At 67.2% G+C, this 55,883-nt stretch carries 53 protein-coding genes and 5 tRNA genes (1 of these 58 running past the window's edge); 17 read left to right on the top strand and 41 right to left on the bottom strand.

Going from position 1 to position 55,883, the window contains the following annotated elements; all coding sequences use genetic code 11:
- Positions 1-82 precede the first annotated feature (82 nt).
- A complete protein-coding gene (murA, locus tag NYP18_RS13270) occupies positions 83-1,339 on the bottom strand; it encodes a UDP-N-acetylglucosamine 1-carboxyvinyltransferase (protein ID WP_259428678.1) in 1,257 nt (418 codons plus the stop codon).
- 37 nt (positions 1,340-1,376) lie between these two features.
- On the bottom strand, positions 1,377-2,219 hold the full coding sequence (gene ramA / locus NYP18_RS13275; RefSeq protein ID WP_259428679.1) for an acetate metabolism transcriptional regulator RamA: 843 nt from the start codon (positions 2,217-2,219) through the stop codon (positions 1,377-1,379).
- Positions 2,220-2,526: 307 nt separating this feature from the next.
- Between ramA and cysK the strand changes: the two genes are divergently transcribed.
- A complete protein-coding gene (gene cysK, locus NYP18_RS13280) occupies positions 2,527-3,459 on the top strand; it encodes a cysteine synthase A (protein WP_259428680.1) in 933 nt (310 codons plus the stop codon).
- 20 nt (positions 3,460-3,479) lie between these two features.
- Positions 3,480-4,079: a serine O-acetyltransferase EpsC gene (gene epsC, locus NYP18_RS13285; protein WP_259428681.1), complete on the top strand. Its 600-nt coding sequence runs from the start codon at positions 3,480-3,482 to the stop codon at positions 4,077-4,079.
- Between the two features lie 68 nt (positions 4,080-4,147).
- On the opposite strand, the gene NYP18_RS13290 is transcribed toward epsC, so the two are convergent.
- Positions 4,148-4,450, bottom strand: a complete 303-nt coding sequence (locus NYP18_RS13290) for a GNAT family N-acetyltransferase (RefSeq protein WP_259428682.1) — start codon at positions 4,448-4,450, stop codon at positions 4,148-4,150.
- A gap of 203 nt (positions 4,451-4,653) precedes the next feature.
- Here NYP18_RS13290 and NYP18_RS13295 point away from each other — a divergent pair, with 203 nt between their 5' ends.
- Positions 4,654-5,232, top strand: coding sequence for a MarR family winged helix-turn-helix transcriptional regulator (locus NYP18_RS13295; protein ID WP_259428683.1), 579 nt, complete (start codon positions 4,654-4,656; stop codon positions 5,230-5,232).
- Positions 5,233-5,273: 41 nt separating this feature from the next.
- On the opposite strand, the gene NYP18_RS13300 is transcribed toward NYP18_RS13295, so the two are convergent.
- Positions 5,274-5,918, bottom strand: coding sequence for a lipocalin family protein (locus tag NYP18_RS13300; RefSeq protein ID WP_259428684.1), 645 nt, complete (start codon positions 5,916-5,918; stop codon positions 5,274-5,276).
- 224 nt (positions 5,919-6,142) lie between these two features.
- On the opposite strand from NYP18_RS13300, the gene NYP18_RS13305 reads away from it, so the two are divergent.
- Entirely contained in the window at positions 6,143-6,745 is a 603-nt protein-coding gene (locus tag NYP18_RS13305; protein ID WP_259428685.1) for a fasciclin domain-containing protein, read from the top strand.
- Between the two features lie 117 nt (positions 6,746-6,862).
- Here NYP18_RS13305 and NYP18_RS13310 read toward each other — a convergent pair.
- The 4 genes from NYP18_RS13310 to NYP18_RS13325 form a co-directional block, all read right to left on the bottom strand.
- A tRNA-Phe gene (locus NYP18_RS13310) sits at positions 6,863-6,935 on the bottom strand.
- A gap of 27 nt (positions 6,936-6,962) precedes the next feature.
- Positions 6,963-7,036 (bottom strand) — tRNA-Asp (locus NYP18_RS13315).
- A gap of 170 nt (positions 7,037-7,206) precedes the next feature.
- Positions 7,207-7,280, bottom strand: a tRNA-Asp gene (locus tag NYP18_RS13320).
- Positions 7,281-7,307: 27 nt separating this feature from the next.
- A tRNA-Glu gene (locus tag NYP18_RS13325) sits at positions 7,308-7,380 on the bottom strand.
- A gap of 156 nt (positions 7,381-7,536) precedes the next feature.
- Between NYP18_RS13325 and NYP18_RS13330 the strand changes: the two genes are divergently transcribed.
- From NYP18_RS13330 to NYP18_RS13340, 3 genes are all read left to right on the top strand, one after another.
- Positions 7,537-7,866 carry a metal-sensitive transcriptional regulator gene (locus tag NYP18_RS13330; RefSeq protein WP_259428686.1) on the top strand — a complete coding sequence of 110 codons (330 nt, stop codon included), beginning with the start codon at positions 7,537-7,539 and terminating at the stop codon, positions 7,864-7,866.
- 74 nt (positions 7,867-7,940) lie between these two features.
- Positions 7,941-8,828, top strand: a complete 888-nt coding sequence (locus NYP18_RS13335) for an ABC transporter ATP-binding protein (protein WP_259428687.1) — start codon at positions 7,941-7,943, stop codon at positions 8,826-8,828.
- The gene (locus NYP18_RS13340) at positions 8,825-10,432 is read left to right on the top strand and encodes an ABC transporter permease (RefSeq protein WP_259428688.1); all 1,608 of its coding nucleotides are present in this window, start codon (positions 8,825-8,827) and stop codon (positions 10,430-10,432) included. The genes NYP18_RS13335 and NYP18_RS13340 overlap by 4 nt, the downstream gene beginning before the upstream one ends.
- Positions 10,433-10,447: 15 nt before the next feature.
- Here NYP18_RS13340 and NYP18_RS13345 read toward each other — a convergent pair whose 3' ends face one another.
- The 3 genes from NYP18_RS13345 to scpC form a co-directional block, all read right to left on the bottom strand.
- Positions 10,448-11,758, bottom strand: a complete 1,311-nt coding sequence (locus tag NYP18_RS13345) for a DUF2254 domain-containing protein (RefSeq protein ID WP_259428689.1) — start codon at positions 11,756-11,758, stop codon at positions 10,448-10,450.
- A gap of 106 nt (positions 11,759-11,864) precedes the next feature.
- Positions 11,865-11,937, bottom strand: a tRNA-Lys gene (locus NYP18_RS13350).
- Positions 11,938-12,022: 85 nt separating this feature from the next.
- Positions 12,023-13,525: a succinyl-CoA:acetate CoA-transferase ScpC gene (scpC, locus tag NYP18_RS13355; protein ID WP_259428690.1), complete on the bottom strand. Its 1,503-nt coding sequence runs from the start codon at positions 13,523-13,525 to the stop codon at positions 12,023-12,025.
- A 284-nt stretch (positions 13,526-13,809) separates the two neighbouring features.
- Here scpC and dusB point away from each other — a divergent pair, with 284 nt between their 5' ends.
- Both dusB and phoU read left to right on the top strand, forming a co-directional pair.
- Positions 13,810-14,955 (top strand): tRNA dihydrouridine synthase DusB, encoded by a 1,146-nt coding sequence (dusB, locus tag NYP18_RS13360; protein WP_259428691.1) that lies wholly within the window; start codon positions 13,810-13,812, stop codon positions 14,953-14,955.
- 52 nt (positions 14,956-15,007) lie between these two features.
- The gene (phoU, locus tag NYP18_RS13365) at positions 15,008-15,745 is read left to right on the top strand and encodes a phosphate signaling complex protein PhoU (protein WP_259428692.1); all 738 of its coding nucleotides are present in this window, start codon (positions 15,008-15,010) and stop codon (positions 15,743-15,745) included.
- A 61-nt stretch (positions 15,746-15,806) separates the two neighbouring features.
- On the opposite strand, the gene NYP18_RS13370 is transcribed toward phoU, so the two are convergent.
- The 7 genes from NYP18_RS13370 to mshD form a co-directional block, all read right to left on the bottom strand.
- Entirely contained in the window at positions 15,807-17,336 is a 1,530-nt protein-coding gene (locus tag NYP18_RS13370; protein WP_259428693.1) for an HNH endonuclease, read from the bottom strand.
- 165 nt (positions 17,337-17,501) lie between these two features.
- Positions 17,502-18,635: a cytochrome P450 gene (locus NYP18_RS13375; protein WP_259428694.1), complete on the bottom strand. Its 1,134-nt coding sequence runs from the start codon at positions 18,633-18,635 to the stop codon at positions 17,502-17,504.
- A 70-nt stretch (positions 18,636-18,705) separates the two neighbouring features.
- Positions 18,706-19,479, bottom strand: coding sequence for a phosphate ABC transporter ATP-binding protein PstB (gene pstB / locus NYP18_RS13380; protein ID WP_126121645.1), 774 nt, complete (start codon positions 19,477-19,479; stop codon positions 18,706-18,708).
- 47 nt (positions 19,480-19,526) lie between these two features.
- Complete coding sequence (gene pstA, locus NYP18_RS13385; RefSeq protein WP_126121646.1) at positions 19,527-20,453, bottom strand: phosphate ABC transporter permease PstA; 927 nt, start codon at positions 20,451-20,453, stop codon at positions 19,527-19,529.
- A gap of 17 nt (positions 20,454-20,470) precedes the next feature.
- Positions 20,471-21,538 (bottom strand): phosphate ABC transporter permease subunit PstC, encoded by a 1,068-nt coding sequence (gene pstC / locus NYP18_RS13390; RefSeq protein ID WP_259428695.1) that lies wholly within the window; start codon positions 21,536-21,538, stop codon positions 20,471-20,473.
- A 166-nt stretch (positions 21,539-21,704) separates the two neighbouring features.
- The gene (gene pstS / locus NYP18_RS13395; protein ID WP_259428696.1) at positions 21,705-22,811 is read right to left on the bottom strand and encodes a phosphate ABC transporter substrate-binding protein PstS; all 1,107 of its coding nucleotides are present in this window, start codon (positions 22,809-22,811) and stop codon (positions 21,705-21,707) included.
- A gap of 316 nt (positions 22,812-23,127) precedes the next feature.
- Complete coding sequence (mshD, locus tag NYP18_RS13400) at positions 23,128-24,018, bottom strand: mycothiol synthase (RefSeq protein WP_259428698.1); 891 nt, start codon at positions 24,016-24,018, stop codon at positions 23,128-23,130.
- A 33-nt stretch (positions 24,019-24,051) separates the two neighbouring features.
- Here mshD and NYP18_RS13405 point away from each other — a divergent pair, with 33 nt between their 5' ends.
- Positions 24,052-24,816 carry an LmeA family phospholipid-binding protein gene (locus NYP18_RS13405; RefSeq protein WP_259428699.1) on the top strand — a complete coding sequence of 255 codons (765 nt, stop codon included), beginning with the start codon at positions 24,052-24,054 and terminating at the stop codon, positions 24,814-24,816.
- On the opposite strand, the gene NYP18_RS13410 is transcribed toward NYP18_RS13405, so the two are convergent.
- Positions 24,767-25,861: a diacylglycerol/lipid kinase family protein gene (locus tag NYP18_RS13410; protein ID WP_439648102.1), complete on the bottom strand. Its 1,095-nt coding sequence runs from the start codon at positions 25,859-25,861 to the stop codon at positions 24,767-24,769. The two genes, NYP18_RS13405 and NYP18_RS13410, sit on opposite strands and share 50 nt — an antisense overlap.
- Before the next feature lie 40 nt (positions 25,862-25,901).
- Between NYP18_RS13410 and NYP18_RS13415 the strand changes: the two genes are divergently transcribed.
- Positions 25,902-26,588 carry a heme-binding beta-barrel domain-containing protein gene (locus NYP18_RS13415; protein ID WP_259428701.1) on the top strand — a complete coding sequence of 229 codons (687 nt, stop codon included), beginning with the start codon at positions 25,902-25,904 and terminating at the stop codon, positions 26,586-26,588.
- Between the two features lies 1 nt (position 26,589).
- Here the strand turns inward: NYP18_RS13415 and NYP18_RS13420 are convergent, their stop codons facing one another.
- Entirely contained in the window at positions 26,590-27,513 is a 924-nt protein-coding gene (locus NYP18_RS13420) for an aminodeoxychorismate lyase (RefSeq protein ID WP_259428702.1), read from the bottom strand.
- A gap of 42 nt (positions 27,514-27,555) precedes the next feature.
- Here NYP18_RS13420 and ygfZ point away from each other — a divergent pair, with 42 nt between their 5' ends.
- Positions 27,556-28,650, top strand: coding sequence for a CAF17-like 4Fe-4S cluster assembly/insertion protein YgfZ (gene ygfZ, locus NYP18_RS13425; protein ID WP_259428703.1), 1,095 nt, complete (start codon positions 27,556-27,558; stop codon positions 28,648-28,650).
- A gap of 233 nt (positions 28,651-28,883) precedes the next feature.
- Positions 28,884-29,123 carry a DUF3073 domain-containing protein gene (locus NYP18_RS13430; RefSeq protein ID WP_259428704.1) on the top strand — a complete coding sequence of 80 codons (240 nt, stop codon included), beginning with the start codon at positions 28,884-28,886 and terminating at the stop codon, positions 29,121-29,123.
- 89 nt (positions 29,124-29,212) lie between these two features.
- On the opposite strand, the gene purM is transcribed toward NYP18_RS13430, so the two are convergent.
- From purM to NYP18_RS13445, 3 genes are read right to left on the bottom strand one after another with little or no spacing between them, the layout of a single operon-like run.
- Complete coding sequence (gene purM / locus NYP18_RS13435) at positions 29,213-30,280, bottom strand: phosphoribosylformylglycinamidine cyclo-ligase (protein WP_259428705.1); 1,068 nt, start codon at positions 30,278-30,280, stop codon at positions 29,213-29,215.
- Positions 30,281-30,320: 40 nt separating this feature from the next.
- Entirely contained in the window at positions 30,321-31,829 is a 1,509-nt protein-coding gene (purF, locus tag NYP18_RS13440) for an amidophosphoribosyltransferase (protein ID WP_259428732.1), read from the bottom strand.
- Positions 31,830-31,864: 35 nt separating this feature from the next.
- The gene (locus tag NYP18_RS13445; protein WP_259428706.1) at positions 31,865-32,224 is read right to left on the bottom strand and encodes a sterol carrier family protein; all 360 of its coding nucleotides are present in this window, start codon (positions 32,222-32,224) and stop codon (positions 31,865-31,867) included.
- Between the two features lie 70 nt (positions 32,225-32,294).
- On the opposite strand from NYP18_RS13445, the gene NYP18_RS13450 reads away from it, so the two are divergent.
- The gene (locus tag NYP18_RS13450; RefSeq protein ID WP_259428707.1) at positions 32,295-33,287 is read left to right on the top strand and encodes an acyl-CoA thioesterase; all 993 of its coding nucleotides are present in this window, start codon (positions 32,295-32,297) and stop codon (positions 33,285-33,287) included.
- A 4-nt stretch (positions 33,288-33,291) separates the two neighbouring features.
- Here NYP18_RS13450 and NYP18_RS13455 read toward each other — a convergent pair whose 3' ends face one another.
- On the bottom strand, positions 33,292-33,969 hold the full coding sequence (locus tag NYP18_RS13455) for a LysE family translocator (protein WP_259428709.1): 678 nt from the start codon (positions 33,967-33,969) through the stop codon (positions 33,292-33,294).
- Between the two features lie 96 nt (positions 33,970-34,065).
- Between NYP18_RS13455 and NYP18_RS13460 the strand changes: the two genes are divergently transcribed.
- Positions 34,066-34,518: an Lrp/AsnC family transcriptional regulator gene (locus tag NYP18_RS13460; protein ID WP_259428710.1), complete on the top strand. Its 453-nt coding sequence runs from the start codon at positions 34,066-34,068 to the stop codon at positions 34,516-34,518.
- Here NYP18_RS13460 and trhA read toward each other — a convergent pair.
- Positions 34,515-35,195 (bottom strand): PAQR family membrane homeostasis protein TrhA, encoded by a 681-nt coding sequence (trhA, locus tag NYP18_RS13465; protein WP_259428711.1) that lies wholly within the window; start codon positions 35,193-35,195, stop codon positions 34,515-34,517. The genes NYP18_RS13460 and trhA overlap by 4 nt on opposite strands.
- A gap of 208 nt (positions 35,196-35,403) precedes the next feature.
- On the opposite strand from trhA, the gene NYP18_RS13470 reads away from it, so the two are divergent.
- Positions 35,404-35,571 carry a hypothetical protein gene (locus NYP18_RS13470; RefSeq protein ID WP_259428712.1) on the top strand — a complete coding sequence of 56 codons (168 nt, stop codon included), beginning with the start codon at positions 35,404-35,406 and terminating at the stop codon, positions 35,569-35,571.
- A 258-nt stretch (positions 35,572-35,829) separates the two neighbouring features.
- On the opposite strand, the gene NYP18_RS13475 is transcribed toward NYP18_RS13470, so the two are convergent.
- From NYP18_RS13475 to purD, 16 genes are all read right to left on the bottom strand, one after another.
- Positions 35,830-36,153 carry a hypothetical protein gene (locus NYP18_RS13475; RefSeq protein ID WP_259428713.1) on the bottom strand — a complete coding sequence of 108 codons (324 nt, stop codon included), beginning with the start codon at positions 36,151-36,153 and terminating at the stop codon, positions 35,830-35,832.
- Positions 36,154-36,305: 152 nt separating this feature from the next.
- Positions 36,306-38,582 carry a phosphoribosylformylglycinamidine synthase subunit PurL gene (gene purL / locus NYP18_RS13480; RefSeq protein WP_259428714.1) on the bottom strand — a complete coding sequence of 759 codons (2,277 nt, stop codon included), beginning with the start codon at positions 38,580-38,582 and terminating at the stop codon, positions 36,306-36,308.
- A 15-nt stretch (positions 38,583-38,597) separates the two neighbouring features.
- Positions 38,598-39,269, bottom strand: a complete 672-nt coding sequence (gene purQ / locus NYP18_RS13485) for a phosphoribosylformylglycinamidine synthase subunit PurQ (RefSeq protein ID WP_259428715.1) — start codon at positions 39,267-39,269, stop codon at positions 38,598-38,600.
- Positions 39,266-39,511: a phosphoribosylformylglycinamidine synthase subunit PurS gene (purS, locus tag NYP18_RS13490; RefSeq protein ID WP_126121663.1), complete on the bottom strand. Its 246-nt coding sequence runs from the start codon at positions 39,509-39,511 to the stop codon at positions 39,266-39,268. The genes purQ and purS overlap by 4 nt, the downstream gene beginning before the upstream one ends.
- Positions 39,512-39,610: 99 nt before the next feature.
- Positions 39,611-40,105: a glutathione peroxidase gene (locus NYP18_RS13495; RefSeq protein WP_259428716.1), complete on the bottom strand. Its 495-nt coding sequence runs from the start codon at positions 40,103-40,105 to the stop codon at positions 39,611-39,613.
- A 16-nt stretch (positions 40,106-40,121) separates the two neighbouring features.
- Complete coding sequence (locus NYP18_RS13500; protein ID WP_259428717.1) at positions 40,122-40,799, bottom strand: DUF2334 domain-containing protein; 678 nt, start codon at positions 40,797-40,799, stop codon at positions 40,122-40,124.
- A gap of 8 nt (positions 40,800-40,807) precedes the next feature.
- Positions 40,808-42,967 carry a S9 family peptidase gene (locus NYP18_RS13505; protein WP_259428718.1) on the bottom strand — a complete coding sequence of 720 codons (2,160 nt, stop codon included), beginning with the start codon at positions 42,965-42,967 and terminating at the stop codon, positions 40,808-40,810.
- Positions 42,968-42,988: 21 nt separating this feature from the next.
- A complete protein-coding gene (locus NYP18_RS13510) occupies positions 42,989-43,882 on the bottom strand; it encodes a phosphoribosylaminoimidazolesuccinocarboxamide synthase (protein ID WP_259428719.1) in 894 nt (297 codons plus the stop codon).
- Between the two features lie 45 nt (positions 43,883-43,927).
- Positions 43,928-45,367: an adenylosuccinate lyase gene (gene purB / locus NYP18_RS13515; RefSeq protein WP_259428733.1), complete on the bottom strand. Its 1,440-nt coding sequence runs from the start codon at positions 45,365-45,367 to the stop codon at positions 43,928-43,930.
- Positions 45,368-45,382: 15 nt separating this feature from the next.
- Positions 45,383-46,591 (bottom strand): MFS transporter, encoded by a 1,209-nt coding sequence (locus NYP18_RS13520; RefSeq protein ID WP_259428720.1) that lies wholly within the window; start codon positions 46,589-46,591, stop codon positions 45,383-45,385.
- Entirely contained in the window at positions 46,588-47,298 is a 711-nt protein-coding gene (locus NYP18_RS13525; protein ID WP_259428721.1) for a thioesterase II family protein, read from the bottom strand. The genes NYP18_RS13520 and NYP18_RS13525 overlap by 4 nt, the downstream gene beginning before the upstream one ends.
- Positions 47,295-51,077, bottom strand: coding sequence for a non-ribosomal peptide synthetase (locus NYP18_RS13530; protein ID WP_259428722.1), 3,783 nt, complete (start codon positions 51,075-51,077; stop codon positions 47,295-47,297). Before NYP18_RS13530 ends, NYP18_RS13525 begins: the two co-directional genes overlap by 4 nt.
- 2 nt (positions 51,078-51,079) lie before the next feature.
- On the bottom strand, positions 51,080-51,307 hold the full coding sequence (locus NYP18_RS13535) for a phosphopantetheine-binding protein (protein WP_259428723.1): 228 nt from the start codon (positions 51,305-51,307) through the stop codon (positions 51,080-51,082).
- Positions 51,308-51,330: 23 nt separating this feature from the next.
- Positions 51,331-52,950 carry a (2,3-dihydroxybenzoyl)adenylate synthase gene (locus tag NYP18_RS13540; RefSeq protein ID WP_259428724.1) on the bottom strand — a complete coding sequence of 540 codons (1,620 nt, stop codon included), beginning with the start codon at positions 52,948-52,950 and terminating at the stop codon, positions 51,331-51,333.
- A 245-nt stretch (positions 52,951-53,195) separates the two neighbouring features.
- The gene (locus NYP18_RS13545) at positions 53,196-54,314 is read right to left on the bottom strand and encodes a pyridoxal phosphate-dependent aminotransferase (RefSeq protein ID WP_259428734.1); all 1,119 of its coding nucleotides are present in this window, start codon (positions 54,312-54,314) and stop codon (positions 53,196-53,198) included.
- A gap of 41 nt (positions 54,315-54,355) precedes the next feature.
- Positions 54,356-55,633, bottom strand: coding sequence for a phosphoribosylamine--glycine ligase (gene purD, locus NYP18_RS13550; RefSeq protein WP_259428725.1), 1,278 nt, complete (start codon positions 55,631-55,633; stop codon positions 54,356-54,358).
- A gap of 31 nt (positions 55,634-55,664) precedes the next feature.
- On the opposite strand from purD, the gene NYP18_RS13555 reads away from it, so the two are divergent.
- Positions 55,665-55,883, top strand: partial view of an HIT family protein gene (locus tag NYP18_RS13555; RefSeq protein ID WP_259428726.1) — the 5' portion only. The gene runs 207 nt beyond the window's last position; only the first 219 of its 426 coding nucleotides appear in the window; it begins with the start codon at positions 55,665-55,667; its stop codon lies off the right edge, out of view.

Consider the following 55,883-nt stretch of genomic DNA (forward strand, 5'->3'; position numbering starts at 1 on the left):
CATAAAGTTACACACCCCCCACCACACACACAAATCCCCAGGTCAATGCAGTGATCAACCTGGGGAAGGAACATGGTGGCAGCTATTGACTGACCCGCTCGATGGTCGCCCCCAGGGACTGGAGGTTCTCGACGAAGCTCGGGTAGCCACGGTCGATGTGGTGGACATCGTGGACGGTGGTCACACCGTCCGCCAGGAGAGCCGCGAGCACCAGGCCGGCGCCGGCACGGATGTCGGAGCTCCACACCTCTGTCGAGGAGAGCTGCTCAATTCCGTGGAGCACAACATGGTGACCATCCACGGTGGCGTGGGCCCCGAGTCGCTGCATCTCATCGACGAAGCGGAAACGGGACTCGAAGACGTTCTCGGTGATGACGCTCATGCCGTCGGCGATGGCGGAGATGCCGATGGCCATCGGCTGGAGGTCGGTGGGGAAACCGGGGAACGGCAGGGTCTGGTAGTCCACAGCCATGGGCCGACGGTCCATCCGTACGCGGAATCCGTTCTCGTAGGTCTCCACCTCTGCCCCGGCAACCTTGAGCTTCTCCAGCGCCAGATGCAGGTGGCGGGGAGAGATCCCGCCGACGGTGACGTCTCCGCGGGTCATGGCTGCGGCGTAGGCCCACGTGCCGGCGACGATGCGGTCGCCCATGACCTCGTGCTCGGTGGGCTCGAGCCTCTCCACGCCCTCGATGGTGATGGTGGAGGTGCCGGCGCCGTCGATACGCGCGCCCATGGAGTTGAGCATCTCGCAGAGATCGGCGATCTCCGGTTCACGCGCGGCGTTGTCCAGGACCGTGGTGCCCTCGGCGAGCACGGCGGCGGTGAGGATATTCTCCGTTGCTCCCACTGAGGGGAAATCGAGGGCGATCTTCGCGCCCCGTAGGGATTCGGCCTCCGCGACGACGGCACCGTGGGAGATGCGGGTGGTGGCACCGAGCTTCTCCAGACCGGACTGGTGCATGTCCAGGGGGCGGTTGCCGATGGCGTCACCACCCGGCAGCGCCACCACTGCCCGGCCACAGCGGGCGGTCAGGGGGCCGAGGACACAGACAGAGGCACGGAACTGACGTACGGCGTCGAAATCCGCGTCAGATTTCAGTTCCGCGGGAGTGGTGATGCGCACGACGTCACCGTCCAGCTCGACCGCGCAGCCGAGGCCCTCGAGGACGCGCTGCATGAGTGGGACGTCGAGAATTTCGGGGCAGTTCCTCAGCGTGGTGGTGCCTTCGGCGAGCAGAGCCGCCGCCATGAGCTTGAGGACGCTGTTCTTTGCGCCACTGACTTTGACGGCACCCTGCAGGCGAGCGCCACCGCTGACAAGAAATCGATCCTTCACGATTCCCGAGAATAGCCGAGTCCGCCCGCCCCTGACGTCAGGGCAGCGCGCCGATGCGACGTGCGGCGTTGACCGCCTCGTAGCGGGTATGGGCACCCAGCTTGCGCATCACGGAACGCAGGTAGGACTTCACCGTCTCCGCCCCGATGCCCATCTCCTCGGCGGCCTCGACGTTGGTGTGCCCGAGCGCGACACACGACAGGACATCCAGCTCCCGGGCGGAGAGCTTGGTGGACTGCTTGACGCGGACGGGTGAGACCATCTGATCACACAGCTGCTCGAGCTCCTTGCGGAGCATCTCGTCCTCGACACGGTTGGCCAACATGCGCAGCTTCGAATGGGTGGAGCGGACCTGCTCCCACTCCGCGCCGTTCATCACGCGGCCCGATTTCGCGGCACCGGCCTTGCCGCCCTCCGCCCGCCGGAGGGCGGAGTTGACCGCCAGGTCCTGCTCCAGGGTGCGCGCCGTCATGGTGACCTCCTCGATCACCTTGTCCCCCAGGCGGACGGGAGAGTGCACGCCCACGTAGAGGACACCGCGGATCTCCCGGTTGACGATCACCGGCACCGCCACGATGGAGTGGAGCCCCTCATCCTGGATGGCACGGTCATTCTCGTGGGAGATGATGTTGGCCCGCGTGTAATCGGAGACGCCGACGGGACGGCGTGTGGTGACCACGCGGCCGCCGACGCCGGAGCCGGGCTCCATGATGAGGTTCTGCAGCGCGGGAGTGCGCAGCCCCACCCACTGGGTGACCTGCAGCCGGTTGTCCGGCAGCAGGGTTGCATACATGGTGACCGGTATGCCGGTCGCGGTCTTCAGAGACGTGAGCGCCGCCCGGACGGCCTCGTCGTCATCCTTGATTCTCTGCGAATCCATCCTGAATCGTCCTCCTCCGGGTACACCCGTCAGGTGCACCCAAGGCACACATCAACGGGGGTAACTATCTTCTTCAGATGGGCATTATAACGCTACTTCGGGGGTAAGGGGAATTCGATTGCACAGATCACAGTCCCACCCGCAGCAAAGTGGTGGTACACCTGCAGGGGGTGATATGTCCACATCGGGCAACACCCCCGCTCGGCGACCAAAACCGTCCGGTCTAAACTATCCATACCGGACTGTCTAGTGCTGTGGTGTACCATGGCACGCAGCAACGCACACGATTCCAAGGAGAAACAGCCTCATGGCCGTATACGACAACATTCTCGACACCATCGGGAACACCCCCCTGGTCCGCCTGAACGGCATCACCGAGGGCCTCGGTGCCGAGGTGCTGGTGAAGGTCGAGTCCTTCAACCCGGCGAACTCCGTCAAGGACCGCATCGGCAAGGCAATCATCGAGGCCGCTGAAGCCGACGGCTCCCTCAAGCCCGGTGGAACCATCGTCGAGGCCACCTCCGGCAACACCGGTATCGCCCTGGCCCTGATCGGTGCCGCCCGCGGCTACAAGGTCATCCTCACCATGCCGGAGACCATGTCCAACGAGCGCCGCGTCATGCTCCGCGCCTACGGTGCCGAGATTGTCCTGACCCCGGGCGCCGCCGGCATGCAGGGTGCTGTCGACAAGGCCAACGAGATCGTCGCCGAGCAGGAGAACGCCATCCTGGCCTCCCAGTTCGCCAATCCGGCCAACCTCAAGATCCACCGCGAGACCACCGCCGAGGAGATCTGGAAGGACACCGACGGCAAGGTCGACATCTTCGTCGCCGGCGTCGGCACCGGCGGCACCGTCTCCGGTGTGGGCCAGGTGCTCAAGGAGCGCAAGCCGGAGGCCCAGGTCTACGCCGTTGAGCCGGCCGCCTCCCCGCTGCTGTCCGCAGGCAAGGCCGGCCCGCACAAGATTCAGGGCATCGGCGCCAACTTCATCCCGGAGGTCCTGGACCGCAAGGTTCTCGACGACGTCATCACCGTCTCCAATGAGGACGCCATCGCCGTCTCCCGCGAGCTGGCAGTCAAGGACGGCATCCTGGGCGGCATCTCCACCGGCGGCAACGTCTGGGCCGCCCTGGAGCTGGCCAAGAAGCCGGAGAACGCCGGCAAGACCATCGTCACCGTCGTCTGCGACTACGGTGAGCGTTACGTCTCCACCATCCTCTACGAGGACATCCGCGACTAGGACTGGGTACACTCTGGGCCATGCTGTTGCTGAGAATCGCGAAGACCATCCGCGAAGACCTCCAGAATGCGCGCGAACACGATCCTGCCGCTCGCGGTGATGTCGAGAACGCCATCGTCTACTCGGGGCTCCACGCAATCTGGGCGCACCGGGTGTCGCACTGGCTGTGGAAGCGCGGACTACGTGGCCCCGCCCGCATCCTCGCTCAGCTCAACCGCTTCTTCACCGGTATCGAGATCCACCCCGGTGCCACGATCGGCCGCCGTTTCTTCATAGACCACGGCATGGGCATTGTCATCGGCGAGACCACGGAGATCGGTGACGGCGTGATGCTCTACCACGGCGTGACCTTGGGCGGTCAGGTACTCACCCAGACCAAGCGTCACCCGACGCTGGAGGACAATGTCACCATCGGTGCCGGCGCCAAGGTGCTGGGTCCGATCACCATCGGCGCCGGCTCAGCCATCGGCGCCAACGCGGTCGTGACCAAGGACGTGCCGGCCGATCACATCGCCACCGGCATCCCGGCGAAGAACCGACCCCGCAGGCAGAGCGAGCGGATCAAGCTCGTCGATCCTGACTACTACGCGGCCGAAGATCCGGTCGACTACAGCATCTGACGGCCGAAAATGCCCCGGGAGATTTTTCTTCCGGGGCATTCTTCATGACCTGATCCTGCTTGGCGACGTCACGGGTTCCGGTCCTCACACAGGTCCCGGTAGTCCTCGTTCTTCTTGATGAAATGCGCCACAGCGGAGCACGAGGGGGTGATGGTCGCCCCTTCCTCGCGCGCATGGTCAAGCGCCGCCCGGATCAGCGGGACGGACAGGCCCCTCCCGCGGAAAGCCTGGTCGACGACGGTGTGGTTGAAGTCCAGGACATTGCCTTCCCGGGGGACGTAGGAGGCATAACCGGCCTCCCGACCGTCGACGATGATCTCGAAACGGTTCCTGCCCTCGATGTGCCTGATCTCGTAGTTCTGCTCAGTCATGTGGTGGAGTCTCCTGCCTGGGTCGCGTGTGCATATGGTGGGTCCGCTACACAGCCCAGTATGCCCACGCCTCTCGTGTTCTGCCAGGGAATATTTCCGCTGGCGAGGCAGGGACGTGAGGGAATAATTATACTATCTTTACACCCATAGTTAACTGTGGGATAATTTATCTATAAATTCGAGGCGAGAGGCTAGATCCACACATGACGGATCCGCGAAATGCATCTGGCATCGAGGGCATCTCAGGCAGCCTCTATGATGTCAACTCCAGCGATCCCCGCAGCGAGCTGGTTGACCGCTCTGCCCTGGATCCGGAGGACGTCCATCAGATCACCCGGTTGATGAACGCCCTCTCAGGGCTGCGCGAGAAAGAGAAGGCGCTCGCCGATGCCTCCGAGAAGTACATGAGGCTGAGCACGCAGGACATGCGCGCCCTCCATTTCCTCATCGTCGCCAATCACCGGGCCGAGGTGGTCACTCCAGGCATGCTCGGCACCCACCTGGAGATGTCCCCCGCATCCATCACCAAGCTGCTCAACCGCCTGGAGAAAGGCAGTCACATCATCCGCCAGGTCCACCCGGTGGACCGTCGGGCCTTCTCCATCGAGGTGACCCAGGAGACCCGCGCCTCCGCCATGGAGACCGTGGGCAGGAAACATGCCAAGCGCTTCCAGGCCGCCGCCCGGCTCAGCCGCGAGGAACGTCAGGTGGTGATCAACTTCCTGGAGGACATGGCGCAGGAGTTGGCCCTGGACGATGTCGACTGGACAGAGGGGAACTGAGAAACGGCCACCTGCCGGAGCAGGTGGCCGTTTCCATGGTCCTAGAGGGTGCAGAGCGGTGCGACGTCCTTGCGCCCCTCAGCCATGGGCACGGTGAGGAAGGAGCAGGACCACCAGCCGCGGGACTCAACGATGGAACGCACCTCCGACCACCGCTCGGCACTCAGGTTGGGTGTGCGGGAGAGCACGAAGCCTGAATTGCGGTTGGGGTCACCGACAATGGCCAACGAATACCCCTCATCCAGGTAGGTGACCCGGTAGTTGGTGGGGCCGTCCGGATCCTGGAAGGGCACGTCAGGGAAGTTCACCCGCAGGGAGGCGTCGGAGCGCACCGAAGCGGTCCCCTCGATGACAGAGGGACCGAAGAAGGTCCCGCAGGAGTTGCGGACCGAGATGGTGGAGTCGTCGAGCGCCGCATATTCAGCGGTGGTGTCGCTGGCACACTGCAGGGAGTAGGGCTGCGGCAGGGCAGCGACCTGGTACCACTTGCCGGCGTATTCATTGAGGTCGACCTTGAACCCCACTTCAGGCAGCTCATTGCCGGGGACGGATGAACCGGTGGGGAGGAGCTGGGAGGAACCGCCCCCGACGCGCCCGCCGTCGAAGATGTCCTGAGCCTGGGACGCCGGAGCAGCCAGGGTGGTGAGAAGTGCTGCGGCCCCGAGGCCAGCGAGGAATTTCCTCATTATTTATCCCTTCAGGTAGTTATATTATCTAGAAGTGTAATACATGTGACTCGCAGTTTCCTGCATTCCGGAAAATCACCCCCACCCCCCGAGTGTCGCCAGCCACTTCCCTGAACAGCCCCACCCCTATGGCCACGCCGGAGCAGAATAATTTTCCCGATTCTCTTGCTTAGAATCAGATATTAACTTAGAGTAAACATTATCCACTACTGAAAGGTTTCATCATGAAACGAGTAATTGCCGCCACCGGTGCCCTCAGCATGGCGCTCCTCCTCGGCGCCTGCGCCTCCGAGGACAACGAGACGACGGCAGGTACAACCGCCGAGACCACCACCGAGGTCACCACCTCCGAAACCACGACTGAAGAGACCACGACAACCACTGCGGCAGCAGAGGGCGACGACATCGTCGACACCGCCGTGGCGGCCGGTCAGTTCACCACCCTCACCACTGCCCTCCAGGAGGCGGGCCTGGTCGAGACCCTCAAGGGCGACGGGCCGTTCACCGTGTTTGCCCCCACCGACGAGGCCTTCGCCGCCCTGCCGGAGGGCACCCTCGACACCCTCCTGGCCGATCCTTCCGGCGATCTGACCGAGATCCTGACCTACCACGTCATCCCGTCTGAGGTCTTCGCCGCCGACGTCGTGGAACTCGACGGCCAGACCGTCGAAACCGTCCAGGGCGCCAGCCTGACCGTGAACGTGGACGGCGAAAACGTCTCCCTGACCGACGTGGCCGGCAACACCATCAATGTCATCGACACCGATATCGATGCCTCCAACGGTGTCATCCACGTCATTGACGGTGTCCTCATGCCGACCCCGTAGGCCGACGCAGAGCCACACCCCAGCCCCCACCACACCACCCCGGTGGGGGCTTTCCGCCTCCCGGAACCGCACGCAGAAAAGCCCCCACCGATTTTCACCGGGTGGGGGCTTGAACTGTGGCCAGAGCCAGGATCGAACTGGCGACCTTCCACTTTTCAGGCGGACGCTCTACCGACTGAGCTATCTGGCCGAAGACTGCCGCTAGAGACAATCTCTGCGACCCTGACGGGACTTGAACCCGCGACCTCCGCCGTGACAGGGCGGCGCGCTAACCAACTGCGCCACAGGGCCTTACTACTAATGTGCTCAGGACTGGTCCTTCGCAACGAGATGTAACATTACACAGAACCAGACATCAATGACAAATCGCCAGGTCAGGGCGACTTTCCCGCACACTTACCGGACATGCACAAGACCCCCGGCCGCTTCCGTTAGGAAACAACCGGGGGTCTTCGCTACTGCGACCCTGACGGGACTTGAACCCGCGACCTCCGCCGTGACAGGGCGGCGCGCTAACCAACTGCGCCACAGGGCCTTATTCTTTTCTAGAGGCAAGCCTCTGTACCCCCAACGGGATTCGAACCCGTGTCGCCGCCGTGAAAGGGCGGTGTCCTAGGCCACTAGACGATGGGGGCCAGTCAATTTTCCAGAAGCGCTCTGGGACGTGCGACTGACAAGAAGACTACTGCATTCGGTGTGAAGAACAAAAACCGCTGGCCCCGGCGTGTTTTCACGTACCAATCTGATCTACCCTGGAAACATCAGGACGAATCAAGAACAGGCGGAAAACCATGAGCCAGAACAATGACCAGACCAGCTGCTCCTGCCATGAGCCGAACGTCCACGGCTACAACGAGAACAAGGCGAAATACCTCGCCCGCCTCAAGCGGATTGAGGGCCAGACCCGTGGCATCCACCGGATGATCGATGAGGACCAGTACTGCATCGACATCCTCACCCAGGTCTCCGCGGTGACCTCTGCCCTGGAGAATGTCGCCCTGGCACTGCTGCAGGACCACATCTCCCACTGCGTTGCCGGGGCCGCGAAGGCGGACGGGGAGGCCGCGGATGAGAAGATCCGGGAGGCCATGAAGGCCATCCAGAAGATGGTGAAGTCCTGACGCGGTTCTAGCCGAAGGTCCTGTCCGCGGACTATTCTGGGAGGAAGGAACACAGTTCCCCGGAAAGGGCCGCCATGGACCTGGTAGTGGAGACAGTCGGACTGACCAAGAGCTTCGGTCCGGTCCGTGCGTTGAATGAACTCGATCTCACGGTGCAGACAGGTGAGGTGCATGGTTTCCTCGGGCCGAATGGCGCCGGGAAGTCAACGGCACTGCGCATCCTCCTGGGTATCCTGCGGCATGACACTGGTTCTGTGCAGGTGCTCGGAGGCGATCCCTGGCGCAATGCCGTGGATCTCCACCGTCGAATGGCGTATGTACCCGGTGACGTCCAGCTGTGGCCGAATCTGACAGGTGGGGAGGCCATTGATCTGTTCGCCCGGTTGCGGGGCGGGTTCGACAGGGCCCGGCGCGACGAGCTGATCGAGCGCTTCGACCTGGATCCGGGCCAGAAGGGCCGGACTTATTCGAAGGGGAACCGGCAGAAGGTCGCGTTGATCTCGGCCCTGGCCTCCGATGCGGAGCTGCTGCTTCTCGACGAGCCCACCTCCGGTCTCGATCCACTCATGGAATCGCAGTTCCAGGAGGTCATCCGGGAGATGAAACAACGCGGTCACACGGTGCTGCTGTCCAGCCATATCCTCGCTCAGGTGGAGGCTCTGGCAGACCGCATCTCCATCATCCGGAAGGGACGGATCGTCGAATCCGGTTCCCTGCTGGACATGCGTCATCTCAGCCGCACGGTGGTCACCACCCTGACGGACCGGCCGATGGATGAGCTGGTCAGCCATGAGGGGATTTTCAATGCGCACCGGGAGGGCGAACAGGTGCGGTTCGACGTCGACACCGAGCACCTCCCCGAGGTCATGCGTCTGCTCGCGGCACTGGAGGTCCGTGCCATCACCGCCTCCCCACCCTCCCTGGAGCGGATCCTGCTGCGTCACTACGGGGACGAACCATGACCGGTACCGGCACGCTACTGCGCCTCATGCTCCGCCGCGACAGATGGCGCCTCCCCGCCTGGGTGCTGGGACTGTCCCTGCTCATGGCCTATTTCTCCACGGCGCTGGGAACCGTCCTCGATGGGGAGAGTCTGGTCGGCCTGGCCCAGCTGGCGTTGAGCCCTGTCACGGCGCTGGTGGGCGGGCCCAGCTACGGCCTCGACGAGGTCACCGTGCCGCGTTTCCTGGCCGGACTCTACGGGGTGTACCTGATGCTGGGTGCGGCGCTGATGTCGATGCTGACCGTCTCCCGGCACACCCGCGCGGAGGAGCAGAGTGGACGGGCGGAGCTCGTGCTCGCCGGTGTCGTGGGCCGTCATGCGCAACCCGCCGCCGCGCTGATCCTCACGGTGGTTATGAACCTCCTCCTGGCGGCGCTCATGACCGGGGTGGTGCTCACCGCGCCGATCGAGCCCGCCCCGGAGGTGGCATCGACGATCCTGTTCACCAGCAGCATCGCGGCTGCGGGCATCGCCTTCGCGGGGGTCGCCACCGTCACGGCGCAGTTGTCGCCCTATTCCCGGACCTGCACCTCGCTGGCCGGGCTGATTCTGGCGGTGTCGTTCGTTGTCCGCGGTCTCGGCGACATGTCCCGGGTGCAGGGCGGAGACCTGGCGTGGTTGTCGTGGCTCTCCCCCATCGGCTGGGCGCAGCAGACCGCCCCCTACACCCTCGACCGCTGGTGGCCGCTGCTCCTGCCGCTGGTCTTCTCCGTGCTCGCGGTGGCGCTGGGATCCCGGTTACGCGCCCGGCGTGACATGGCCGCAGGTATCATCGCTGATCGACCTGGCCGCACGCAGGCGGCCACCTGGCTGGGTTCTCCCCTCGCGTTGGCGTGGCGGCTCCAACGGGGCACGATCCTCGGCTGGTCGGTGGCGATGCTCACCGCCGGCCTGGTCTTCGGGGCCTTCACCCGCACCATCGCCGACACAGCCGGGGACATGCCCGTGGAGATCCTGGCGGTTCTCGGCGGGGCGATGGGCATCACGGAAGGTTATCTGGGCTTCATGGGGGTCTATTTCGCGGTGATCATCTCCGTGTACGGCATCCTCGCAGTCACCGCGCTGCGCGCGGAGGAGGCCGGGTACCGCACCGAGCCTGTCCTCTCAACGGCTGTGGGACGCCGTGCCTGGTTGCTGTCCTGGGTGGGGGTCGCCGCGGCCGGCGCCTTCTGGCTGTGTCTGCTCGCCGGTTTGGCGGAGGGTGTGGGGGCCGGACTGGTTACCGGCGAGTGGTCGCTGCTGGGGCCCACTGTCCTGGGTCACAGCGTCCAGTTCGCGCCTGTGTGGCTGTTCATCGGCCTGGTCGCCGTGCTCTACGGTCTGGCGCCCCGCATGACTGGCCTGGCGTGGCTGGTGTTCATCAGCGGCAGTGTGCTCATCATGTTCGGCCGGATGATTGAGCTCGACCAGGTGTGGCTCAACCTCTCCCCCTTCGAGCACGTCGGCCAGCATCCGGCGACCGAGGTCGGTTGGACAGGTGTGGTGGTACTGGCCGGCATGGGCGTGCTGCTGGCTCTGCTCGGTGCCCTTGCTTTCCGACACCGCGACCTCACCGCCTCCTGACCCCCGCCCACCGGTTCACTCAGCGTCTCTCCGGCCGTCGACCTGCCCCAACAGCTCACGCCCCCGCTCCAACGCAGGCAGATAAGTCTCATTGGCCACGGTTTCCAGGTCCTGCACCATGTCCCGCAACAGCTCCGGGATCATCGCCGAGTCCGCCCCGTAGAGACCGATTTCCCGGATCACCCCATAGAGCATGTCCGCGATCCTGGGCGGCTGATGGACCACCCTGACCTGTCCGTCATCATCGGCGATATACGGGCTGGGTTCAGTTGCAGTGACCAGGTAGCGGAAAACCCGGTGGATCTCATGGACGCACTGGACTGCCGTAACCGGATCGTTGATGCCGGGAGAAAGGGCGCGATCAGCGATGTCGACGAGCTGCCGGAAGCCGAACGCGAGATCCTGCTCCAGTTCCCGCTCCGTCCGCACCTCAACGGCGGCACGCAGAATCCGTCGGTCCCGGTCGCTGAGCTCCCCGTCCCACCAGACCCGCAGCAGCGGCTGGCCCTCCACCAGGAAATCCCCCACCGGGCGGTCAACAGTGATCACCGCTTCCTGTTCCGTCGCCCAGGCCACCAGTTTCCGGTAGTTGATCCACACCAACGATCCGTGTCTGTCTGCAAGGACCTCCGCCCGGGGGTCGCCGGGGCGCGGTGACCAGCCGGGCCCCTGGACAGCGCCGGCATCCTCGTTCTGCACCGGGTAGAGCCGCTCAGCCAGATCTCTCGTCTCCTCCCCGATCTCCGAGATCGCGTTGGCCACCCGCATCGAAAAGGTGATCAGACGGATGAAGGCGAGGAAAAACCCCAGGCAGCCGAGCACCAGCAGAAAGGCGACCGTCACTGATGCGCGGGGGACAAATCCGGTGATGTCCTCATCCTCGCTCCACACGTACCGGATGACCGTCAGGGAGAACACGAAGGTACCCAGGAAGATGCCCAGGGTGGCCTGCACGATGCGGTTGCGCAGGAAACCGTTGAGCATCCGGGGACTGAACTGGCTGCTCACCAGCTGCAGCACGACCAGGGTGATGGAGAAGATGAGACCGGCGACTGAGATCGTGGATGAGGCGATGGTGCCCAGCACCTCACGGGCTGCATCGGGCCCACCCTCGAAGACGAACCTCAGCGCGGGGTCAGATAATCCCCGCTCCCAGGTGGGTAGGAGAAAACCGAGAACGAGGGCCACTGCCACGCTCACCGCCGGAATCGTCCAGAAAGGCCGCCAGATCCGATCCCACCACGTCAATCGGGGAACACCCGGGATCGAACCTCGGATGCGGAAGCTCCCGGAGGTTCCTGCACCGCCATGGCTGTTCTGGGTCACAACCTAATTGTGGCACTGATCAGTGCGGTCTGTCCGGAAAAAGGGCCCCCACCGCGTGTGCGGTGGAGGCCCTTGCCTGGGAAGAACACCCCGGCCGATGAATCAGTGGGCCCCGCGGGGCTCGAACCCGCGACCTGCGGATTAAAAGTCCGTAGCTCTACCAACTGAGCTAGAGGCCCGTGGGAACGATATTAGTGTGCCGCCCCCCAGGAACGGAAACCGCCCCTCCGGAGGAGGGGCGGGACGTCGATAAGCAGGCGTCGGCTACTTCTTCATGGAGCCGGTCTCGAGGAGACGCTCGTGGAAGGAGAAGGCGGTCGCCAGGTCGTGCGGGGTGTGCTGGAACTTGGACTTGCTGGCACGCTCGACGTACTCCTCGAGCAGCGGGCGGTAGTCCGGGTGTGCCACAGCGATCATCTTCTGCACGCGGTCACGCGGAGCCAGGCCACGCAGGTCGGCGACACCGTACTCGGTGATGACGACCATGGCGTCGTGCTCGGTGTGGTCGGTGTGGGAGGCGAAGGGGACGACCGAGGAGATCGCACCGTTCTTGGCGTCCGACGGGGAGATGAAGGTGGAGACGCGCGCGTTGCGGGTGAAGTCACCGGAGCCGCCGATGCCGTTCATGATGCGCTGGCCTGCGACATGGGTGGAGTTGATGTTGCCGTAGATGTCGGCCTCGATCATGCCGTTGGAGGAGATCAGGCCCACGCGGCGGATGACCTCCGGGTGGTTGGAGACCTGCAGCGGGCGGGTGATGATGTGCTTGCGGTAGCGCTTGGCTTCCGCGTTCATCTTCTCCGCGTACTCCGGGGACAGGGAGAAGGAGGTCGCGGATGCCACAGACATCTTGCCGGCGTCGATAAGGTCGACCATGCCGTCCTGGATGACCTCGGTGTAGGCCTCGATGTTCTCGAACTTGGAGTCCAGCAGGCCGGCCATCACGGCGTTGGGGACGTTGCCCACGCCGGACTGCATGACGTAGCTGTCGTAGGTCAGACGACCCCCCTGCACCTCACCCTCGAGGAAGTCGAGGAAGTAACCGGCGATCTGCTTGGACTGCTCGTCCACCGGCTTGAAGGGGGCGTTGCGGTCCGGCGCGTTGGTCTCCACGACGGCGACGACCTTGGTCACGTCGATGTCGATGTAGGTGGTGCCGATGCGGTCGCCCGTGTGGACGATCGGGATCGGGGTGCGGTTCGGCAGGTGGCCGATGCGGTGGATGTCGGCCATGCCCTCCAGGTCGAGGGACTGCCACTCGTTGACCTCGATGATGATCTTCTTGGCGTTGTCCAGGTAGTCGACGTTGTTGCCCACGCCGGAGGACGGGATCAGGTGGCCCTCCTCGGTGATGCGGGTGACCTCGACGATGGCGACGTCCAGCTGGCCAAAGAAGCCGTGCTCGACGTACTGGCCGGAGTGGGACAGGTGGATGTCCTGGTACTTCATCTCACCGGAGTTGATGGAGTTACGCATGATGGGGTCCGACTGGTACGGCATGCGGTAGTTGATCGCGCCGGCCTCAGCCATCACGCCATCGCAGTCCGGGGCGGTGGAGGCACCGGTGAATACGTCGATCTTGTAGCTGTCGCCCTTCGCCTGCGCATCCTTGGCGCGGTTGGCGATCGCGGTCGGCAGCGCCTTCGGGTAGGCGGCGCCGGTGAAGCCGGACATACCGACCTTGGCTCCGTTGTCGATCAGCTGGGCTGCCTCATCGGCGGACATGATCTTGCCGCGCAGCAGAGCGTTGGCGATCCGATCGGACATGTAGTTCCTCCTGATTGTCCGGGCCACACGCATGGGTGTGCCCCGTTATGTCTGTGAGCGATGTTCGGCTGGCACCGACCCCGACCGACAGTGTCGGGTCGGTAACATTTTTGCCGTTTAGTTATGGTGACCACACTAGCGGATCCGATGTGGACCCGTGGAAATGCAGGTACCCGTATCAATGGTACGACACCGCCTCAATGTTAAGGCATGAGCTGCAGGAATCCAGGGGATCCGCGGTCCCCGGTTTGGGCGGGAACACCCACAGGGGGGAGAATGAGGGGGTGACTGTGAAGATCGGATCCCTGACGCTGAATTCCCCTGTGGTACTCGCCCCCATGGCGGGTGTCACCAACGTGGCCTTCCGTACCCTCTGCCGCGAGCAGGAGATCGAGAAGACCGGCACCGTCTCCGGCCTCTACGTCTGCGAGATGATCACCGCCCGCGCTCTGGTCGAACGCAACGAGAAGACCCTGCACATGACCACCTTCGCGCCCGAGGAATCCCCGCGCAGCATGCAGCTGTACACCACCGACCCGGAGTACACCTACAAGGCGGCGAAGATGATCGTCGACGAGAACATGGCCGACCACATCGACATGAACTTCGGCTGCCCCGTCCCCAAGGTCACCCGCAAGGGTGGCGGCTCAGCCATCCCCTATAAGCGCCGCCTCTTCGGCAATATCGTCGCGGCGGCCGTCAAGGCCACCGAGGGCACCGACATCCCCGTGACCGTGAAGTTCCGCGTCGGCATCGACGACGAACACCACACCCACCTGGATGCCGGCCGCATCGCCGTCGAGGAAGGTGCCGCCGCCGTGGCGCTGCATGCCCGTACCGCCGCCCAGCGCTACTCCGGTGCCGCCGACTGGTCCGAGATCACGCGCCTGGTCGAGCATCTCGACGGCACCGGTATTCCCGTCCTCGGCAACGGTGACATCTTCGCCGCCGGGGATGCCCGCCGCATGATGGACGAGACGGGTTGCGACGGCGTGGTCGTCGGCCGTGGCTGCCTGGGCCGGCCGTGGCTGTTCGCCGAGCTCTCCGCCGAACTGCGCGGCGAAGCCCTGCCCCCGGCCCCCACCCTCGGCGAAGTCATCCGCATCATCATCCGCCACGCCGAACTGCTCGCCGAGCATGATGGCGAGGCCCACGCCTGCCGCGACCTGCGCAAGCACATGGGCTGGTACCTGCGCGGTTTCCCGGTGGGCGGTGAACTCCGTGCCAACCTGGCACGTATCTCCACTCTCGCGGAACTGCGCGAGCAGCTCTCCCCCTGGGCGGATTCCCCGCTGATCGCCGAGGATTCCGACGGTGCCCGCGGCCGGCAGGGCTCTCCCTCCAGGGTTGCGCTCCCCGACGGCTGGCTCGATGACCCGGAGGACGCCACCGTGCCCCAGGGCGCGGAAATCATGCACTCCGGCGGCTAGGCGCGGGGGCCCGAACAGGCACGATGCCGCGCATGCTCATATGATGGTGGGCATGCGTATCGCCTACCGGGAACATCTGGACAACTTCGCCCATGACCTCATCGTCATGTGCGACACGGTGCGCTCTCTCATGGCCGACGCCTCCGACGCCCTGCTGCGGGCCTCCCTGGAGTCCGCCGAGGATGCTCTGTCCAAGGCTGACAACCTCAACGAGATCCGCCTGCGTTGCGAGGATCGCGCCGTCGCACTCCTCGCCCTCGAGGGACCCGTCGCCCGCGATCTCCGGCAGGTCGTCTCCTCCATCTACATCGTCGAGGACTTCGCCCGGATGGGTGCACTGGCGATGCACGTGGCCAAATCCGCGCGCCGCCGTCACCCCGACAACACCCTCCCCCAGCCACTGATCGGCTATTTCCAGGAGCTGGCACGCCTGGTCGATGAGATGAGCGACAAAACCCGCGACATCCTCGTCGACCCGAACGCCGATGTCGCCCTGGTCCTCGCGCAGGACGATGACGCCGTCGACGATCTCCACGGTTACATCCTCACCATGCTCACGCAGCGCGAGTGGCAGCACTCCACACGTGAGGCCGTGGACGTTGCCCTCCTGGCCCGTTTCTACGAGCGTTACGCCGACCACTGCGTCAACGTGGCCGCCCGCATCGTGTACCTGACCACCGGCCTCAGCCCGGACGAGTACATCGAGAAGAAGGAGCGCGACCAGGCCGAGGCCGATATCGCAGCCCGCTTCGCCGAACTTGAACGTCAGTTCTCCCGGGGCCAGGACTGACACCCGCTTATCGACGCCCCCTCCCACCCCGGGTCATCCTCCAGGTGCCCGGGGTCAGTTGTCACTGGGGTGGTGGGTCTTCGGGTGGGGCTCGGTCGGGGCCGTGGTCGGCCTCGTCCCTGTTGATGGTCTCCTCCAACCGGGCGTGGGCCTCCGCCCGGGCCGGGGCTCCTTCCTGGTACGTCTCGAATTCCTGTGCCGCCGCGCGGGCCGCGGCCCGCTCAGCCCGACGCTGGCGGCGTTGCGCGTAGGTCTGCACCCAGCGTTTCTCCGCAGGCGCCAACGGCCCCTGCGCATGATCCACCGCCCAGGTGCCGTCGGCAAACAGCCAGAACACATCCCCGGTCACCGGATCCAGCAGATAGTGGGCCTGAACATCGGTCTTCCGGTTGTGGTGGTGCCGGCACAGCATGACCATATTCGCCGGTGTCGTGGGGCCACCCTCATGGTGGTTGATGCGGTGGTCATTATCCCCACCGAGTGCGGGTTTCCCGCAGCCCGGCCAGCGGCACGTCCAGTCCCGGCCCACCAGATACGCCCGGATCGCTTCGGTGGGGGTGTAGGAGTCGGTGTGGGCTGTGGCCGCCGCATCCATGTCGGTGGTCTTCGTTGAGATGGCCAGCAGACGTTGTGCTGCCTGTTCGGTGAGCACACCCGCCAGGGGGTGGAACACCGGCGCACCGGTGATGTCCTTCGCTGTGTACAGGTGCGTGGTCACCGAGGTGGTGGCCTGACCCAGCAGCAGCATGACCATCGCCCTGGCCTGGCTGACACCGGCTGCTTTGGCGACCTGCCACACCGCATCCCGGATCAGAGTGCCGGTGGCCTGATCAACGGAGAGCTCAAAGCGGGTGGTGCCGTTGTCCTCCGTGTCGATCCACACCCCTGGTGCCGGGGTGTCACCCAGTGGTGGCAGGGAGCGCATGAGTTCTACCGGGTCGAGACAGGGCTGCGGGCGTGCCGCAGTATCCTCCCCGTCCCCGTTGTTCCCGTCGTCCCCGTCGTCGTCGTTGTTGTTCCCCTGGTTCCCCTCGGAATCGCCCTCCCCGGCATCCCCCTCAGAATCCTCCTCCGGCTCTGGTGGTGGGTCGGGTTCCGGGACCGGGGGCCAGGCGGGGTGGTCGTCTGCTTCCTGCAGGGTGGTGATGGTGGTGGCCACGACCTGCCGGATGCGGTCGGGTTTGAGCAGCAGCTGGTGCGCCCTTCTCGGTGTGGCCAGGCGTTCGACCAGGGCCTCGTCGAGGATCTCCCAGAAGTAGGGGTCGTCCTGGAGACGCACCGGTGCTCTGGTGGCGGCCCGGTCGATGACCGAGAGGTAGAACATGTCGAGCACCCAGGTCTCCTCCACCAGGGCCCGTAGGCGGGGTAGTCGGTCGAGGGTGGTCAGGGCGTCAAGGTTGGTGGTGAGATTGCCTGGCAGGATGCCGGTGGAACGGGTGAGTCCGGCGAGCAAGGTGGTCCAGTCGATGGTGTCGAGTTGTTCGGGTGTGGGTTGGATGGCCCGCCAGAACCGGTAGTTCCCGGCGGTGTTGATGGTGCGTGCCACCGCGTGCGGGTCGGCCTTGTTGAGCACACTCCATGACGGTTGCATCCTGTTCACCCCCTGTCGCTTGTCCGTTCGATTACGACGCTAGAACATGACCAGGACATGGGGTCAAACTTCGGGGGCAAACTCCAATAAACGCACAGCTCAGAGGGTATTTATTTAATGAAAATGGGCACCATTTTCAACTATCTGGAACGGCGCCCACCGCCACTAGACCGCCCTTAAAGCCACCGTAAACCGCCGCCAACCACCCACCGGATGCACAGCGCGGACGGCTTCGCCGTCAGCGGGTGAGATATGCGCCAGGGCCAACAGCTCCTCGATCATGGCGCGCAGCTCCAGCATCGACAGGGGCTTGCCGGGGCAGTAGTGCGGACCGGTCCCCCACACCAGGTTTGCCGCGGCGTTCTCCGCCGGTTGGAAGGCATCGGGGTCGACGAATTTCTCCGGGTCGCGGTTGGCGGCGGTCCAGTGGATGCGCACGCGCTGTCCCCGGGGAAGCTCCACTCCACCCAGGGTCACGGGGCAGGTGGTGATGCGTCGGTTGGAGACGAAGGGGTTGTCGCGGCGCAGCAGTTCGTCGGCGATGGCGGTGAATTCCTCACGCGCGACACCCTGACGCAGGCGTTCCTGTAATTCAGGCTCGTGTGCCAGGGCGTGCAGGATCACGCCGATGCTCAGGGCCATTGAGCCGAGGTCTCCGCCGGTCCAGTTGCGCAGGATGGAGACGATCTCCGGGAACTCCAGCTTCCGCCCCAGGCTGGTGTCGTGCACCAGCTGACAGGTGACGTCGTCGAAGGCTGCCGGGTTCTCGAGACGGGGCCGGACAACCTCAGCGATGATCCCGTCGAATTCGGTGGCCACGGCAGCGGTACGGTTGCGGTCACCGGAGCGGGTCGCGGCGAAATTCTCCACCACCCAGGCGAGCAGCCGTTCCTCCAGTTCTTCCGGCCAGCCCAGCCAGGCAGTCATCGAGCCGACCGCGAACCTGGCGCCGATGTCGAGGACCGCGTCCACGGAATCCGCGGCGAGGGCCTCGGTGGCGACGTGGTGGGCGGTGCGTCGAAAAGCATCCTCGTGCTTCTCGACGACCGCCGGCTCCAGGTAGGCATCAATCAGCGCGCGGAAACGCGCGTGCTCCTCCCCGTCAAGCCCGTTGGGCAGCTGCAGGTGCGCGGAGACAGCGGAGCTGAAACGCTGCGGATCAGCGGCGACCTCGACGGCCTCCGCATGCCCGAGGACCAGGACCTCCCCGTCGGAGGTGTGCGCCACGGGGCAGCGGGGCGGGGCGAGCAGTTCATCCCCGAACTTGCGGGGGTCCCTACCGGTCGGATCAGTGTTCATGCCTCCCCACCCTAGAGCGACGGGCCCCGACGCGCAGTGCGTCGGGGCCCGTCGAAGTGACGTCCGGAGATTATCCGAAACGACCGGCGATGTAGTCCTCGGTCTCCTTCTGGTCCGGGTTCTCGAAGATCTTCTTCGTGTCACCGAACTCGACGAGGCGGCCCGGCTTGCCGGTGGCCTCCAGGGAGTAGAAGGCGGTCTTGTCGGACACACGGGCAGCCTGCTGCATGTTGTGGGTCACGATGACGATGGTGAACTCTTCCTTCAGTTCGTGGATGAGGTCCTCCACCGCCAGGGTCGAGATCGGGTCGAGGGCGGAGCAGGGCTCGTCCATGAGGAGAACCTCGGGCTCGACCGCGATGGCGCGGGCGATGCACAGGCGCTGCTGCTGGCCACCGGAGAGGCCGCCGCCCGGCTTGTCGAGGCGGTCCTTGACCTCCTCCCAGAGGTTGGCGCCGCGCAGGGACTTCTCCGCGACCTCCTTGAGTTTCTTCTTGTTCTTCTCACCGGAGAGTTTCAGGCCGGCGACGACGTTGTCCTCAATGGACATGGTCGGGAACGGGTTGGCCTTCTGGAAGACCATGCCGATGGTGTTGCGCACGGCGACAGGGTCGACCTTGGAGCCGTAGATGTCCTCGCCGTCGAGAAGCACCTCGCCGGTGACGTAGGCGCCGGGGATGACCTCGTGCATACGGTTGAGGGTGCGCAGGACGGTGGACTTGCCGCAGCCGGAGGGGCCGATGAAGGCGGTGACGGCCTGTGCCGGCACCTGCAGGTTGACGTTCTGGACGGCATGGAAATCGCCGTAGAAAATGTCTACGCCGTTGAGTTCGAGCTTGGACATCAGTAACTCCTGTGGTCTGTGTTTCTTCTGTACTGCAGGGGGCGAAGCTACTGCTTGACCGAGAACTTCGCGGAGATGAGTCGGGCGCCGATGTTGAGCAGCGCGATGATGAGCACCAGGGTGAAGGCTGCACCCCACAGCTTGTCCAGGACCGCCGGGGAGGTACCGGCCTTGTACATGTCGAGCATCATCAGGGGCAGAGAGGACTGCGGGCCGGTCATGGAGTCCCAGTTCATCGCCTGGGTGGAGCCGACGAGGATCAGCACCGGCGCGGATTCACCCATCACGCGGGCGATGGCCAGCATGATGCCGGTGACGATGCCGGACAGCGCCGTCGGGAGGACGATTTTCACGATGGTCTTCCACTTGGGCACGCCCAGGGCGTAGGAGGCCTCACGCAGGTCCATGGGGACAACGCGCAGCATCTCCTCCGTATTCCGGACAACGACCGGGACCATCAGCAGCACCAGCGACAGGGCCACGGCCATGCCGGAACGCTGGAAGCCGAACAGGGTGATCCAGGTGGTGAAGATGAACAGCGCCGCGACGATGGAGGGCACACCGGTGAGGATGTCCACCATGAAGGTGGTGATCCGGCCGAGACGGTTGCCGTTGGCGTATTCGACGAGGTAGATCGCGGTGAACACACCGATCGGGATGGACAGGACCGAGGCGATCAGGGTCTGCATGAGCGTACCCACGATGGCGTGCAGCGCACCGCCGCCGGCCTGGTGGTACAGCACACCCTGCTGGGAGGAGGTCCACCAGTCGGGGGTCAGGACCGGGGCCAGGCCACGGGAGATGACCACCCACAGCACCCAGATCAGCGGGATCATCGCGATGGCCATGGTGGCATAGACCAGGAAGGTGGCCACGGAGTTGGTCGTCTTGCGGCGGGATGAGATGTCGGTGAACACGCTCGGGGAGTTCAGCGGGGCGCTGGCCGGAGCGATCGGGTTGACTTTGTTTGTCATGGTGTTTTCTCCGCCTTCTACTTCTTGGCCACGATTGCTCGGGCGATGGAGTTGACGACGAAGGTGAGGAGGAACAGCACCAGACCCGCGGCGATGTAGGCGCCGGCACGGATGTCATCGTTGAACTCGGGGGCAGCGTTGGCGATGGCGGTGGCGAAGGTCGTACCGCCGTCGAACAGGGAGAAACGGAAGGCCGAGGACGGGGAGACGACCATGTAGAGAGCCATGGTCTCACCCAGAGCGCGGCCCAGGCCGAGCATGGAGCCCGAGATGTAACCGGAGAGGCCGAAGGGCAGCACGGTCATCCGGACGACCTCCCAGCGGGTGGCACCGAGGGCCAGGGCGGCCTCGATCTGGCCGCGCGGGGTCTGGACGAAGACCTCGCGGGCGGTGGCCGCGATGACCGGGAGGATCATCACTGCCAGGACGATGCCACCGGTGAGGATGTTGCGGCCGGTGGCGAAGGACGGGGAGTTGGAGTAGGTGGCGAACAGGAAGAAGCCGCCGCCCCAGCCGTGAATCCACTCGTAGAAGGTGGTCAGTGCCGGGCCGAGGACCTGCCATCCCCATAGTCCGTAGACGATGGACGGCACTGCGGCGAGCATGTCGACCAGGTAGCCGAGCGGCTTGACCGTCCGCTTCGGTGCGTAGTTGGAGAGGAAAACCGCGATGCCCAGGGCGATCGGCATGGCAATGAGCAGCGCCACCACGGAGATGAGCACGGTGACCGCGAAGAGGTTCGGGATGCCGAACTGCATCGCCTCGGTGTTGGAGGTGCTCCAGGGGCCGGTGTAGGTGAAGAAGCCGAGGAAGCCCTCGGTGTTGCGGCTCAGCGACGGGATGGCGCGCCAGATGAGGAACGCACCGATCGCGGCGATGAGGACGGTGATCAGGGTCGCGGAGGCGGTGGACAGGAACTCGAAGACACGGTCACCCGGGCGTTTGACACCGCCCCCGCCCTTCTGGGTCGGGTGATCCGGGGTGCTCGGCTGCTGTGTGTTTCCAATGGAGGCCACGGAGTCGGGGATGACGGGCTGGCCGGCCCGGGTCACCTGACCCTCTGTGGTCGGTCGGTTGCTTGCCATTAGGCACGTTCCTTTGAAACTAAAGGGAAAGGACAATTGCCACGGCACTGAAGTGCTGGACGTGACAGCGCCCCCGGAAACGAAAACGCTTGCGGGGGCTGCTTCATGTTTGACCGCAGCCACATCGGAGCGGTCGGGCACCCCGGAGGGTGTCCCTGTTATTCAGTTACTGGATGGCGTCGACGGCTGCGGCCAGGCGCTCGGCGTGGGCACCGGTGACCGGGATGTAGCCGAGCTCCTCGAGACCCTCATCCTGGTACTCCAGGGCAACGGTCAGGAAATCCTTGACCATCGCGGAGGTGGTCTCATCGTAACCTGCGGAGCAGACAATCTCGTAGGTGGTGAGGATCAGCGGGTAGGCACCCTCGTCGTTGGAGGCGAACAGGGCGTCGGTGTCGACGACCATGTCGTGGCCCTCGGAGGCGAACTCCAGGTTGTCCAGGGCGACACCCACGGACTCGGTGTTCAGCTCGACCGGGCCGGCACCGAAGTCGAGGTTCGCGACGCCCAGGCCCTGCTGGAGGGCGAAGCCGGACTCGACGTAGGTGATGCCGCCGTCGATGGCGGTGACCTGGGTGGCGACACCGTTGGAGCCGTTGGCGCCCTCACCGACTGCGGAGGGGAACTGCTGGCCCTCGGTCTCCCAGATGTCGCCGGCGGCAGCGCCGAGGAACTTCTGGAAGTTGTCGGAGGTGCCGGACTCGTCAGAGCGGTAGACGACGGAGATGTCGGTGTCCGGGAGGTCGACGCCCTCGTTCTCGGCGGCGATGGCCTCGTCGTTCCAACTGGTGATCTCGCCCTTGAAGATCTGCGCAACGGTCGGGATGGAGAGGTTCAGGTCCTCGACACCCTCGAGGTTGTAGGCGATGGCCACCGGGCCGATGACGAAAGGCAGGTGCCATGCGTCGTTGCCCTCGCAGCGCTCAGCTGCCGGGGCGACCTGGTCGTCGGACAGCGGGGAGTCGGATCCGGCGAAGGAGACCTGGCCACCGACGAAGTTGGTGCGGCCGGAGCCGGAGCCGGAGGCGGTGTAGGCGAGGGTCGCACCCGAGACGGCGCCCTGGTACTTCTGGCCGAAGTAGTCCATGGCGTTCTGCTGGGAGGAGGCACCCTCACCCACGAGCTGGCCGGTGGTACCGGAGAGGCCCTCGATGGCGACGTCAGCGGTGGTGTCGGTCGAGCCGTTGTCAGAATCGCCGCAGGCGACGAGGGTGGCAGAGCCGACGGCGACGACGCCCAGGATGGCTGCAGTGCGCTTGAAGTTGCGGATCACAGGAGAACCTTTCCGATACAGATCAGTCAGTAAAACAGGTCCGGGCAACTGTTGGGACCGGTCAAGGTGTTCCCTGTCCGCAGATTCTCAGCATGTTCACACCGAAAGTGGACAGGGCTGTTGCCCACGTCCACTAAAGTTAGGCACCGGAGTTAACCGACTGGGGGCAGTTTGGTGAACGCGCCGTTAACTTCTGACAAGCATCGAGAGAACTCTTTCCGCCTGGCCCGGCATTTGGTAAGGCGGGTCACCCCACCCCAGGTGACACATCACATTTCATGGCCGACTGTTAGGTTGCCCCGTCTCTTCTCCGGCATCAGGCGGGTGACCACACGACATGTTCCTCGGCGATGTGGAAGCCCAGCTTCTCATAGACCCGTACCGCGGGCCCGTTGTCGGCCTCCACGTAGAGGATGACCCGCTCCGCCCCCTTCCCTGCCATGTGCGCCAGTCCCAGCCGCAGCAGTGGGTCCCCCAGCCCGCGACCGCGGAAGTCCGAGGCCAGGCCCACGACGTAGACCTCGCCGAAGGCCGGTGATTCCTCCGTGTGCCACTTCGTCCAGTGGAAACCCGCCAGGACAGGCTCCTCCACGGACCACAGGAAGAGCACGTCCTCCTCCGCGAACCAGTCGGCCTCCTGCGCCCGGGACAGGCGGTCCCGGTCCCAGCCGCCCTGCTCCGGATGCCAGGAGAAGGCCTCGTTGTTCGCCGCCAGCCACTGTCCCTCGACCAGGTCGCGGCCGTAGCGTGCGACGGATTCGGCGAGGTTGAGCGCCTCGACGTCCTCCCGCGGCTCGAAGGATGCGGCCTCGCGCAGGGCCTCGCCCGCCACCGCCATGACCAGCAGGCGGCGGGTCATCTTCCGCCCCTCCTTCTCCGCCAGGGCACGGGCGGCAGGCAGGTTGCCGTGGGCCCACACGTCCCGGCCGCCGAGTTCGGACAGCAGGGCCCCGGCCACCCCGCGGCGCCGGGCGGCCGGGGCCACCACGAGTTCGCAGGAGGCGTCGTCGCAGGCGGCGAGGCCGAGGAGCTGGTCGCCGTCACGGGCGAGGAGGTGGCGGTGCCAGAGCCGGGCATCGGAGAGGCCGAGGACGAACTGCTCGGAGAAGGCCTCGACGCCGTCGGTGCGGGCGGCGTCGGCAAGCAGGTCCCGGGCGGCGTCGGCAAGCTCTGGGTGGGTGGGCAGGTCAAGGGGCTCGATCTTCATGTTCCCCAGACTATCGCTGGTAGACATATAGAGGTGTACGTTCCGCGCCTGCCCCTCATCGTCATCTCCGTTCTCGCGGTCCTGCTCGGCGGTGGCTGGCTGGCCGACAGCGTCGCCGCATCCCGGGTGGAACGCCACCTCTCCGCGGCCGTGGAGGAGCAGGCCGGCCTGGAGGTCAGCCCGCGGGTCAACGTCGGTGGGGTGCCCTACCTGGCGGCCCTGTTCACCGGTGAGATCCCGACGGTCGGTGTCCACGCCCTCGACGTCGACGTCGCCGGACTCGGCATGGTCAACGCCCAGACGGAGCTCACCCGCGTCACAGTCGACCGCGGGCAGGTCCTCAGCGGCGACATCGCCGGCGCCCCCGCCACCGCATTCACCCGCACCATCCGGCTGGACGGGGTGGCCCTGGGGAGGTTGCTGGGGATGACGGACCTGGACATCGCCAACCCCTACGACATCTCCCCCGCCGGCGGCTCCGCTGCCGAGGCCCAGCTGACCGGCACCCCCTTCAACCAGCGGGAACCGGTGACCGTCATCGTCGATCTGCGGCTGGTGGGCGACCAGTTCCACATGAACCCCAGGGAGCTTGTCGACGCCCCGGTGGACCTCTCCCCCGCCGCGGCCGAGGCCGCCCGCGAGGCCTTCAGCCTCACACTCGACACCCGGACCCTGCCACTGGCGGGCCGCGCCAGCCGGGTGAACATGTCCGGCGGCTCCATCTTCTTCGAGGCGGAACGCCACAACGTCACGGTGCGGCTGGCAGACCTCTCCCCAGTCGATGTCTCCAGTTCCTGAACAGGGCCCGCAGAATCCGCACCACATCCTGGCGTACCTGCCGCCAGGCCCGCGGTGACACCGGGTAGGCCTGCTTCGGGGCGAACACCTCGATCGCGTTGATCCGGCTGCCCAGCACCGCCCGCTCGAACTCGCCGACGTACTCCCCGTCGGCCTGGAAACCCTGGGGTCGTCGGCAGGTCAGCTCCACATCGGCGGCGTCGTCGAACTGCAGCGTGCGACCCCGGAGCCAGTCCTCGAAGAAGGTGCTGTGTCCGAAACCGATCAGGTGCAGCATGCTCGCCACGCCGCGGGCGCCCCGCAGACTGCTCAGGCCGAACAGACCGAGACCCTGATCGAAGCTGTTGCGCGGGTTGGTCACCACCGGCAGCGGGCCGAGGAAGGTCCACGGGTTGGTGTTGGAGGCCACGAACAGCGGGACGTCCGCCAGCCGGAGTTCGCGGCCGTCGGTGCCGACGGCGTGGACGTCGATGTGCGGCGGATCATGCCGCGCCCGCGCCCACACCAGCAGCGAGACCCGCAGGTAGCGCAGCGGGGTGGCGGCGAAGCCGTGCTCCCGGGCGTCATGGACCCGGGCGATGACGTCTGCGTCCATCCCGAAACCGGCGTTGACGGCGAACCACCGGTCATTCCAGGTGCCCAGGCAGATCGTACGGCGCAGGTCGCTGCGCAGCAGGTCGGCGAGCATCCGCACCGCGGCGACCGGGTCCGGCGGGAAACCCAGCGCACGGGCGAAGACGTTCGCAGAACCTGTCGGCACCACCGCCAGGGCGGGCAGCTCCCGGGGATCACGCATCTGCCCACCCACCGGGCCCAGCAGCCCGTTGACCGCTTCATGGACCGTGCCGTCCCCGCCCACGACGACCACCACGTCCCAGTCCCGGCGCCCCAGCCCGCGGCAGATCTCCTCGGCATGCCCCGGGTGGTGGGTGAACATACCGGTGAGCCGGACCCCATCGACAGCGCGCAACACCGGGATGACCCGGCGGAACAGGCTGTCGCTCTGGCCGGTCGAATTCGGGTTCGCTATCAGCAGGACGCGCACGATGTCCAAGCCTAGCCGCGCGGCCACTAAGCTGGTGCCCATGACTCAGGAGCCACAGAACACCCCGTCCGACACCCCCGGCGACGCCGCAGCCGCCCAGCAGCAGCCCGGCCTGAGCGGCAACGACGCCGTCAACCTCGCGGCGGAACAGTCCAAGAACACCGCCCACCGCAACATCCCCCCGCTGGACCTCGGCGAGCTGCCGGTCCCCGACGACACCGCCAACCTGCGCCACGGCCCGAACATCCACGACGGCCTGCTGGCCCTGCTGCCCCTGGTCGGCGTCTGGCGCGGCGAGGGCAAGGCCGACACCGAGGAGGATGGCCGGTACTCCTTCGGGCAGCAGATCATCTTCGCCCACGACGGCGAGAACTACCTCACCTACGAATCCCGGATCTGGAAGCTCGACGAGGAGGGCCAGCCCGTCGGCCCGGACCAGCGCGAGTCCGGTTTCTGGCGGATCTCCCTCTCCGACGAGATCGAGTTCGTGTGCACCCACTCCACCGGTGTCGCCGAGATCTTCTACGGCGAGCCCGTCAACGAGCGTGCCTGGCAGGTCGAGTCCGCCTCCTGCATGGTCACCTCCACCGGGCCGTCCCGCCTGGGTTCCGGCAAGCGCCTCTACGGCCTGATGCCCAACAACGATCTGGGCTGGGTCGACGAGCGCCTCGTCGACGGGGAGCTGAAGCCCCGCATGTCGGCGCAGCTCAAGCGCGTCGCCGGCTAGCTCACTCCGCCCCGAGTGCGGCGTTGATCAGCTCGCGCACCTCAGCCTCGTTGGCCGGGGCGGGCAACCGGTGGCCGTCGATCGCGGTGACGCGGGTGGCCACCCGGACGGAGGAGACGAGCCAGACGGACTCGGCGTCGAGAAGCCGCTCCACCGTCATGTCCTTCGCCCGGCAGCGCCAGCCGTGGGCCTCGGCGTACTCGAAGAGCGCGGCCTGGGTGGTGCCGGGGAGAACCTCGCCGCCCGGCACCGGAGTCCGCAGCTTCCCTTCCTTCCGGACCGCGATCACCGTCGACGTCGCCCCCTCCAGCACCCGGCCCGTGCCGGGGTCGATGTAGATGACGTCGTCGAAACCCCTTGCACGCGCGTGACGCAGCGCCGCCATGTTCGCGGCGTAGTTGAGCGTCTTGGCGCCCACCGTCAGCCAGGGCGCAGGTTCCGGGGAACCCCCCTCGGTCGCCTCATCCACACCCGGCAGGGACGTGTCGATGGTGAAGCCGCGCGGGGAGGTCATCACGCTGACCCCCTCCTCCCGTTGCCGGAGCACCCGCTCGTTGATCGGCGAGAGCGTGATCCACGCGCTCGGGATGCCGGTGGATTCCCGGCCCCGGGTGTAGGTCCACACACATTTCGCATCGTCCCACGTCCGTGCGGTCCACTCGTCGACCGCCTGGCGGGTGGCGTCGATCCAGTCATCGGCGGAGGGTTCCCGCAGGTCCAGCAGACGCGCGGAAGCCTGGAAGCGTTCCATGTGCCGGCGGAGGTTGGCGGGATGTCCGTCACGGATGAGCAGCGTCTCGAAGACACCGTCACCGCGGGTGACCGCAGCATCATCCCAGAAGATCAACGGGAGGGCGGGATTGTGGCGGCGGATGGAGCCGCCGTAGGGCTCGACGACGTAGATGACAGGGGAGGTGGAGTCCATATCCTTGCATTATGCCCCGTCGGGCAGGTTACCATCGGGGATGTGACCTCCCCTACCTCTTCTGATGTGCCCACCTACCGTTCCCCCCTGCTCGACCGGCCCGGTGCCGCAGAAGCGCAGGGGCCCGATGCCGCCGTGGACGCCGCCGGCGTGGCCTGGCATTACGGTGATCCTCTCCGCGAACAGCGCGCCGCCCACGGCGGGACCGTCGTCGTCGACCGCTCCCATCGCAGGGTGATCCGGGTGGCCGGTCCGGACGCCCCGGAATTCCTCAACAACCTCCTCACCCAGAAACTCGATGACGTCCCGGCCGGTTTCGCCGCCGCCGCCCTCGACCTGGACATCCAGGGACGGATCCTCCACCACACCGACGTCGTGCGCACCGGGGATGCCTTCTACCTCGACCTGCCGGCCGCGGATGCCGTTACCTTCCTGGATTTCCTGCAGAAGATGGTCTTCTGGTCCCAGGTCGAGATCACCGAACCCGACCTCGCCGTGCTCACCCTGCTGGGCAGCCTGGACCTGCCGGAGATCGGCACCGCCGCCCAGCGGGACGTCCCCTGGTCCGGTGTCCCGCGCCGGGATCTGCTGGTGGAACGCCCCGCCCTGGATGAGACCGTCTCCGCCCTGGAGGCCGCCGGAGTCCAACTGGCCGGACTGATGGCCTTCACCGCAGAGCGGGTCCGGGCGCTGGAACCGGAGAAGAACGTCGACCTCGACGACAAGTCCATCCCCCACGAGGTCCCCGCCTGGATCGGTCAGGAGGGGCGGCCGGGTGCCGTGCACCTGGAGAAGGGCTGCTACCGGGGTCAGGAGACGGTCGCCCGGGTGGAGAACCTGGGCCGCTCGCCCCGCGTGCTGGTCATGCTCCAGCTCGACGGCTCGGCCCCCGAGCCGCCCGCGCCGGGTTCGGAGATCACCGGCCCGCAGGGCGGGCGTGCGTTGGGCAGGTTGGGGACCGTCGTCCACGACTGTGATTTCGGCCCCGTGGCCCTCGCGCTGGTGCGCCGCAACGCGCTTGAGCGCGAAGACCTCTGCGTCGGACCGGTGGCCGTCAACGTCGACCCCGCCTCGCTGCCGGAGGAGTCCGGGGAGCAGGCGGGCCGGGCTGCCATCGACAAGCTCCGGGGTCGCTGAGCGCACTCTGTCGCTGCACTCGAATCCGGGGACTCCCCCGACCACCCCCGGATTCGTCACAGTGATCTTGTGTTTTCCCCTATTTATCCCCTTTTCTCCCAGCTCACCGGCACGGTGCGGCATTTTTCCGCCTAACGCGCTATTGTATTTCTACAGGAATACACACAGACGTAAAGCCGATGGGGCATCCGAATTCCCTGGATAGCCTTCACATACCTCAAGGGGGTCAGGCCATGGGACGCGGTCGCGCAAAGGCAAAGCAGACCAAGGTTGCACGCCAGCTGAAGTACAACACACCCGAGATGGATCTGGATTCACTCCAGCGCGAGCTCGCCTCGCAGAGTCCTCGACATTCCTACGAGGACACTGCGGCAGACGACGACTATGACGACCAGTACGCCGATTACGCGAACTGGGCGGATGAGGATGAGGACGAGGACGACCCCCAGGGCTTGTCCTACACCAGCCGCTGACAGCAGCCAGGCGTTCACCTGCACCTCAGGAAAACAACGGCGCGGTACCACCCCACACCAGGGGCCGGTACCGCGCCGTTGTGCTGCCCCTAGTAGCGGTGCTCGCCGCTCAGGATGGCACGCTGCTCATCGGTCTCAGTGGCGGTGCGGACGACGCCCAACTCGAAGGCGTCGATGTGGCGGGCGGTGAGCATCGCCAGGGCGCGGTCACGGTCCTCCGGGGCGACGATGGTGACCATGCCGACACCCATGTTGAAGGTTTTCTCCATCTCCTCGCGGGAGACCTTGCCCAGATCGGCGATGGTGCGGAAGATCTGCTGCGGTGTCCAGGTGGAACGCTGCATCTCCGCGACCAGTCCCTCGGGGATGATGCGCTCCATGTTGCCGGCCAGGCCGCCGCCGGTGACGTGGCAGAAGGTGCGGACATTGCACTCGGCGGCGAGCGCCAGGCAGTCCTTGGCGTAGATACGGGTCGGCTCAAGCAGCTCCTCACCGAGGGTGCGGCCGAGCTCCTCGATGTGGCCGTCGAGCGGCAGGCCGGCCTTCTCCAGGAGGACGTGGCGGGCGAGGGAGTAGCCGTTGGAGTGCAGGCCGGAGGAGGCCATGCCGATGATGATGTCCCCGGAGCGGACCAGGTGGGGGCCGAGGAGTTCATCGGCCTCGACGACGCCGACCGCGGTGGCGGAGACGTCGTAGGCACCCGGGGCCATCAGGCCGGGGTGCTCGGCGGTCTCGCCACCGAGCAGGGCACAGCCGGCCTGGACGCAGCCTTCGGCGATGCCGGAGACGATCTGGGCGACGTGTTCGGGCACGACCTTGCCGATGGCGATGTAGTCCTGCAGGAACAGCGGCTCGGCACCGCAGACGACGAGGTCGTCGACGCACATGGCGACGAGGTCGATGCCGATGGTGTCGTGCTTGTCCATCGCCTGGGCGACGGCGAGCTTGGTGCCCACGCCGTCGGAACCGGCGGCCAGGAGGGGCTCCTTGTACTTCCCGAGGGCGAAGAGGCCCGCGAAGCCACCGAGGCCGCCACGGACCTCGGGCCGGGTGGCCTTCTTGGCCAGCGGGGCGAACAGCTCTACGGCGCGGTCGCCGGCCTCGATGTCGACGCCTGCATCGGCGTAGGAGGCACCCTGGTGGTCGGTCTCGGTCATGGGTTCTTCAGTCTCTTTCTGTCTGGAGGGTCAGGCCGGGCTAGCTGGCCTGCATCTTGGCGACGAGGTCCGCGTTGGCGTTGCCGGTGGGCAGGCCGAGCGGGTACTGCCCGCTGAAGCAGGCGGTGCACAGCTGCTCGCGCGGCTGCTTGGTCGACTCCACCATCTCATCGATGGAGACGAATCCCAGCGAGTCCGCGCCGATGGCGGTGCAGATCGACTCGGTGAGCGCCGCACCGTTCTGGGTGTCACCCGCCCCCGTGTTGGCGATGAGTTCACCGGGGCTGGCGAAGTCGATTCCGTAGAAACACGGCCACTTCACCGGCGGCGAGGCGATCCGGACGTGGACCTCCGCCGCACCCGCCTCACGGAGCATGCGGATCAGCGCCCGCTGGGTGTTGCCGCGGACGATGGAGTCATCGACGACGATGAGCTTCTTGCCGGCGATGACCTCCTTGAGCGGGTTGAGCTTGAGGCGGATGCCCAGCTGCCGCAGGGTCTGGGAGGGCTGGATGAAGGTGCGGCCCACATAGGCGTTCTTGACCAGGCCCTGTCCGAAGGGGATACCGGATTCGCGGGCGTAGCCCACGGCCGCCGGGGTGCCGGAATCCGGCACCGGGATGACCAGGTCACCTTCGGCGGGGAACTCACGTGCCAGGCGGCGTCCGAGGTCGATGCGGACGGCGTTGACGGAGCGGTTCCTGATGACGGTGTCGGGGCGGGCGAGGTAGACGTACTCGAAGACGCAGCCCTTGTGGTTGGTCTCGGCGAAGCGGGCGGAACGCACGCCACCCTCGTCGATGGCCACGAGCTCACCGGGCTCGATCTCCCGGACGAAGGCGGCACCGACGATATCGAGGGCGCACGTCTCGGAGGCGACGACCCAGCCGCGCTCCAGCCGGCCCAGGACCAGCGGACGCACGCCGTAGGGGTCACGGGCGGCGTAGAGGGTGTGCCCGTCAGTGAAGGTCAGGCAGAAGGCGCCGTGGACCCGCGGGAGCAGCTGCTTGGCGGAGTCGAAGACGGTGCGGCCCTCGGTCACCGAATCAGCGAGCAGGGCGGTGATGACGGCGGTGTCGGAGGAGGCGGCCTGCGCGTCGCGGAACTCCGTGAGTCCACGGTCGACGGCCTCCTGCTGGAGTTCAACGAAGTTGACCAGGTTGCCGTTGTGCCCGAGGGCGACGTCAGTGCCGTCGGGGGAGGTCCGGAACATCGGCTGGACGTTCTCCCACTTCTTGCCACCGGCGGTGGAGTAGCGGGTGTGTCCGAGCGCGATGTCACCGTGGAGGGCGCCGAGTGAGGACTCGTCGAAGACCTGGGAGACCAGTCCCATGTCCTTGAAGACCACGATGCGTTCGCCGTCGCCCACAGCGATGCCCGCGGCCTCCTGGCCGCGGTGCTGCAGGGCGAACAGCCCGAAATATGTCAGTTTGGCGACTTCTTCGCCTGGGGCCCAGACACCGAAAACGCCGCACTCCTCGCGGGGCTCGGTCTCACCGCGGTCATCAAGACCAGCGGGCAGGGCGGAATCGGTCCGGGAACGGTCCATAATTGCCACGTTCCCCACTCTAGTCCCTGAGGTGCTCACAAACTAATGACCGGCAACCAGCGCCCCATCTCCGCCACCCGCGGGCCGGAGGCGTGGACGCGGCCGTCGGCCAGCGCGGTGTCGAGAAGCACCTGCCCCGTGGCCAGCTGCAGCCACGTCAGCGGGTCGGTCTCGAAGACGTTGGGCGGGGTGCCGCGCGTGTGCGCGGGGCCGGCGATGCACTGCACGGCGACGAAAGGCGGGACACGGACCTCCACGGTCTTGCCCGGCGCATCCCGGGCCAGTTGCCGGACGGTGCCGCGGACGGCGTCAGCGAGCAGAGGGCGGGCGGGCTTATCCACGCCCACCGGATCCCGCACCCAGTCCATGACCGCGGCCACTGAAGATATATCCATGGCACCGCATTCTACTCAGGGTATTGTTGGCCCGAAGTCCAGATAGTTCGCACAGAGAAAGCACGTCCGTATGACGAACAACCAGAAGTCCCCCAAGGTCACGCTGCGTTTCCTCGCCGCACCCACCGATGTCCTCATGGCCGGAAACCAGGGTGTCAGCGGCGGACGCGTTCTCGAGTGGATCGATAAGGCGGCCTACGCCTGTGCCGTCCAGTGGTCGGGGACCTACTGTGTCACCGCCTACGTCGGTCACATCCACTTCAACCGGCCCATCCCCTCCGGCCACATGGTGGAGGTGCGCTCACGCATCGCCATGACGGGGCGCTCCTCCATGCACATCGTCAACGAGGTCTTCTCCGCCGACCCGCGCGAGGGCGTGTTCACCCGCGCCTGTGACTGCCTGGTCATCTTCGTGGCCAAGGACACCGCCACCGGCAAGACCCAGGCCGTGCCGGAGTTCGTCCCGGCCGACGAGGCTGAGCGCCGCGCCCTCGACGCCGCCCTGACGCGCATCGACCTGCGCAAGGCCATCGAGGCGGAGATGGAGAAGCAGACCTACGACGGCCCCTCGGAGGCCCCGCGCCTGATCCACCGTTTCCTGGCCAAGCCGACCGACATCAACTGGGGCGGCAAGGTCCACGGCGGCACCGCCATGGAGTGGATCGACGAGGCCGGTGCGGCCTGCACCATGGAGTGGTCCGGAGAGCACACCGTCGCGGTCTACGCCGGCGGTATCCGCTTCTACAACCCGATCGCCATCGGTGACCTCATCGAGGTGGACGCCCGCATGATGCGCACCGACACGCGTTCCATGCAGATGTCGATCCACGTGCGTTCCGGCAACCCGAAGGGTGGGCGTGAGCACCTCAAGACCGCCATTCACGCCACCGTGACCTACGTGGCCACGGATGTGGACGGCATCGCGCTGCCCGCCCGCCAGTTCACCCCCCGCACCACCGAGGACGTCCGGCTCTCCGAGCACGCACAGACACTGCGTGAGCTCCGTGCGGAGTATGCGCCGCTGCCGCTGGTGCCGCAGAGCACCCCGGCGCACATCGAGTGACCGCCTAGAGGAAGTGCTGGGCCAGCATCCCGGCCGCCACGGCCATCATCGCCGCACCGGCCACACCCGTGAGGATCCGGGAGGCCCGCTCCGAGCCGGCCAGGACCCGGCCCGCGAACACCCCGAGCAGGGCGTAGACCGTGGTCGCTGAGGCGATGAACACCAGCCCCAGGAGGAACATCTGGAGGCTGACCGGGATCGTCTGGCCGGTGGCCACGAACTGCGGCAGCAGCGCGATGAACAGCATCAGCCCCTTCGGGTTGAGCCCGCTGACCGCCGCGCCCGTGGCCACTGCCCGGGTGTGCTTCTCGACGCCCGCCTCAGCCCGGGTCAGCACCGCCACTCCCCCGCCGCGCGGTTCCTCGGGCTCAGCCGTGTCGACCTCGACGGTGACGGGACCGCCCAGCGCCGCGCGCAGCATGGTCCATCCGATCCGCAGGAGGACGAGCACCCCGGCGACCGTCACGATGGTCAGCAACGCGGGGTGGCGCGCCACCAGTGCGCCCAGACCACCGGCCACCACAACCGTCAGCCCCAGATAACCCAGGGCGATGCCCGCCAGGGGCGGCAGGAGGGGACGGCGACGGAGTGCGTGGCCGAGCACGAACGCCCAGTCGGGTCCCGGCGTGACGATCAGCAGCAGGCTGACGGCCCAGAAGCTCATGAGGTTCGCGATGTCCATGCCCCTGATGCTGCCCACCGGCCAGGGGCAGGGAAACTACTGCGGTTTTCATTCATCCTGGCGTGGTCTGCGGCACCCTGTGACAGAATCCGTCATATGGACGCTGTTGACCGCAAAATTCTGTCACTGATCCAGGGCAACGCGCGGATCACCGCCGCGGAGCTGGCGCACCACACCGGGGCCTCCGCCAGCACGTGCCTGCGGCGGCTGCGCACCCTGGAGCAGCAGGGGGTGATCACGGGTTTCCGCACCCGCCTGGACCCGACAGCGGTGGGCTACGGAGTGCAGGTCATCGCCTTCATCACCCTCGACCGCGAGGACCGCGCGACCGTGGCCGCCCTGGAGGACGGTCTCGCCGCCCTGCCTCAGGTCCTCTCGGCGGAGCGTCTGTTCGGCGACCCGGACTTTCTGGTGCGGCTGGTCGCCCATGACCTCGCGGACTACCAGCGGTTGCGCGATGAGCACCTGAGCGAACTGCCCGGCATCGCCCGGATCACCTCGACCCTGGTGATGCGGACCATTGTCGCCGACGGTCCGATCCCGCTCTAGACCACCACCAGCCACACCGCGACCTGATGCACCGCCGCGGCGATGATCGTGGCGGTGTGGAAGTGCTCGTGGTAGCCGAAGATCCGGGCGTTGCGTCCGGGCCAGCGGAAGCCGTAGATCAGGGCACCCAGCGAATAGATGATGCCGCCTGCGAACAGCAGCCAGACCACCGCGGGGCCGACCCCGGACCACAGTTGCGGGACCAGGGGCACGATGAGCCAACCGAGCGTCAGGTACACCACCACCGCCAGCCAGCGCGGGTGATTGATCCACACGAGATTGAGCGCAATACCCAGGGCCGCTCCGGTCCATGCCGCCACCAGCATCCAGGTGGAGTGGCGCGGCTCCAGGGCAATGAGGCAGAAGGGGGTGTAGGTGGCGGCGATGAAGAAGGCGATGGTGGCGTGGTCGGCGCGCCGCCACCAGTCGACAGTGCGCCGGTCACGCCAGTTGCCCAGGTGGTAGGCCGCGGAAACCCCGAACAGGACGACGACGGAGACCGCGTAGAGGGTGACCCCCAGGGCCTGCCACCAGACGATGCTCATCCAGGCGTAGGTGGCGAGCACCGAGCCCGCACTGACCGAGGCCAGGGCTGCGATGAAATGGAACCAACCGCGGGTGGTCGGTCGTGGGCCCCGGTCAAGGAGCGTCCTGGTGACCGTGATCGTCTCTGCCACTACTGAACCACCTTTCTCAGGCGTAGGTTACGGATGCGTAGGTAGGGGCCAGCCTACGCCTGCCCGGCGGGATCCGGCAAGGGGCCCGGGCGGTGCGTGATCAGTGGTGCGTCCAGGAAGGGAGACATCCACCTCCTCTGCTGGTGAGATTTTCTTCAGTTATCGTTGAGTTTTGCTCCACCGCCCCCGAGACGAGACGGCCGCTTCGATGAGCGCATATTCCCTGGACTTCCCGGCACCCTCCACGCTTGAGGCACAGGAGCTGCGCTTGACCACCTCCACCGGGGCAGGGCCCGGCGGTCCACCCGTCTCCCCGCAGTTCTTCGCCGGGTTCCTCAACCACCCCGCCCAGGCGGACCGGGCCCTGTTGACGTGATGAAGGTCCTGCGTCTGCTGGGGAAGCGGGCCACGGACGCACCGGAACCTGATGACCTGCTGCTGGCGGCAGCGGTGGCCTTCGGTCACCCCAGACCTGAGGTCGCCGGCCGGGTTGACGCGGTGGCGGGACCGACACAGGAGGAGTTGGCCACCGGGGCCGGCAGATGGTGGGCGGGGCACCTCATCTGGTGGATTCCCAGGGAATCCCACGCTCGCGACCGACACCGCGGCATCCGGGATGAACCTGGGCCGGGGCTCAGTCGGAGGCAGCACCGGTGGGATGCGGACATGCGGCACGCTCTGCCCGAGGACGGCGCTCATTGACGGCCGTGATCGTCGTGAGCAGGCACCCCACCAGCAAAAAGCCGGCAACCTGGTACTGGGTGGCCCAGTTGCCTCCACCGTCCCGAACGATGAGGAGAAAGCTGTATGCGACCACCGCCAGGCAGAAGATGATCAACCGGGCATGGGCGGAGAGGCGGAGACGGTCAGAGGAGAACCACGCCAGGATCCGGTTCAGCAGGACGAGGATCAGGGAGACGACCAGCCCCGCCACCGCTCCCGGCACCATGTACAGCATGAAGTGGTCTCCTCAATCGATGATGTCCCGGAAACATACCGGCACCTGTCGCGGGCGATCCACGGAACCGGTGGTGCAGAATTCGGATCTGGACCGGACAATGACACGGACCCGGGAGGAATGATCCTCCCGGGTCCGGTCAGTTGCAACTGCTAGTCGACGACCGCGTTCGAGCCCACGGCGTGGCCGAACAGCTCCGGCAGGGTGCCCTGCCAGGCTGCCTTCAGCTCGTCGAGGTCGACGGTGACCTCACCGAAGTTCAGCTCGCGGGCCGAGGTGGTCTCGCCGATCTTCACGGCCGGCACACCCTTCTCGGCGGCGCGTGCCAGCACCGCGTCCACGCGGTCGGCGGTGGTGGCCACCACGGCGCGGGACGCGGACTCGGAGAACAGGGCCACGAACTCATCCTCGTGGACGCCGGAGAGGTCGAGGTTGATACCGCCCTGGGAGCGGAAGGCCATCTCGGCGACCGCCTGGGCCAGCCCACCCTCGGAGAGGTCGTGGGCGGCGGTCACGTCGGTGTTGCCGACGAAGAAGTCCGCGAGGCGCTCCTCGTTGGCCAGGTCGATCTTCGGGGGCAGGCCCTTGAGTCCGCCGCCGGAGATCTGCTGCCAGATGGAGCCGCCGAACTCGTCGGCGGTCTCACCCAGCAGGATGAGCACCTCGGTGCCCTCGACGGTGCCGAGGTCGTGGCCGATGGTGTCGTGGACGTCCTCGATGACACCCAGGACACCGACGACCGGGGTCGGCAGGATCGGGGTCTCACCGGTCTGGTTGTAGAAGGAGACGTTGCCGCCGGAGACCGGGATCTCCAGCTCCTTGGCGCCATCGGCCAGGCCGTGGACGGACTCACGGAACTGCCACATCACATCCGGGTTCTCCGGGGAGCCGAAGTTGAGGCAGTTGGTCACGGCCACCGGCTTCGCGCCGGTGACGGCGACGTTGCGGTAGGCCTCGGCCAGTGCCAGGCGGGCACCGGTGCGCGGGTCCAGCTGGGTGTAGCGGCCGGAGGCGTCCGCGGAGACCGCGACACCCCGGTTGGTCTCCTCGTTGATGCGCAGGACACCGGCGTCGGAGTACTTGGCCTTGACGGTGTTGCCGCGCACGTACCGGTCGAACTGCTCGGTGATGAAGTCACGGGAGCACAGCGCCGGGGAGGAGACCATGTCGAACAGGGCCTGCTTCAGGTCGGCGGGACGCTCAACGGGCTCCTGCTGCTGCAGCTCGTCCTGCCACTCCGGGCGGGCGAAGGGGCGTTCGTAGACCGGGCCCTCATCGATGGTGGAGGCCGGGGCGTCGACCACGAGCTCGCCGTTGTGGTAGACGAGGTAGCGGTCCTTCTCGTCGATGACCTCACCGATCTCGGCGACGGGCACCTCCCACCTGGCGCAGATCTCCTTGAACTTCTCCACGTTCTCCGGGCTCACGACCGCACACATGCGCTCCTGGGACTCGGAGGCGAGGATCTCCGCGGCGGTCATGTTCTCGGCGCGCAGCGGCACGGCGTCGAGGTTGACGCGCATGCCACCGTCACCGGCGGCGGCCAGCTCTGAGGTGGCGCAGGCCAGGCCGCCGCCACCGAGGTCCTGGATACCGACGACGACGCCGGCCTGGTACAGCTCGAGGCAGCACTCGATGAGGACCTTCTCGGCGAAGGGATCGCCCACCTGGACGGCCGGCAGCTTGCGCTCGGCGCCCTCCTCGAAGTTCGCGGAACCGAGGACGGAGACCCCGCCGATGCCGTCGAGGCCGGTGCGGGAACCGAAGAGCATGACCTTGTTGCCGGTGCCGGAGGCGAAGGCCAGCTTGAGGTCCTCCACCTTCAGGGTGCCCACACACAGGGCGTTGACCAGGGGGTTACCCAGGTAGGCCTCGTCGAAGACGGTCTCGCCGCCGATGTTGGGCAGGCCGAGGGAGTTTCCGTAGCCGCCGATGCCGGAGACCACGCCCGGCAGGACACGGCTGGTGTCGGCTGCGTCGGCGGGGCCGAAGCGCAGCTGGTCCATCACGGCGATCGGGCGGGCACCCATGGCCATGATGTCGCGGACGATGCCGCCGATGCCGGTGGCCGCACCCTGGTAGGGCTCCACGAAGGAGGGGCTGTTGTGGGATTCGACGCGGAAGGTGACGGCGTCGCCGCCCCCGATGTCGACCACGCCGGCGTTCTCGCCGATGCCGGCGAGGATCTTCTCCGCCATCTCAGGCGTGGTGGTCTGGCCGAAGTAGCGCAGGTGCACCTTGGAGGACTTGTAGGAGCAGTGCTCCGACCACATCACGGAGTAGGCGGTCAGCTCGGCATCCGTGGGACGGCGGCCGAGGATCTCCCGGATCTTGGTGTATTCATCATCCAGGAGACCCAGCTCAGCGTAGGGCTGCTCGAGCTCCGGGGTGGCCTTGGCGGCGTCGACGGTGTCGTTGTGGACAGTCATTGTGTGTTGCGCCTCCTAGGCTGCGATCGTGCCGATGGCGGACAGGAACATCCCCAGGCCGTCGGTGGACGGGCCGGTGAGGATCTCCACGGCGTGCTCCGGGTGCGGCATGAGGCCGACGACACGGCCGGTCTCATTGGTGATGCCGGCGATGGCGTTGAGGGAACCGTTGTAGTTGTCGGTGTAGCGGAAGACCACGCGGCCCTCGCCCTCGAGCTGTTCGATGGTCTCCGGGGCGGCCTGGAAACGGCCTTCGCCGTGTTTGGCCGGCACGAGGATCTGCTGTCCGGCCTCGTAGTTCTTCGTCCACGCGGTGTCGTTGTTGACCACCTCGAGGTAGGTGTCGGTGCAGTGGAAGTGCAGCCCCTGGTTACGGGTCAGCGCACCGGGCAGCAGACGGGCCTCCGTCAGCACCTGGAAGCCGTTGCAGATGCCCAGGACGGGCATGCCCTTGCCTGCGGCGTCGACGACCGCGCGCATCACCGGGGCGATGGCGGAGATGGCGCCGGAACGCAGGTAGTCCCCGTAGGAGAAACCACCGGGAACGACGACCGCGTCGACGCCCCTGAGGTCTTCATCGGCGTGCCAGAGGTTGACCACCTCGGCACCGGCGATGCGCACCGCGCGGGCGGCGTCAACATCGTCGAGGGTGCCGGGGAAGGTGATGACACCGATCTTCGCGGTCACTTGGCGACCTCCACGCCCACAACCTCGAAGTCCTCGATCACGGTGTTGGCGAGCAGCGTCTCCGCGACCTTCTCGAGGTCGGCGGTGGAGACGGAGTCGTCCACCTCCAGCTCGAAACGCTTGCCCTGACGTACGTCGCTGACCCCGGTGACGCCGATGCGTCCCAGCGCACGGTGGACGGCCTGTCCCTGGGGATCCAGGATCTCCGCCTTCGGCATGACATTCACAACAACACGGGCCACAGTTTTCCCTTATCTTCGCCGTAATTGGTCGGTCTTCATTCTAGCCTGCTACACCAAACCGGAATACTTCGCACGATCTGGCCGGTGGATGAGGTGCTGTCAGCGGGGCAGGTTGGCCTCGATGAGGGAGACCACCTCCGGATCCTGCGGTTCGGTCCGTGGCCGGATACGGGCGATGACCTCACCGTCGGGCGCGATGAGGAATTTCTCGAAGTTCCACTGCACATCCCCCGCCTCCCCGGCCGCATCCGCCACCTGCGTGAGCTGGCGGTAGAGCGGGTGCGCTCCCCCGCCGTTGACCTCCAGGCGGGACAGCAGAGGGAAGCTGACGCCGTAGTTCAGGGAGCAGAAGGAGGAGATCTCCTCATCGGTGCCCGGCTCCTGGCCGCCGAACTGGTTGCAGGGCGCACCGATGATGGTCAGGCCACGGTCGCCGTAGTCCCCGGCGAGCTGCTGGAGGCCGGCGTACTGCGGGGTCAGACCACACTCGGAGGCGGTGTTGACCAGCAGGATGAGGTCGCCCCCGGCGATCTCGCTGAGGGTCGAGGAGGTGGAGTCGTTGAGGGTCACGGGAGTGCTGAGAAGCGTCGTCATGCCCCCAGACTACGGCTCAGATCATGACGCGGTAGTCGCCCGGACCCGCGCCCGCTCCGATGGCGGCGACGGCGGCCCGCAGGAAGTCCGAGGAGACCTTCCGGTCCTCCAGATTGCGCCCCGAAACAGACAGGCGGATGGTGTTGCCGCGGGCGGCACCGCGTTCAGCGGCCCGGATGACGTTGCGCCGCCACCACTTGGCCGCACCGAAACCCTCGCCGACGGAGAGGTTGCGGCACTGCTGGAAGGAACCGTCGTTGAGGTTGTGCACGCCGCGGGTGCTGGCGGCGAGGGCGAAGTCGAATTCCGGAAGCACCTCGAGGGTGCCCGGCGACATCCGCCACCGCGGTGGGGCGAAGATGTCCATCTCGAAACCGATCCTGCGCATCTGCCGGGTCGCACCCGCCAGACGCAACCGGGCCTCGTGGGCGTCCAGGTTGGCGAATTCGGCGCGCCGGCCCTGCACCGCCTGGTCGAAGCCGTTGAGGATGAGCACCCGGCCCGCCTCCTGCTGGGCGAGCAGCCAGTCCCGGGTGCGGTGGTCCCGGGCGAGGTGCCAGTTGCCGTCGATGTGCGGGGCGACGAGCAGGGACACGGGGATGCCCTCCGCGTCGAGCGACTTCACCATGCCCGCCACCGCTCCCCTGGTGTCGGAGAAAATACTGGAGACTGAAACCAGGAGACGGCCACGCATAAGGGGAATTATCGCACGGCCCGCTCGCTCTGTCGCGGCGGAACGTCCACCGCCCCCGCCGTCCACAGGGTCCACGCGTACTCGAAGGCGGTCTGGCGCCAGCGCGCGTAACGGCCGGAGACACCTCCGTGTCCGGCGGACATCTCCGTCTTGAGCAGGAACTGCCCCCCGGTGGCGGTCTCGCGCAGCTTCGCGATCCACTTCGCCGGTTCCACATAGAGCACACGCGTGTCGTTGAGGGAGGTGATGGCGAGGATGTCCGGGTAGTTCACCGCCGCAACATTCTCGTAGGGGGCGTAGGAGGCCATGTAGTCGTAGACCGCCGGATCGTGGAAGGGGTCCCCCCATTCGTCCCATTCGGTGACGGTCAGCGGCAGCTCCGGTTTGAGCATGGAGGTCAGCGGATCCACGAAAGGCACGATGGCCTGGATCCCGGCGAAACGGTCGGGGGCCATGTTGGCGATCGCGCCCATGAGCATGCCACCGGCGGAACCCCCTTCGGCCACCATCCGGTCCGGGGCGGTCAACCCGCGGGAGATCAGCTCATCGGCGACGGCGATGAAGTCGGTGAAGGTGTTCTTCTTCTGCAGCAGCTTGCCGTTGTCGTACCAGGCACGCCCCATCTCCCCGCCACCACGGACATGCGCCACAGCAAAGATCATGCCGCGGTCCATCACGGAGAGCCGGGCGATGGAGAAACCCGGATCGATGCTGGACTCGTAGGAACCGTAGGCGTAGAGCACCGTCGGATTCGGCCTGCTGAGGTCCAGGTCGGCGCGGTGCACCACGGAGACCGGGATCTTCTCCCCGTCCTCGGCCGTGGCCCACAGGCGGTGGGCGGTGTAGTCCTCACGGTGGTAGCCGCCGAGCACCTCCTGCTCCTTGAGCAGGGTGAACTCCCCGGAGGTGATGCGGTAGTCGTAGAGGCGCGCGGGGGTGGTGAAGGAACCGTAGGAGATGCGGATGACGGGGGCGTCCCATTCCGGGTTGCCCAGGGAGCCAGCGGTGTAGAGCTCCTCATCGAAGTCGAGTTCCCGGAAGGTGCCGTAGCAGCCGGCCTGGGGCAGCTCCATGACGGCGAGGCGGCCGATGGCGCCGCGGCGGTAGGAGGCGACGATGTGGCCCTGGAAGGTGTCCACGCCTTCGATGCGGGTCTCCGGGTCATGCGGGATGAGCTCCTCGAGCTCCCGCAACGGCGGCAGCTCGGCGACGGGGCATTCCCCTACGGCGAAGTTGGGGCCGGTGGCGTTGTGGGTGATGATCCACCGGTCTTCCCCGCCGTCGAGTCCGGGGACGGCGGCGTGGTCGACGGAGTACTCGACGTTCTTCTCCCGCGGCCACAGGACCTCGAACTCACCCTCGGGGTTGTCCATCGGCAGGACGCGGGTCTCGGAGGTGATCTTGGACGCGGCCTCGATGATCAGGTACTTCTCGCTGCGGGTGGAGCCGACGCCGGTGAAGAACTGCTCGTCGTCCTCGCGGAAGACGCAGACGTCCTCGGCCGGGTCGGTGCCGATGCGGTGGCGCCACACGGTGTCGGGGCGCCAGGCCTCGTCGACACGCTGGTAGAACAGGTGCTCCTCCCCCGCCCAGGTCGCGCCGTAGTAGACGTTCTCCAGGACATCGGGCAGCAGTTCTCCGGTCTGCAGGTCCTTGACCTGGAGGGTGAAACGTTCGTCGCCGGTGGTGTCCACGGAATAGGCGAGGAAACGGCCTGAGGTGGTCACCGAGGAGGCGCCGAGGGAGAAGAATTCGTGGCCCTCGGCCAGTGCGTTGAGGTCGAGGATGATCTGCTCGCCCTCGGGGCGGCCCTCCTCGGGGATGACGGGCGGGGTCCACGGGTCATGGGCAGCGTCGACGGGGATGCGGCAGGAGTAGCCGTAGTCCTTGCCCTCCTCGGTTCGCCCGTAGTACCACCAGTCGCCGGCCCGCTGGGGGACGGACATGTCCGTCTCCTTGATGCGGGATTTGATCTCGGTGTAGATCTCCTCGGTGAGATCCCCGATGCCGGCGGTCTGCTGCTTGGTGTACGCGTTCTCCGCCTCGAGGTGGGCGATGGTTGCCGGGGAGTCCTTGTCCCGCATCCACTCGTAGTCGTCGAGGAAGGTGCGGCCGTGGAATTCACGGACGACCGGGTGGCGCGGGGCGATCGGGGGCTGCAGAGTCATGGCCCCGATCGTAGTCACCGGCTAAACGCAGTCCCCGACCCAGGTGGCGAACTTCCTGCCCGAAAGCCGCTCATAGGCCTCGATGTAGCGCTCGCGCGTGGCCTCCACCACGGAACCGGGCAGGACCGGCGGCGGGGTGGTGCCGTTGCTGTCCCAGCCGGATTTCGGGGAGGTGAGCCAGTTGCGCACGTACTGCTTGTCGAAGCTGGGCTGGACCTTCCCCTCCTCGTAGCTGTCGGCGGGCCAGTAGCGGGAGGAATCGGGGGTCAGCACCTCGTCGGCGAGCACCAGTGTCCCGTTCTCGTCGAGGCCGAACTCGAATTTGGTGTCGGCCAGGATGATGCCCCGGGACTCGGCGAGTGCGGCGGCCTCGGAGTAGATCCGCAGGGTGGCCTCGCGCAGCTCGTTGGCCCGGTCCTCACCGAGCTTTGCGACGACCGCCTCAAAGCTCACGTTCTCATCGTGGTCACCGAGTTCCGCCTTGGTGGCGGGGGTGAAGATCGGCTCGGGCAGCTTCGAGGACTCGACCAGGCCCTCCGGCAGGCGGATACCGCAGACGGTGCCGTCGGCCTGGTACTCCTTCAGCCCGGAGCCGGTGAGGTAGCCGCGTGCCACGCACTCGAAGGGCAGCATCCGCAGCTTCTTCACGATCAGGGCGCGGCCCAGCACCTCCTCCGGGATCCGGGGGTCATCCGCCGGTCCCGCAAGGTGGTTGGGGAAGTCGATGGCGTTGAAGAAGAACACGCTCATCGCGGTGAGCACCCGGCCCTTGTCCGGGATCTCCGGATCGAGGCTGTGGTCGTAGGCGGAGATGCGGTCGGAGACCACCATCAGCAGGGTGTGGTCATCCACTTCATAGATCTCACGCACCTTGCCCGCGGAGATGTGGTTGTATTCGGACAGCTCAGGACGCATGATCTGAAAGTGTAGACCCGCCGGTGGTGGTTGGGAAATAGGGAATCAGAGGATCTCGCCCGGCTGGTAACCGGCTGCCTGCGGGTGGGCGTCGACAAGCGACTGGACGCGCCGCAGCACGTGGTCGACCTGGGATTCCGCGGCGCCGATGAAGGCGTGACGGTCGGCGAGCGCAGCGTCGAGATCCTCCTTCGACATGGGCAGACGCTCGTCGGCTGCCAGACGCTCGATGAGGTCCTGGTCGCCGCCGTTCTCCCGCATGTTCAGGGCCACGGCGACAGCGTTCTCCTTGATCACCTCGTGCGCGGTCTCCCGGCCCACGCCCGCGCGGACGGCGGCCATGAGGATGCGGGTGGTGGCCAGGAAGGGCAGGTAGCGCTCCAGCTCCCGGTTGATCATCGCCGGGAAGGCACCGAACTCCGCGAGGACGGTGAGGAAGGTCTCGTACATCCCGTCGATGGCGAAGAAGGCGTCCGGCAGGGCCACGCGGCGGATGACGGAGCAGAACACATCGCCCTCGTTCCACTGCTGGCCGGCCAGATCGGCCACCATGGTCAGGTAGCCGCGCAGGATCACCTGCAGGCCGCCGACGCGCTCGCAGGAACGCGCGTTCATCTTGTGCGGCATCGCGGAGGAGCCGACCTGGCCCTCCTTGAAGCCCTCGGTGACGGTCTCGGTGCCGGCCATGAGGCGGATGGTGTGCGAGAGCGAGGAGGGGCCGGCGCCGAGCTGCACGAGGGCGGAGACGGCATCGAAGTCGAGGGAACGGGGGTAGACCTGGCCCACGGAATCGAAGATGCGGGCGAAGCCGAGGTGGTCGGCGATGGAACGCTCCAGGGCGGTCAACTTGTCCTGGTCACCCCCCATGAGGTCGAGCATGTCCTGGGAGGTGCCCATGGGGCCCTTGATGCCGCGCAGCGGGTAGCGCTCGAGCAGGTTCTCCAGCCGCTCGATGGCCACCAGCATCTCATCGGCGGCGGTGGCGAAGCGCTTGCCCAGGGTCGTGGCCTGTGCCGCGACGTTGTGGGAGCGGCCCGCCATGACCAGGGAGCGGTACTGTGCGGCGCGGTCGCCGATGCGGGCGACAACGGCGATCGACTTGTCGCGGATCAGCTCCAGGGAACGGTAGATCTGCAGCTGCTCGACGTTCTCGGTGAGATCACGCGAGGTCATCCCCTTGTGGATGTGCTCGTGGCCCGCCAGGGCGTTGAACTCCTCGATGCGTGCCTTGACGTCGTGGCGGGTGACCCGCTCACGGTCGGAGATGGAGGCCAGGTCCACCTGGCCGATGACGGCCTCGTAGGCCCCGATGGCCTCCGCCGGGATGTCGACGCCCAGGTCCTGCTGCGCCTTCATCACTGCGATCCAGAGCTGGCGCTCCAGGATGATCTTGTACTCCGCGCTCCACAGCTCAGTCAGCTCGGTGGAGGCGTAGCGGTTGGACAGGACGTTCGCGATCTTCTTCTTATCAGCCACAACAGTGATTATCGCATGTGCCGCTCAGGCGGGGGTCTTCACCGGCTCCAGTGCGGCGGCCGGCACCGTGGCGCGCGGGGGCCGCAGGGAGAAGGCGATGAGGCCACCGATGACCGCGACGACGGAGAAGAGCAGGAAAGGACCGCTGGTGGCGAAGCCCAGGCTGATGATCGCACCCGCCAGGGTCGGGCCGAGGATGCCACCCAGACGCCCCGCACCCAGCGCCCAGCCCACACCCGCGACCTTCGCGTCGGCCGGGTAAGCGGAGGCGGCCCAGCTGTTGATCAGCGTCTGGGTGCCCACCGCCCCGTAGCCGGCCACCGCGGCACAGGCCAGCAGGGCGGCATCGGTGGTGAGCTGGGTGAAGGCCGCCACCGCGACCGCACCGACGAGGAAGGAGACACCGACCACGGGACGGGAGCCGTGGCGGTCGGCGGCCCAGCCCGCCCCCACACCGCCGATGACGGCACCGAGGTTGAAGGCCAGGAGGAAACCGAGGGAGGAGACCACACCGTGGCCCGCCTCCCGCATCAGCGCCGGCAGCCAGGTGTTCGCCCCGTAGACGAAGAGCATGGCGCAGAAGGCCGCTGCCCAGAACAGCAGCGTGGCCACCTGCCAGCCGGGGCGGAACAGCAGCTGCACCCGCTGCCCGGCGGCCGCGGCCCCGTGGCCGCGGTCCAGCCACAGCAGCGCCGCGGGCAGGACCGTGACCAGCGGCAGGGCACCGACGAGGTAGACGGCGTGCCAGCCGAAGTTCGGGATGAGCACCATGCCGGCCAGGGCGGCAGCGACACCACCGAGGGGGAATCCCGACTGCATGATCACGTAGACCAGGTTGCGGTGGGCCGTAGGCGCGGCCTCCTGGGTGATCGTCGCCGCCAGCGGCAGCACCGCGCCCATGCCCAGGCCGGCGAGGAAACGCAGCACCATGAACCAGGTGGGACCCGGCGCGAAGGCACACGCCGTCATGAAGACGGAGAACCAGATCACGGCAGCCACGAAGACGCGGAAGCGGCTGAAGCGGGCGGACAGCGGTCCGGCCGTGATGGAACCGAGGAGCATGCCGACCAGCGGGGCGGAGCCGAGGAGACCCGCCTGGGTGGGGTTCAGGCCCCACTCTGTCCGCAGCTCACTGAGGGTGGTGCCGTAGGCGACCAGGTCGTAGGCGTCGAAGGCCACCGCGGTGCCGCAGATGGCGACGGTGGGCCACAGCCGTGAATGGGCAGTGCTCATGCGTCAACCTCCAGAAGTTTCAGTAGGGTGCCTGCGTCGGTGCGCAGGGCGTCGTGGTCCCCGGACAGGGTGGCCGGGGTGAAATCCGCGGTGGTGCGCTCGGCCCAGCCGGCCATACCTGCGGTGGTGGCGGCGGGGTCGGCGTCGCCGCAGACGGTGAGCAGGGGGATGTCGACCAGCCCGGCTGGCCCGCCCTGGGCGCCGAGGCGCAGGTCTGCCCGGGCCACGGTGTAGATGAGTGCGGACAGGCCGGGGTGGTCGAGGACCTCCGGGCGGGTGCCTCCGAGGCCGAGCAGCCAGTCGCGCAGCTCGGTGTCGGTGGCCCGATCCCCGTCGGGGGCCGGTGGTGCGGTGCCGGGCGGGGTGTGGTTCCGGGCGGAGAGCACCAGCCGCGCCGGGCGCAGGCCGCGTTCCTGCAGGGCGAGGGTGGTCTCGAAGGCGCAGGTGGCGCCAAGGCTGTGGCCGAGGAAGGTGGCCTGCGACAGGCGTGGGTCGGGGGCCAGGGCTGCGGCGATCTCCGCGATGAGTTGGGGGCGGGAGGTGGCGAAGGCTTCGCGGTGGCGGGATTCGCGGCCGGGGTACTGGACGGCGGTGACCGCCCGCCCGTCGGCGAGGAAGCGGAAGTAGCTGGCGCCGGCACCGGCCGGCGGGAAGCAGATCAGCGGGTGTTCTCCCCCGGCCAGTTCCACCAGGACGGGGGCGTTCATGCGAGCACCTCCCCGACCAGGCGCAGCTGCTGCGGTGCCACCAGCTGGGGGTGGGTGACGTCCAGGTGGTGGACCTGCAGTCCGCCGACGAAGGGCGCCCAGGCGGTCTCGTCCATGCGCTGGGGGTTGCGGTCAGCCTTGAGGAGCTCGACCTGCAGCGGTGTGGGCCGGGTGCGGTGGTTTTTCATCAGGGTGGCGTTGTGGCTGATGAGGCTGATCACCCGGCGCAGGTGTTTCTCGTCGAGCTGGGCGAAGGTGGAGCCGGAGTCGGCGAGGCGTGCGACCACCGCATCCAGGTCCAGCGCATCCTCTGGTGCGGCCTCCGCGCCGGCCATGGTGAGCACGCCCTCGAGCAGTTCCCGGTCGGAGGGGGCGGGCAGGCTGCGCCACAGTTCGGCGGGGTAGGCGTCGAGAAGCACCAACCGTCTGACCCGCGGCGCGTCCGTGAGTTCCGCGAGGGCGCAGGCCAGCTCCTGGGCGAGCACACCGCCGACGGACCAGCCGACGAGGTCGATCTCCCCGTCCTGCAACTCGGCACGGCGGGCCAGGAGAGCTGCGATGTCGGCGGCCTCGGCGGCCAGCGACTCTGCCGGCGGGGCATCATCTGTCAGCCCCGGCGACTGCACGGCCAGCAGGCCGCGCTGTTGATCGAGGAAGGGCAGCAGTCCGGCATAGGACCAGCCCAGGCCACCGGCCGGGTGCAGGCAGACGACCGGGACCCCGGCGCGGTGGGGACGCAGGCTGAGCAGCTGCCCGAAGCCGGCGGTGTGCAGCTGGTCCCCGTCGATGGCGGCGAGCAGTTCGCGGGGGCTGTGGCTGGCGAAGATGTCGGCGATGCTGACCTCCGCGCCCAGTTCGCGGCTGAGTTCCAGGGCCAGGCTCACCGCGGTCAGAGAGGTGCCGCCGGCGTCGAAGAAGCGGGTCTCCGGGCCGACGGGGGCACCGCCCAGCGCACGGGAGAAGTACGCACAGACCAGGGTCTCCCGCGGTCCGGTGGGTTCTCCGGTGCCCTGGGTGATCTCGGGTGCGGGCAACCGGGCGGCGTCTAGTTTGCCGTTGCGGGTCAGCGGCAGCTGCTCCAGCGTGACGACGGCCGTGGGCACCATCCACGCGGGCAGCAGCCGGGCGCAGCGCTCCCGGACGCTGTCACCGGTGGCGGTGCCGGTGATGTAGGTGACCAGGGCATCCGAGCCCGCGATCCCGCGCAGGACGGTCACCGCCCCGCTCACCCCGGCAGTGCCGGAGGCGGCGGCGGAGACCTCACCCAGGTCGAGGCGCTGACCGCGCAGTTTGACCTGGCTGTCGCGGCGGCCGTGGAAGAGGAGTTCGCCCTCCGGGGTCCAGGAGGCGAGGTCGCCGGAGTCGTATATCCGGCCGCCCGGGTGGAAGGGGTCGTCGAGAAATTTCTCGGCCGTCAGCTCCGGCTGGCCGAGGTAGCCCAGGCCGACCTGCACGCCGGCGAGCATGAGCCGGCCGGGGTAGCCGACGGGCAGGGGATGGTCTGCGTCGTCGAGAACGTAGAGGCGGGTGTTGGCCACGGGTGCACCGATGGGGGTGACCTCTTCGTCGAGTTCGCAGGCGTGTGCGGTGACGTCGATGGCGGCCTCGGCGGGGCCGTAGAGGTTGTCCAGGGCGACGTCGAGAAGCAGGCGGGTGCGGGTGGCCAGCGCCGGGTCGAGGGCCTCCCCGGAGGCGATGATCTGGCGCAGCTGCGGCAGGCGGGTGCCCAGGGCCTCGTGCGCGGTAACGAAAGCCGTCAGCGCGGAGGGCACGAAGTGGCAGACCTGCACGCCGGTGGCCGCCATCTGCCGGGCCAGCTCGACCGGGTCGAGGTGGGCGCCGGGGGTGGCCACGGTGACGGGGCAGCCGTGGGTGGCGGGCAGCAGCAGCTCCCAGACGGAGACGTCGAAGGAGATCGGTGTCTTCTGCATGAGGGTGGTGTCCGAGGTGATGCCCACGCGGCGGACCATCCAGTCGAGCCGGTTGACGATGGCACGCTGCCCCACCGCCACCGCTTTCGGTGTGCCGGTGGAACCGGAGGTGAACAGCACATAGGCCACATCCTCGGGTCCGGGTCCTCCGGGGCGGAAGTCCGCGGGTGCGGTGCCGACGATGACGTCGACGGTGTCCTCGGCCAGCTTCAGGGCGGGCAGGTCCACGGGCGGCTCATCGACGCCGTGGAGCACCGCCACCGCGCCCGCCTGCGCGAGCATCACCCGGCGGCGTTCCGCGGGCAGCTCAGGGGCGACGGGGGCGAAGGCGGCACCGGCGCGGACCACGGCGGCGACCGCGATCAACAGCGCCGGGCCGCGGTGCAGGTGCACGCCAACGACCTGTCCCGGACGGATACCCAGCCCGGTGACCAGGCTGGCGGCCAGGGAGTCGACCTGCCGGTCATACTCCGCCCTGCTTATCGACGCCCCGTCGAAGTGCAGCGCCGGGGCCGCGGGGTCAGTCTCCTGCCGGGCCAGTTCCACCAGCTCGGCCAGGGTGTCGGCCGGCAGGGGGCCGGTGGTGTCGTTGAAGCCCTCGGTGAGTTGCTGGTGTTCGGCGGCGGTGACCAGAGGCAGGGCGTCGAGAAGCTGTTCGGGGCCGCCGACGGTGGCGCGTGCCAGGAAGTCGGCGAGCCGGGCGGCGTGCGCCTCCAGCTCGGCGTCGCGGTAGCCGCCGGTGGCCAGCAGCTGGACCGTCAGTCCGCCGGTGGGCAGGGTCTGGAAGATGATCTCGACATCACCGATGGGGCCCACGGCGATGGACTGCAGGTTGGCGGTGGCCGCCCCGAAGCGGAAGCTCACCGAGAAGGGACGGATGTTGACGTCCGCACCCCACAGCCGGGCGGTGGGGTCGACGATGCCGTGGTCACGGCGGATCCATTCACTACGGTAGCGGCCGTGGGTCTTGACCTGCGTGATCGCTGCGGCGGTGAGCTGCACCTGTTCGGCCAGGCTCAACCCGCGCGGGCAGTGCACCCGCAGGGGTGCGACGTTGGCCTCGGGGGTCAGCGTCACTGCGGCACCCAGGGCGCGGTTGAGCATGGGGAAGCCCAGGGTCCACTCCTCCCGGCCGGTGAGACGGGCACCGTAGGCGGCGGTGAGCGCGGTGATCACGTCGGCCTCGCTGACCTTGAGCCCGCGGGCCAGTTCCCGCAGACCGCGGCGGACCTCCGGGGCGACCGGTGCCTCACCGTGGGCTCGGCCCGTGGTGCGGCGACGTCCCTCCGGGGCCAGGGTCGGCGGATTGACCGTCAGTTCCTGGGTCAGCCAGAACTCGCGGTCGGCGGCATTACCGGGAGCGACGGTGGGTTCCCCGAAGGGCGCGGGCACCGGCTCCTGCCGGTGGTAGCAGTCCGCGATCCAGCGCACCAGTGCATGGATGGCGAAGCCGTCACCGATGACGTGGTGGATCCGGGTCAGCCACAGCAGCTGCCCGTCCACCTCAATGAGGTGGTTGCCGGCCAGGGTCGTCCCGCGCAGGGGCCCGGTGATCTCGATCGCGGCCTGCGCCCAGGCCACCGGATCCGTGCCCGGGGCCAGGCGGACGATCTCGACCGTGTGCTCGTGGCCGTGGTGGACGCGGACAGGACGACCGTCGCCATCGAGGAGGTAGGCAGACTGGAAGGCCTCCAGCTGGTTGAAACAGTCGCGGATGGTCCCCGCCAGACGCTCCCGGTCGATGTCACCGGTGAAACGCAGCAGCTCCGCGCACTGGTACTGGCTGGAATCCGGCTCGGCGAGATGGCCGTAGAGGACCGCAGTCTGGCCGGGGGTCAGTGCAGTCATGGTCAGAGGCGCTCCGGGGTGAGGTGGTCCACCCACTCACCGAGGGTGGGCAGGGAGAACATCTCGTAGTAGTCGATCTCCACACCCTCGGCGCGCCAGTCCTCGATGAGGGTCATCAGGCGCAGGGAGTCGAGACCGTGGTCGGCGAGCACCGTGCCGCGGTCGAGCTGTTCGGGGGTGATTCCGGTGATCTCGGCGATGTCGGTGATGATGCGGTTGCTGTCCAGCATGTCGTGTCAGGTTTCCTTCCGGTTCAGTTGTTCTGGATCCAGGAGGCCAGCTGCAGGCGCAGGGCCTTGCGGCTGACCTTGCCCACCCCGGTTGCGGGGAAGGACTCGGCGAAGTCAATGCGGTCCGGGAGCTTGAACTCGGCCACGCCGCGCTCGCGCAGGAACTCCCGGATCCGGTCCCCGCTGAGGTCATGCCCGGCCTCCGCGGTGAGCAGGTAGGCGCAGGTCTGCTCACCGAGGTACTCGTCGGGGGCGCCGACGACCACGGCGTCGATGACCCCGGGGTGGGCGACCAGGTCGTTCTCGAGTTCCTCGGCGGAGATCTTCTCGCCGCCGCGGTTGATCTGATCCTTGACGCGGCCCTCGACGATGAGGTGACCGCCGGGCAGCTGGCGCACCACATCACCGGTGCAGTAGAAACCGTCGTCGGTGAAGCTCTCGGCGGCCACACCGTTGTGGTAACCGCGGATGGTGTACGGCCCGCGGGTGTAGAGCACGCCGCGCTCCCCCGGAGTGACCGGTTCGCCCTCGGGGGTGAGGATACGGATCTCATCATCCGGGGAGATCGGGCGGCCCTGGGTGGTTGCCACGGTCTCCTCGTCGTCCTCCGGGCGGGTGTAGTTGACCAGCCCCTCGGCCATGCCGAAGACCTGCTGGAGGCGGCAGCCCAGCTCCGGTGCGATGCGGCGGGCGGCCTCGGCGACGAATTTCGCGCCGCCGACCTGCAGTACCTGCCACGTGGACAGATCCGCGCTGATACGCGGGCGGGCCGCGAGCCAGCCCATCGCCAGTGGCGGGACGAGCGAGGTGATGGTGATCTGCTCCACCTCGATCAGGCGCATGCCTGTCGACGGCGTCGGGTCCGGGCACATCACGCAGGTGCCACCGGCCCAGAGCACACCGAGTACACCCGGCGAACTCATGGTGAAGTTATGGGAGATCGGCAGCACCACCAGCATGCGGGTTGCCGCGTCGAGCTCACAGATCTCCGCGGATTCCCGCACCGAGTAGAGATAGTCGGCGTGGGTGCGCGGGATGAGCTTCGGGATGCCGGTGGTGCCACCCGAGAGCTGCAGGAAGGCCAGGGACTCCGGATCCACCTCGACCGGGGCGACCGGTTCCGCCGTGTAGAGCTCCGCGATGCTGCGGTGCGCACCGGGCTCGGCGTCGGCGATCCAGATGACCGCCTCCGTGTCGAGCTCGTCGACCATGCCGCGGTAGTCGAAACCCGCATGGCGGCCGATGACGATGTAGCCCTTCGCCCCGGATTCGTTCAGGAAGTGCTGGATGTCGGCGCGCCGATGGGCGGGCAGGGTGAACAACGGGACCGCGCCGAGGCGGAAGATGGCATTGACGATGACCAGGTAGTCCACGATGTTGGGCAGCTGGACCACCACCACATCCCCGGCGACGATGCCGGCCGCGCGCAGGCCGCCGGCGGTGATGGCGGCACGCTCATCGAGTTCCAGGTAGCTGAGCCGGTGCTGCGCGCCGAGGTAGTCCGCGCCGACGACCGCCTCGTTATCCCCGAAACGTCGGGCGGCATCGGTGAGGAAACGGGCGAAGGTCTCGTCCGTCCAGTAACCGGCCTCGCGGTATCTGCGGGCGAACTCCTCCGGGAAATACCGAATCTCATCGGTCATGGATGATCTGTCTTCCTTCCTGGTCAACGCTGGCCCAGGCATTACCCTAGGCTGACCTAAGTTAGGCTAGCCTGCACTTGGCCGCGCATCGTTATCCGGGGGCCACAGGAGACAGCCGGGGGTGGGCAGGATCACCCATCCGCCCATGACAATGCGTGCGGACGGGGTGGGAAACCATGAAAAAATGACGCTGCGGCAGACCCCCGTTCAGGGGGTCCACCGCAGCGTCAGGGCAGTCCGGTAATTCAGCGGGCGGAGACGTACTCCCCCAGGCGGCGGCAGGCCTCCCGGGTCTCCTCCTCCGGAGCACACAGGCTCAGGCGCACCCATTTGTGGCCGTTGACCGGATCGAAGTCCACACCCGGTGCGAAAGCCACCCCGATCTCCTCGACGAGTTCGTGGCACCAGGCCTCCGAATCGTCGGTGACATGGGAGACATCGAGCCAGAGGTAGAGCCCGCCGTCCGGCTCCGCGAAGCGGGTGAAACCGATCCTGGGAAGCTCGCTGAGAAGCACCCGGCGCGCGGCCCGGTAGCGCTCCACATGGCCGTCGAGCTCGGCGCGCGCCGCCGGGGAGAAGGCCGCCCGGCCGGCGACCTGCGAGATCGCCGGGGCACAGAGCGCGAGTGAGGCCTGGAGATTCTCCACGGGGGTGATCAGCTCATCGGGCAGGATGAGCCAGCCGACGCGCCAGCCGGTCATGGAGAAGTACTTCGACAGGGTGCCCACCACGATGGCCCGGTCCGAGAACTGCCGCGCAGTGGCCAGCGGGCGGCCGAAGCTCATGCCGTGGTAGTCCTCGTCCGAGATGAGCACCGCCTCATTGTCCCCGCACCACTTCGCGATGCGTTCCAGCTCCGCCGGGTCGATGATCGTGCCCGAGGGGTTGCCCGGGGAGGTGACGATCACGGCCTTCGGTTTGTCGGCGGCGGGCAGGGCCTCGAGCATGTCCGCCGTCGGCTGGAAGCGGGTGCTCTCATCGCAGACCAGGTCCACGACCCGCGCCCCGAGGGATTCGAGGATGTTGCGGTAGGCCGGGTAGCCCGGGCACGACAGGGCGACCACGTCACCGTGGTCGAGGGTGGCCAGGAAGGCCGCCACAAAACCGCCGGAGGAACCGGTGGTGATGACGATGTTCTCGGCCGCGGTGTCCACGCCGTAGGTCTCCGAGTGCCAGGCCGCGATGGTCTCACGCAGCTCCCGGTCACCGATGACCTCCGTGTAACCCAGGGCGGAGGCGTGCAGCTCATCCCCGGCCGCGGCCAGCGCAGACGCGGGCGCGCCGGTGGCGGGTTGACCCGCGCACAGCATGATCGTGTCGCGTCCCTCCCGGCGCCGGCGGTGCACCAGGTCGAGCATCTGCATGACGCGGAAGGGCTGGACGTTACTGCGGCTGCTGGCGAGTGTCACAGCGAGATTTTCCCCTCCACAGCCGGCAGGGCGATGTCATTGCGGTAGAAGGAGCCCCCCAGCGTGATCTGCCCGATGGTGGCGTAGGCGTCATCGCGCGCCTCCTCCAGGGTGGCACCGACGCCGACGATGTTGAGCACGCGGCCACCGGCGGAGACCAGCTCCCCGGCCGCGTTGCGGGCGGTACCGGCATGCAGCACCTTCTCCGGGTCCGCCACCACGTCGCCGGTGATGACTCCCCCGGTGCGCGGGGCGGCCGGGTAGTCCTCGGCGGCCAGCACCACGGTCAGGGCGTAGGCATCCACCCACTTGAGCGGTGGCTGCTCGGCGAGGGTGCCGGAGGCGACGGAGTCCAGCAGCGTGGCCAGCGGGGTCTCCAGCAGCGCGAGGATCGGCTGGGTCTCCGGGTCACCGAAACGGGCGTTGAACTCCACCACCCACGGGCCGTCGGTGTCCCAGGCGATACCGGCGTAGAGCAGACCGGAATACGGGGTGCCGCGACGCACCATCTCCTTGGCGACGGGCACGCAGACCTCGTCGACGATGCGCCGGGTGCCCTCCTCCGGCAGCCACGGCAGCGGGGTGTAGGCGCCCATGCCGCCGGTGTTGGGGCCCTCGTCGTTGTCGTAGGCGCGCTTATGGTCCTGGGCCGGCAGCAGCGGGACCACCGTCTCGCCGTCGACCAGGCAGAACAGGGAGACCTCGGGGCCGTTGAGGAAGGACTCCAGCAGCACCGGGTTGCCCAGCTCGTGGACGGCACGGACGTGCTCGAGGGCGGCGGCCCGGTCAGGGGTGACCACGACCCCCTTGCCGCCGGCGAGACCGTCGTCCTTGACCACCCAGGTCGGACCGAACCGGTCCAGGGCGGCCTCGATCTCCACCTCCGGGGTGCCCGGCACCAGCTGCTCCGCGCGGGCGGTCTTCACACCTGCCTGTGCCATGACCTCCTTGGCGAACTTCTTCGAGCCCTCGATCTGGGCGGCCTCGCCCGAAGGACCGAAGACCCGGAAGCCCGCCTCCCGCAGGTCATCGGCCACGCCCGCCACCAGCGGGATCTCCGGGCCGATGACCACGAGGTCCGCCCCGATCTCACGGGCGAGGGCGACCATGGCGGCACCGTCATCGACCTTGCCCGCATCAGCGTGCACGGTGGCGAGGTCGGACATGCCGGCGTTACCCGGGGTGACATGGAGGTCAGTGGTGGCGGGGTCGGCGGCCAGGCCCTTGAGGAGGGCGTGTTCGCGGCCGCCCGAACCGATCACGAGAATGCGCATGACCACCAAGTCTAGATGTAGCCTGTCTGGCATGAGTAGCGTGTTCACCAAGATCATCAACGGCCAGCTCCCGGGCCGCTTCGTCTACCGCGACGATCTGGTCGTCGCCTTCCTCACCATCGAGCCCCTGCGGTACGGTCACGTGCTCGTCGTCCCCGTCGAGGAGACCGACCGGTGGACCGACCTCTCCCCCACCGTCTGGGGCCACCTCAACGAGGTCGCGCAGAATATCGGCCGCGCTGTAAAGGAG

It is taken from the genome of Corynebacterium lemuris (assembly GCF_024919295.1).
GTDB classification, from domain to species: domain Bacteria; phylum Actinomycetota; class Actinomycetes; order Mycobacteriales; family Mycobacteriaceae; genus Corynebacterium; species Corynebacterium lemuris.

What these genes read in the sequence shown, in the direction of transcription:
- scpC (WP_259428690.1), bottom strand. Translation starts at nt 13,525, where the DNA reads ATGTCCGATCGGATCGCCAACGCTCTGCTGCGCGGCAAGATCATGTCC.
- NYP18_RS13500 (WP_259428717.1), bottom strand. Translation starts at nt 40,799, where the DNA reads ATGCGTGGCCGTCTCCTGGTTTCAGTCTCCAGTATTTTCTCCGACACC.
- NYP18_RS13460 (WP_259428710.1), top strand. Translation starts at nt 34,066, where the DNA reads ATGGACGCTGTTGACCGCAAAATTCTGTCACTGATCCAGGGCAACGCG.
- purD (WP_259428725.1), bottom strand. Translation starts at nt 55,633, where the DNA reads ATGCGCATTCTCGTGATCGGTTCGGGCGGCCGCGAACACGCCCTCCTC.
- NYP18_RS13305 (WP_259428685.1), top strand. Translation starts at nt 6,143, where the DNA reads ATGAAACGAGTAATTGCCGCCACCGGTGCCCTCAGCATGGCGCTCCTC.
- NYP18_RS13540 (WP_259428724.1), bottom strand. Translation starts at nt 52,950, where the DNA reads ATGACCGATGAGATTCGGTATTTCCCGGAGGAGTTCGCCCGCAGATAC.
- pstA (WP_126121646.1), bottom strand. Translation starts at nt 20,453, where the DNA reads ATGACAAACAAAGTCAACCCGATCGCTCCGGCCAGCGCCCCGCTGAAC.
- NYP18_RS13335 (WP_259428687.1), top strand. Translation starts at nt 7,941, where the DNA reads ATGGACCTGGTAGTGGAGACAGTCGGACTGACCAAGAGCTTCGGTCCG.
- NYP18_RS13450 (WP_259428707.1), top strand. Translation starts at nt 32,295, where the DNA reads ATGACGAACAACCAGAAGTCCCCCAAGGTCACGCTGCGTTTCCTCGCC.
- NYP18_RS13505 (WP_259428718.1), bottom strand. Translation starts at nt 42,967, where the DNA reads ATGACTCTGCAGCCCCCGATCGCCCCGCGCCACCCGGTCGTCCGTGAA.
- mshD (WP_259428698.1), bottom strand. Translation starts at nt 24,018, where the DNA reads ATGAAGATCGAGCCCCTTGACCTGCCCACCCACCCAGAGCTTGCCGAC.
- NYP18_RS13470 (WP_259428712.1), top strand. Translation starts at nt 35,404, where the DNA reads ATGAGCGCATATTCCCTGGACTTCCCGGCACCCTCCACGCTTGAGGCA.
- NYP18_RS13370 (WP_259428693.1), bottom strand. Translation starts at nt 17,336, where the DNA reads ATGCAACCGTCATGGAGTGTGCTCAACAAGGCCGACCCGCACGCGGTG.
- NYP18_RS13300 (WP_259428684.1), bottom strand. Translation starts at nt 5,918, where the DNA reads ATGAGGAAATTCCTCGCTGGCCTCGGGGCCGCAGCACTTCTCACCACC.
- NYP18_RS13290 (WP_259428682.1), bottom strand. Translation starts at nt 4,450, where the DNA reads ATGACTGAGCAGAACTACGAGATCAGGCACATCGAGGGCAGGAACCGT.
- NYP18_RS13430 (WP_259428704.1), top strand. Translation starts at nt 28,884, where the DNA reads ATGGGACGCGGTCGCGCAAAGGCAAAGCAGACCAAGGTTGCACGCCAG.
- NYP18_RS13530 (WP_259428722.1), bottom strand. Translation starts at nt 51,077, where the DNA reads ATGACTGCACTGACCCCCGGCCAGACTGCGGTCCTCTACGGCCATCTC.
- NYP18_RS13415 (WP_259428701.1), top strand. Translation starts at nt 25,902, where the DNA reads ATGACTCAGGAGCCACAGAACACCCCGTCCGACACCCCCGGCGACGCC.
- NYP18_RS13340 (WP_259428688.1), top strand. Translation starts at nt 8,825, where the DNA reads ATGACCGGTACCGGCACGCTACTGCGCCTCATGCTCCGCCGCGACAGA.
- NYP18_RS13420 (WP_259428702.1), bottom strand. Translation starts at nt 27,513, where the DNA reads ATGGACTCCACCTCCCCTGTCATCTACGTCGTCGAGCCCTACGGCGGC.
- NYP18_RS13525 (WP_259428721.1), bottom strand. Translation starts at nt 47,298, where the DNA reads ATGAACGCCCCCGTCCTGGTGGAACTGGCCGGGGGAGAACACCCGCTG.
- purF (WP_259428732.1), bottom strand. Translation starts at nt 31,829, where the DNA reads ATGGACCGTTCCCGGACCGATTCCGCCCTGCCCGCTGGTCTTGATGAC.
- NYP18_RS13520 (WP_259428720.1), bottom strand. Translation starts at nt 46,591, where the DNA reads ATGAGCACTGCCCATTCACGGCTGTGGCCCACCGTCGCCATCTGCGGC.
- NYP18_RS13495 (WP_259428716.1), bottom strand. Translation starts at nt 40,105, where the DNA reads ATGACGACGCTTCTCAGCACTCCCGTGACCCTCAACGACTCCACCTCC.
- pstC (WP_259428695.1), bottom strand. Translation starts at nt 21,538, where the DNA reads ATGGCAAGCAACCGACCGACCACAGAGGGTCAGGTGACCCGGGCCGGC.
- NYP18_RS13545 (WP_259428734.1), bottom strand. Translation starts at nt 54,314, where the DNA reads ATGCAGATGCTCGACCTGGTGCACCGCCGGCGCCGGGAGGGACGCGAC.
- NYP18_RS13475 (WP_259428713.1), bottom strand. Translation starts at nt 36,153, where the DNA reads ATGCTGTACATGGTGCCGGGAGCGGTGGCGGGGCTGGTCGTCTCCCTG.
- NYP18_RS13445 (WP_259428706.1), bottom strand. Translation starts at nt 32,224, where the DNA reads ATGGATATATCTTCAGTGGCCGCGGTCATGGACTGGGTGCGGGATCCG.
- NYP18_RS13510 (WP_259428719.1), bottom strand. Translation starts at nt 43,882, where the DNA reads ATGCGTCCTGAGCTGTCCGAATACAACCACATCTCCGCGGGCAAGGTG.
- pstB (WP_126121645.1), bottom strand. Translation starts at nt 19,479, where the DNA reads ATGTCCAAGCTCGAACTCAACGGCGTAGACATTTTCTACGGCGATTTC.
- phoU (WP_259428692.1), top strand. Translation starts at nt 15,008, where the DNA reads ATGCGTATCGCCTACCGGGAACATCTGGACAACTTCGCCCATGACCTC.
- cysK (WP_259428680.1), top strand. Translation starts at nt 2,527, where the DNA reads ATGGCCGTATACGACAACATTCTCGACACCATCGGGAACACCCCCCTG.
- NYP18_RS13455 (WP_259428709.1), bottom strand. Translation starts at nt 33,969, where the DNA reads ATGGACATCGCGAACCTCATGAGCTTCTGGGCCGTCAGCCTGCTGCTG.
- NYP18_RS13295 (WP_259428683.1), top strand. Translation starts at nt 4,654, where the DNA reads ATGACGGATCCGCGAAATGCATCTGGCATCGAGGGCATCTCAGGCAGC.
- ramA (WP_259428679.1), bottom strand. Translation starts at nt 2,219, where the DNA reads ATGGATTCGCAGAGAATCAAGGATGACGACGAGGCCGTCCGGGCGGCG.
- epsC (WP_259428681.1), top strand. Translation starts at nt 3,480, where the DNA reads ATGCTGTTGCTGAGAATCGCGAAGACCATCCGCGAAGACCTCCAGAAT.
- purM (WP_259428705.1), bottom strand. Translation starts at nt 30,280, where the DNA reads ATGACCGAGACCGACCACCAGGGTGCCTCCTACGCCGATGCAGGCGTC.
- NYP18_RS13375 (WP_259428694.1), bottom strand. Translation starts at nt 18,635, where the DNA reads ATGAACACTGATCCGACCGGTAGGGACCCCCGCAAGTTCGGGGATGAA.
- NYP18_RS13535 (WP_259428723.1), bottom strand. Translation starts at nt 51,307, where the DNA reads ATGCTGGACAGCAACCGCATCATCACCGACATCGCCGAGATCACCGGA.
- NYP18_RS13330 (WP_259428686.1), top strand. Translation starts at nt 7,537, where the DNA reads ATGAGCCAGAACAATGACCAGACCAGCTGCTCCTGCCATGAGCCGAAC.
- purL (WP_259428714.1), bottom strand. Translation starts at nt 38,582, where the DNA reads ATGACTGTCCACAACGACACCGTCGACGCCGCCAAGGCCACCCCGGAG.